Genomic DNA, 47,375 nt, shown 5'->3' on the forward strand with positions numbered 1-47,375 from the left:
CCTCTTCTCGAGCGGCGCGCTCGGCCTCTTCTCGAGCGGCGCGCTCGGCCTCTTCTCGAGCGGCGCGCTCGGCCTCTTCTCGAGCGGCGCGCTCGGCCTCTTCTCGAGCGGCGCGCTCGGCCTCTTCTCGAGCGGCGCGCTCGGCCTCTTCCCCGATCCGCCGCAGCGACTCGACGACGCGCTCCACCTCGCGGCCCGGGTCGCGGAACCACGCCGCGCTCCACACGCGGTGCACGCTCAGCCCGGAACGCTCCAGCTGACCCGGCCGTGCGACGTGGCGGTCGCCGACCGTCGGCAGCGCCAGGTACGCAGCACCGTCCAGCTCCACGGCCAGCGGCGCACCCCCCGCGGGCGGGGCCACCAGCAGGTCCACGGGGTGGCCGGCGACGAGCTCGCCGGCCGTCACGGACAGGTCCGCGGCGCGCAGGGCCCCGGCGACGGCGTCGCGCACAGCGGTGGTCGGCGCGTGCTCGGGCACCTCGGGCCAGCGCAGCTCGTGCGCGGGGAGCAGTGCCGCGAGCGCGCTCCAGGCGGAGCCGTCGGCGGGGCCGGTGCCCTCGGCGGTACCGACGACGACGAGCTGCCGGGCACGGCCCGCCAGCACCAGCACGTCCTCGGCGGGGCGCCGGTGCGCCCCGCCGACGACGAGGACGTCGAACTCCGCGTCGCCGGGCACCTCCGCGGGCCCGTGGGCGACGAGGCAGCGGGGTGCGGGACCGTGCGCGGCCAGGGCGGCGCGCAGTCGCTGGGCGGTGGTGCGGGAGGCGCGCTCGTCCAGCGCACGGAACTCCGCGGCGAGCCCGCCGGGGCGGCCGGCGACGGCGTCGAGAGCGTCGAGGGCGACGTCCGCGAGCGCCCGCAGCCACGCCGCGCGCACCAGGCGGGACACCTCCTCCTCCCCGGCCCCGGCGGGGACGGCGGCAGCGAGGTCCTGCAGACCCTGCGCGGACAGGCGAAGCTGCCGGCGGCGGTGCAGGAGCGCCGCGCGCGCCTGCTCCGCGCGGGCGGCGAGGTCGCTGAGCTGTGCGAGCTCCACCTCGGCGGTGTCCTGCGGCAGCGGGGACAGCGCGGCCGGGTTCGCGGCGAGCAGGCGGCGCACGGTGTCGAGCTGCTGGGCGAGCTGCGCCCGCCCGCGCCACGCCCGCGGCGGGCCGGAGGCGTGCTCGGCCCACGAGCCGCGCAGGGCCCGCAGTTCCTCGACGTCTCGCAGGCCGAAGGTCCCGTCGTGGCGCAGGGCGGCCAGGCGCTTGACCTCCCGGCGGCGGGTGCGCTCCTCGGCGCTGAGGAACGAGCGCTGCTGCTGGGTCAGGACGGCCCGCGCCTGGTCGAGGTCGGCGGTGAGGGCGAGGGGCAGGTAGGTGCGTTCGGCGGCTTCGACGCGCCCCAGCAGGTCCACGGCCCGCTCGGCGTCGCCCAGGGTGCGCAGCGGCTGCCAGGACACCTCGGACCGCAACCGGTCGGTGAGGCCGGGCAGGTCGGCGAGCGCCGCGGGCAGCGGGTCCAGCTCGGCCAGCAGGCGGTCGGCCTCCTCGGGGGAGTCGACGGCGCCGGGGTCCCCGTCGGGCACGGGGGCCGTGGAGCCGTGCAGGAGCTCGGCGACCTCGGCGCGGCGCTGCTGGTCCCAGGTGGCCGCGGCGGGCAGCAGCGGTGGGTGCACGTGCGCCGTGCGCAGCTCGACGAGCTCGGCGAGCACCTCGAAGGCCGTGGGGCCGCCGTCGGCGGGGCGGGCGTGCAACGTCCCGGCGTAGCGGTCCAGCAGCGCCCGCAACTGCTCGCGGCGGGTCTCGTCGACGGGCTGCGCCCCACCGGCCTGCGCTCCACCCGGCTGCGTGCCGCCGGTGGGCGAGTCCTCGCCCTCGAGGAGGCTCTCGAGCCCTTCCCGGGCCAGGTCGGCGCGCACGGCGGTGGAGGTGGCGCGGTCCGTCAGGTGCAGGGCCCGCCGGCCGTCGGCGGCCAGGGCCGCCAGCAGCGCGGCGGTGAACGTGCCGCCGCCGGTGGGGTCGTCCACGAGGAGGGGCGCGCCGGTGAGGGCGACGGCGAGCGCGCGGCGGTGCGGGGACGGCAGCCCGGGCAGCGCGGGCGGCTGCGCCTGCGGCTCGTCGGCGGGCGCGGGCGGGCGCTCGCGCAGCGACCGCGCCGCGCCCGCGTCCCCGGCCAGGGCGGCCAGGAGGTCGGCGTGCAGCTCGTGTCGTCGCTCGGTGCTCACGGGGGCAACGTACCGACCCGGCCGCCCCGGGCCCGCGCCGTGGGCGTCCCCACCGCAGCAGGACGGGGTCGACGCCGACGCGCGCGAACGGGTCGGTGGGCGGCGCGTCGACCTCCACGACGGGCCGGCCGAGCGGCGTGGACCGAGCGGCTGGACACGGCTCGTCCACCACCGCGTCCCGGAGCGGCGCGATGAGCCCCGGGTGCACCGCAGAATCACCGCCCACGACGTGCCCTCCGGGCTGACCGTCCGCATCGACCGCCTCCAGCACCGCGGCGCGTGGTTGCGGACGTGGACCACGTGGGTGGCGGCGACCGACGACGTGCTCCCGGACCACCGTGACGACGTCGTCCTCGTGCACGGGCTGGGGGTGTCCGCGGAGCACTTCCAGCGACCGGCCGTCGAGCTCGCCCGGACGGGCACCGTCCACCTCGTCGAACTCCCGGGGTTCGCCGGTGTCCCCCACCCCGACTCCCCGCTGAGCACGGAGGAGGTGGGCGCCCCGGTCGCGTCCTGGACCCGTTCGGCGGGGCTGACCCGCGTCCTGCTGGTGGGTCACTCGACGGGGGCCCGGGTCGCCACGGAGGCCGCCCTGCAGGACCCGGGGGCCGTGGCGCACCTGGCGCTCACCGGCCCACCGGTGAACCTGGACGAGCGCCGGGTCCCCCGGCAGGCGGTGCGCCTGCTGCAGAGCGCGGTGTTCGAGCGGCCCGCGGTGCGCGTCGTGTCGTTGCAGGGTTACGCGCGGTGCGGCTGGCGGTGGTCCCGGAACGTGCTGCCCTCGGTGCTCCGCTACCCGATCGAGGACAGGGTCGGGCTCGTCGACGTCCCCGTGCTCGTCCTGCGTGGCGGGCGCGACGCCGTGGCTCCGGAGCGCTGGACGAGGATGCCCGCCGCGCGAGCGCGGCGCGGTCCGTGGGCAGAGCCGGCGCCGCCCACTCCGTGGTGCTCGACCACGCCGCGGAGGTGCAGGAACACCTCGCCGAACTCGTCGCGCTGTGACGGGCGGTCTCCGGCTGCTGCTGCGCGCCGGGGACTACGCGTGGATCGTCGCGGCCCAGCTGCGCGCGTTCACCGCTGCACCGGACCCCGCCCGTTGGCTCAGCGGCACCGCGACGCCGGTGGTGCTGGTCCCGGGCGTCCGGGAGACCTGGCCGGTGCTGCGCGAGCTGGGTGACGCCCTGCACGAGGCGGGCCACCCCGTCCACACGGTGCCTGCGCTCGGGACGAACTCCGCCGACCTGGACGGATCGGCGCGGCTCGTGCGCGATCGGCTGCTGGAGCTCGACCTGGAGCGCGTCGTCCTCGTGGCGCACTCCAAGGGTGCGCTCATCGCCAAGTCCGCCTTCGCGCTGCCCGAAGTGGACTCCCGCGTCGTGGGGCTCGTCACGATCGCCACCCCCTTCGCCGGTTCGACGTGCGCGAGGTGGTTCCCGGCCCGCGCGGTCCGGCGGCTGTCCCCGCGTGACCCGGTGATGCGGGAACTGGCCGCGGACGTGCGCTCCCACCCGCGCATCCTCGCGCTGCGCCCGAGGTTCGACCCGCACGTCCCCCGCGCGGCCGGCGCCCCGGCCCTGGCCGGGGCGGTGGAGGTCGAGCTTCCGCTGGACGGGCACTTCCTCCCGCTGGGGACCCCGTGCTGCACGACGCCGTCGTGCGGGCCGTCCGGGGTTTCAGCGACGGAGCGTCCGGGCCGCACGTGCACGTGCAGGAGTGGGGTGGGCAGGTGGGGGACGGGCCGGCGGGTCGACCAGACGCCACCGGCGCCGGGCACCGGCGTCCCGCGGGCGCCGCGGTGGACCCGCGGGGGCGTCGCGTCCAGCGCGGGGGCTCACGCCCAGCGCATGGAGAACTCGCCGGCCAGCCGGTGGCGCAGGGGTGTGCCCAGCGCCACCCGCACCAGGACCTCGCGGGCGAGCGAGCCCGCCGGGGGCAGCGGCCGGCCCAGTGCGGTGTTGAGCCCGGCGCGGCGGGCCGCGGAACGGGCCGCGCGCACGCGCTCGCGCTCGAACCGGATGGCGGCGGGCACCGTCCGCAGGTCGCCGTCGGTGCACGACCCGCCCCGCAGGACCCGCAGCAGGACCGGGACGAGGGCCTGCGCGTCGAGCCAGCCGAGGGTGATGCCCTGCCCACCGATGGGGCTGAACTCGTGGGCGGCGTCACCGACGAGCACGACGCGGCCGCGCACGAGCTGCCGGGCGAGCCGGCGGCGCACCGAGAAGGCGCTGACCATCGTGCTGGACGCCGGGTCGAGCACCTCACCGGTGCGCTCGGTCACGAGGGCGGCCAGCACGGCCGCGTCGGGTTCGGCCTGCACCGAACCGGTGTGCACGACCCAGCGGCGCACCCCGCCGGGCAGCGGGAAGGACTCCACCACCCCACCGGGTTCCAGGTGGATGGCGGCCGCCCCCGCCCCGGCGTCGCCGGCGACGTCGTCCACGAGGTGGTCGCCCATGAGGTAGGCGTCCGGGCAGGGGCGGGCGAGCACCCCGATGCCGGCCAGGTCGCGCACCCGGCTGCGCGCGCCGTCGGCGCCCACGACGACCCGGGCCCGCCACGTGCGCTCCCCCGCTGCGCCGGGTCCCGCGGTAGTGACGTGCACGAGGCCGCCGCGTTCACGCACGTCGACGACCTCCCGGCCGCGCTGCAGCGCGGCCGGCGCGAGCTCGGCCAGCCGGGTGGCCAGCAGAGCCTCGGTGCGCTGCTGCGGCAGGGTCAGGACGAACGGGGTGCGCGGCCAGGCGCGCTCGAACGTCACCTCCCCCAGGAGGCGACCGCGGCTGCGCGCCTGGCCGCGCCCCACCCGGAAACCCTGGGCGGCGGCCGCCCCGGCCAGACCGAGCTCGTCCAGCGCAGCCAGGGCCGGCGGGTGCAGGCCGATGGCGCGGGAGTGGCGACCGGGGGCGAGGCGGCGCTCCAGCACCACCACGTCCACACCGCGCTGCGCCAGCAGCGCCGCCAGCAGCAGACCGACCGGGCCACCGCCGGCCACGAGGACGTCGCACCGGCGCTCCGCCCGGGCGTCCCCGGGCGCCGCCGTCCGCACCGCTCAGGCCCCGTCGGCGTCGTGCCGCAGGAGGTTGCGGCCCGGCCAGGGCCGTTCCACGCGCCACCCGGGCGGGGCGGCCGCGTGCAGCTCGGCGCGCGACCAGCTGCGGCGGATGGAGGTCAGCCCGTCCCGGCGGGTGAAGGACCCGGGCGAGAGGGGCAGCGCGCCGGCGGAGAACAGGGCGTAGGCCCACCGGCTGCGCGCGATGTCGCTGTGCAGGGCTCGGCGGCGCGCCAGGGACCGGGAGTCGTCCAGCAGCGCGGCGAACCCCTCGTCGTCGAGGTGGTGCAGCAGGTGGTTGGAGACCACCACGTCGAAGCGGCGCCCCTGCGCGAGGAGGTCGCCGCTGCGGGCGCGCACGAACTCCACGCCGGGCACGGGCGGGCGACCGGTCGCCCAGGCGTGGGCGCGGGGGTCGGGGTCGGTGCCGGTGACGTGCAGGCGGTAGCCGTCGCGGCGTGCCCACCGGGCCAGCGCCCGTGCCAGGTCCCCGCCGCCGCAGCCGACGTCGAGCACGGTGGCCGGGCGGTCGCGGGGCAGGACCGGGCGCAGGTGCCGGCGGTACGTCACCTGCCAGCCGGCGACGACGGCGTTGACGAACCGGAAGCGCGCGTAGGTCCGCTCCAGGGCGGCCGGGTCGCAGCCCGGCGCGTCCATCAGCTCGGTGGCTTCGCGGTCGCGCTCGCGCAGCGGCGGGACGATCACCGCGGACCCCCGCTGCAGCGCTCCACGCCCGCGACGCTAGCCGCCGGGCGGCGCGGCCGCGACCGCCGCGCGCCCGGCCCCGGCGGGTCTCAGGCCGCGGCGGGCTCGGTGGCGCCGACGAGGGCCTGCAGGACGGCGGTCAGCTTCTCGGTGACCTCGCTGTCGTCCTTGGGGTGCAGCTGCGCGAAGCGGACCACGGAACCGGGGATGGCCATGGTGGCCTCGGCCAGCACGTTCGCGCCGGCGATGCCGAACACCTTGCGCGCGTCGTCCTGCGCCCACACGCCGCCGTACTGGCCGAAGGCGCTGCCCACGACCGCCAGCGGCTTGCCGGACAGGGAACTGGCGCCGTAGGGGCGCGAGGCCCAGTCGACGGCGTTCTTCAGCACGGCCGGGATGGTGCCGTTGTGCTCGGGGGTGACGACGAGGACGGCGTCGGCGGCGGCGATCGCCTCGCGCAGCGCGGTGGCGGCGGGCGGGACCGAGCCCTCCACGTCGACGTCCTCGTTGTAGAAGGGCAGGTCGCTCAGACCGTCGTGGACGCGCAGCGAGGCACCCTCGGGCGCCAGCTGCACGGCGGTCTCGGCGATCTGGCGGTTGACGGAGGCGGCACGCAGGCTGCCGACCAGGACCAGGACGTCGGTCACGGGGAGCTCCTCGGGAGGTGGTGGGGACCGCGGGCTCCCCGCGGTCCAGCCGGATCAATGCGGACCGCGGTCCGCTTGTTCCCGGAACTGTAGTGGGCTCCCCCGCGCGGGCGCCACCACCCGGCCCCGCCCGGCCCCGCCCGGCACGGCCGGGCGGGGCCTACCCTCGCCGTGTGACGCGCCCCCTGCCGGTCATCGGCACCGCACCGCCGCCGGTGCGCTCGGACGCCTCCCGCAACCGCGAGGCGCTGCTGTGCGCGGCACGGCGCCTGGTCGAGGAGGTGGGCGTGGCGGGTTTCAGCATGGACTGCCTGGCCGCACGCGCCGGCGTGGGCAAGGGCACGGTGTTCCGCCGGTTCGGCTCGCGCTCCGGGTTGTTCACGGCGCTGCTCGACGAGTTCGAGCGTTCCTTCCAGCATCAGGTCCTCGCCGGGCCGCCACCGCTGGGGCCCGGCGCCGACCCCGTGCAACGGCTGGAGGCGTTCGGGCGGCACCGCCTGCGCTTCCTCGCCGAGCGCGGCGAACTGCTGCGCGCGGCGGAGGCCGACCTGCGCGGGGGCGCCGGCCCGCCGGCGGACTTCGCCCGGATGCACGTGCGGGTCCTGCTGCGCGCCGCCGCAGCGCCCGGCGACCTGGACGTGCTGTCCTTCTACCTGCTGTCGTGCCTGGAGGCGCCGCTGTCGGCGCACCTGGCGGGCGTGCGCAGCCTGGGCGTGGACCGCCTCGGCGACGGCTGGGCCGACCTCGTGCGGCGGGTCGTCCCGCCCGGCGGCCGGGGGCCGCACCCGGGCGGGCCGGCACCCCGCTGAGGGTGGGGCCGGGCGGCCGCAGCGCGGTGCGCGCCCGGGTGCACCGGGCACCGGCCCGGCGAGGGTCAGGACAGCACGAACCAGACGGTCTTGCCGCGGTCGGCCCGCTCCACGCCCCAGCGGTCGGAGAGGATGTCGACCAGGGCCACCCCTCGCCCGCCCTCCGCCTCGGGGGCGGCGTCACGGCGCACCGGCGGGCGGGGGTCACCGTCGGAGACGGACACCTGCAGCCCCGCGGAACCGTCGCAGTGCACGCGCACCCGCACGGGCGGGCCGCCGTGGCGCACCGCGTTGGTCACCAGCTCGGAGACGAGCAGCTGCGCCTCGTCGAGCACGCGGGCGTGGTGGATCGTGCAGTAGGCCTCGGACAGGAAGGTGCGGGCCCGACGCGCCGAGTGCTCGTGATCAGGCAGGGTGATCTCAGCATCGGGGGTCGCCTCGCACACGGGGGCCATCCTGCCCGCCGGGGCCGGGCGGTGCGCGGTGGGGCCCGCCGGCCCGCGCGCGGGAGCTCAGGCCGCCAGCAGGTGCAGCATCTCCGCCGCGACCCGCTGGACGCGCGGGCGCAGGGCGTCCAGCTCCCCGTCGTCGACGCGGCCGCCGCTGAGGTGGCCCGCGGGCCGAGGCGGTCGCACCGGGTCCAGGAGACGCTCGGACAGCTCCACGCCCAGGCGCACGCACACCGCCAGCGGGGACGCCCAGCCGGGGGCGTCCACCTGGGCGAGGGCCGCGGGCAGGTCGTCGGGGAAGGACCACGCGGCCAGCGCCTCGGCCGAGACGCGGGTGTGGCCGGAGCCGTACCGGCGCACCTCGGCCGCCAGCAGGGCCTCGCGGTCGCCGGCACCGGCCAGCAGGGCCGGGTAGTCGACGGGGTCGCAGCGCACCAGCAGCGCCTGGCCCAGCCGCGCCAGCAGGCCCAGGCTGAACGCGTCGGGCGCCTTCACGCCGAGGCGGCCCGCGGCCTCGCCGGCGGCGACCGCCGTGAGGACGCTGCGCTCCCAGAAGCCCTCCAGCGCTTCGGGCACGTCCTCCAGCCCCGCCATCGCGGCCACCGCCAGGCTGCGCACGGTGGAGAAGCCCACGACGGTGACGGCGAACGCCGGCGCGGACACGCGGCCGCTCAGGCCGAAGTAGGCGGAGTTCGCCAGCCGCAGCACCTTCGCGGTCAGCGCCGGGTCGCACCCGAGGGTCTGGCCCAGCGACCGGGCGTCCGAGCGGTGGTCGTCGGCCTGGGCGACGACGCGGGCCGCCACGGGCCGGTGCGCGGGCAGGTCGTCCAGGGCGGCGCTGATGCGGCCCAGCACCCGGACGGCACCGTCGGGCACGACGGAGGTGCCCGGCGGGGCCGCGGCGAGCAGCAGCGGGCGGGGCGGGGCTGCGGGGTGGGGGCGGGAGAGGTTCACGCCGGGACCTGCCTCGGCGCGGGCAGCGCGGGCTGCTGAGGGGCGAGGGTGCCGCCGTCGAGGAGCACCTGCCACAGCTCCTCCCGCGCCATGGGCCGGGCGTAGAGGTAGCCCTGCACCGCCTCGCAGCCGAGCTCGACGAGCACGGCGTTCTGCTCGTGCGTCTCCACGCCCTCGGCGACCACGTCCAGCCCCAGGGTGCGCGCCAGGGACACCACGGCCGCGGCCACGGCCCGCGCGGGCCCGCCGCGCGCGCCACCGGCCGCGTCGTGCCCGCCGCGCAGGCCGCGCACGAAGGAGCGGTCCACCTTCAGGTGGTCCACGGGCAGGTCCACCAGGTACGCCAGCGAGGAGTAGCCGGTGCCGAAGTCGTCGATGGCCACGCGGGCGCCGTCGGACCGCAACTCCTCCAGGACGGCGCGGCAGGCGCGCAGGTCGCTGGCCAGGGCCGTCTCGGTGACCTCCAGGCACACGTCGTCCAGCTGCAGACCGGCGGCGGCGACCGTGCGGCGCACGCCGTCGGCGAAGCCCTCCGCGGACAGGCTCACCGCGGACACGTTGACCGCCACCCGGCGCGGCACGTGCGGCAGGCCCACGGCCGTCGCCTCGGCACGCCAGGCGGCCAGGTCCCGGCAGGCCACGGCGAGGACGTGCGCGTCCAGCAGCGGCACCAGGTTGGCGCGCTCGGCGACCTCGATGAAGGTGGCCGGGTCGATCGGGCCGAGCTCCGGGTGGCGCCAGCGGGCCAGCGCCTCCACCGACAGCAGCTGCGCGGCCGGCCGGGTGGCGGTGCCGGGGCGGACCACCGGCTGGTAGTGCACCTCGATCGCCCCGCGGGCCAGGGCCTCGCGCAGGTCGGCGACCAGGCGCAGGGACCGGCGCGCCCGCCGGCGCACCTCCTCGTCCAGCAGCGCCCAGCGGCCGCCGCCGGCGGCCTTGGCCTCGTGGGTGGCGATGCCGACGTCGCGCACGACCTCCTCGGCGCCGCCGGGCTCACCGGCGAGCAGCACCACGCCGACGCTGGCGCCGACCCGCAGGCGCAGCCCGTTGACCTCCACCGGGGCCACCAGGGCGTCCAGCACCCGCCGGGCCGTGGCCGCCACGGCCGCCTCGTCGGGCAGGTCGTGGCACACCAGCACGAACTCGTCGCCGCCGGGGCGCGAGACGAGGTCGCCGGTGCGCACGGTGCGCACCATCCGTCGCGCGACCTCCACGAGCACCGCGTCGCCGGCCTCGGGGCCCAGCCCGTCGTTGACGGTCTTGAAGTCGTCCAGGTCCACCATGAACACGCCCACGGGCGCGGACGGCGGCAGCGCCGGCCCACCGCCGCCGGGGCAGGCGGCGGGCAGGAGCTCACCCAGGTGCTCCAGCAGCGCCAGGCGGTTCGGCAGCCCGGTCAGCAGGTCGTGCTGCGCCTGGTAGGCCAGCCGGTTCTCCCGCGCACGGCGGTCGGTGACGTCCTCGACGGTGCCGACGAAACCGGCGCCGTAGCCGGGGGTGCGGCTGGGCGCCAGGCGCACCGTCACCCAGCGGACCTGGCCGACGGCGGTGCGCAGGCGGGTGTCGAAGGTGACGCGCTCACCGGCCAGGACGTCGGCGACGGCCTGCGCGACGCGGCCGCGCTCGTCGTCGAGGACGTGCGCGAGCCAGCCGGTGCCGCACAGCTCCTGCGCCGGCACCCCCAGCAGGGCCGCGAAGGCGTCGTTGACACGGGACAGGCGCGCGCCCACGTCGGAGACGAGGGTGGGCGCCGGGGAGTCCTGGGCGAGGGTGGCGAAGCGCTCCTCGGCCGCGCGCAGCACCGCGCGGGAGCGCTCGTCGTCGGGGCTGACCAGCTGGAGCACCCAGTGGTCCTCGGCGGCCAGCGCCACGTCGACGCACAGGCGCTCGGAGACCGCGCCGAACCCGCTGACCCGTTCGGGCACCGGCCAGGCGGCGACCTCCGCGGCGCGCACCTCCCCGGAGGCGGTGACGGCCTCGGCGGTGAAGCGGGTGCAGCGCTCGCGCACCAGGGCGCCGGGGGCGTCGGCGCCGCGCAGCACCCGGCCCACGGCCAGGTCCACCAGGTCGGCCGTCGCCACGCCCAGCAGGGCCGCGAGGGTGGCGTTGGCCCAGCGCACGCGGGGCCGTTCCGGCGCCTCCGGCGGGCGGGGGCGGGAGACGACGAGGACGGGCTGCTCACCGGCGGCGGCCAGGTGCAGCAGCGCAGCGGCGACCCCCGGGGCGACGTCCTCGCCCTGGCTGCGCCACGCCTCGTCGAACACTGCACGCCCCGTCCTCGACAGCGGCACCCGCGCGGTGCCGCACCAGCACTCCCATCGGCACGCGGAGCACCGGAGTTGATCCTCCGGGCGCACCCGTCCGGGTGAGGGCCGCGACACTGCGCACGCACCGGCTCAGAGGGTTCACCGGGCACCTCCGCGCCGTTCACCCGGCGGTGGGACCACCGGCACCCGGGAGGGCTGGGCTGGCGGCGTGACCCCCGACCTGTCGCGGCGCGCGCTGCTGGCCACCGGCCTCGCCGTCCCCGCCGCCACCGCCGTCCCCGCCGTCCCCGCGAGCGCCGCTGCGGCCCCGGCGACGGGCGCTGCGCCGGGCACCGCCCGCCACGGCTTCGACCCGGAGTCGCCGCGCTTCACGCTCGCGGTGCTGCCGGACACGCAGTACCTGTTCGACGCCGACAGCGCCGACCCCGAACCGCTCGCGGCGAGCCTGGCGTGGCTGCGTGAGCACCGGGCGAGCGAGAACATCGCGTTCCTGGTGCACCTGGGCGACGTCACCGAGCACGGCAGCGAGGCCGAGACCGCCCTGGCCGCGCGCGTCTTCGACACCGAACTGCCCGCGGGCCGGCGGGCGCTGCCGTACGGCGTCGTCGCCGGCAACCACGACGTGACGGGCGACGACCAGCGCGGGCCGACGCCGTACCTGCGCCACTTCGGCCCCGACCGGGCCCGCGGCGTGCCCACGCACCGCGGGTCCTCCCCCGACGGGTACTCCTCCCACCACGTGGTGCGCGCCGGCGGCCGGGACTGGCTCGTGCTGATGCTGGACTGGCGCCTCTCGGACGCCGGGCTGGCGTGGGCGGACGGCGTGCTGCGGGAGAACGCGTCGCTGCCGACCGTCGTCGTCTCCCACGAGCTCGTCGAGGCCGGTGCCGGCGACGGCGCCGCGCAGCCGTCGGAGTACGGCCGCCTGCTGTGGGAGGAGCTCGTGCGCGGGCACGACCAGGTCTTCCTCACCCTCAACGGCCACTTCTGGCCGGTGGGGCGCACCGTCCTGACCAACGACGCCGGGAACGCGGTGCACGCCCACCTGGCGAACTACCAGGACCAGTACTACGGCGGGGCCGGCACCCTGCGGCTGTACCGCTTCGACCTGGCCCGCGGCGTGGTGGACGTGGAGACGTCCTCCCCGTGGCTGCGCGCGGTGCCGGCCGGTGACCGCACCCCCCTGCAGCAGGAGAACGTCGAGCGCAGCGGGGACGCGGACCGCTTCTCCTTCCCGCTGGACCCGGCCGCGCGCTTCGCCTCCTTCGCCCCGCCCGCAGCCCCGGCCCCGCGCCCGGCCCGGGCGGTGGTCGGGCCGGACACGGCCGCCTACTGGCGCTTCGACGCCCTGCCGGGTGCCGCGGAGGGCGCGGTCGTGGCCGCGGGGACCGTCGTGGCCGACCTGTCCGGCAACGGCAACGACCTCACCGCGCGGCTCATCGGCGCCGGGACCGCCGGAGCGCTGACGTGGTCCGCCGAGCACCACGAGGGCCAGCCCGCCCACGCCAGCCTGCGGTTCGACGGCCGCAGGGACCCCGACGGCGGGGCCGTCCTGGAGACCGGGCCGGACGCACCGCTGAACTCCGAGAAGTTCCTGTCGGGGTTCACCATCGAGGTGTTCCTCAAGCTGCCCGACCCGTTCACCGGCGACCACGCGTGGATGGGCGTGCTCAGCTGGGAGGGGAACAACGGCGACGCCGGCAGGACGAGCGGTTACACGACCGAGGAACCGACGTGCAGCCTCAACGTCAGCCCGGAACGGTTCCTGCAGTTCGTGCTCTACCCGGCGACCGAGGACGTCAACCCGACGTCGTGGACGCACGCCCTGACCCCCGGGCGCTGGCGGCACGTGGCGATCGTCAACGACGGCCACCGCACGGTCGTCCACGTCGACGGATCGCGGACCGTCCGCAACCCGGCCCAGCGGGCCACCGGCATCGCCACGCTCGGCAAGCCGTTCGCGCTGGGCGCCACCCAGTCGGACGAGGTGTTCGGGCAAGGCTTCCACGGCTGGATCGGCGACGTGCGCATCAGCACCCGGGCCCTGGCGGTGGAGGAGTTCCTCAGCGCACCGGTCACGGGGACCGGCCGGGCCTGACCGGCCGGTCCCCGTGCGCGCCGGAGGGCGGCCACCCCACCGGGGTGACCGCCCTCCTCCGTCGCGCCGCGGACGTCAGGCGTTCGTCAGCGAGCGCAGCACGTACTGCAGGATGCCGCCGTTGCGGTAGTAGTCCGCCTCGCCGGGGGTGTCGATGCGGACGACCGCATCGAACTCCACGGTGGAGCCGTCCTCCTTGGTCGCCGTCACCTTCACGGTGCGCGGCGTGCGGCCCTCGTTGAGCTCGGTCAGGCCGGCGACGTCGAACGTCTCGGTGCCGTCCAGGCCGAGGGAGCCGGCGCTCTCACCGGCGGGGAACTGCAGCGGCACGACGCCCATGCCGATGAGGTTCGAGCGGTGGATGCGCTCGAAGCTCTCGGTGATGACGGCCTTGACGCCCAGCAGCGCGGTGCCCTTCGCGGCCCAGTCGCGAGAGGACCCGGAGCCGTACTCCTTGCCGCCCAGCACGACGAGCGGGGTGCCCTGCGCGGCGTAGTTCTGGGCCGCGTCGTAGATGCTCGCCTGCTCGCCGCCGCGGGTGAAGTCGCGGGTGTAACCACCCGAGACACCGTCCAGCAGCAGGTTCTTCAGCCGGATGTTGGCGAAGGTGCCGCGGATCATCACCTCGTGGTTGCCGCGGCGCGAGCCGTAGGAGTTGAAGTCCTTGCGCTCCACGCCGTGCTCGGACAGGTACGTCCCCGCCGGGCTGTCGGGTTTGATGGAACCGGCCGGGGAGATGTGGTCGGTGGTCACCGAGTCGCCCAGCAGGGCCAGGACCCGTGCGCCGGAGATGTCGGTCACCGGGGACGGCTCCGCCTGCATGCCCTCGAAGTACGGGGGCTTGCGCACGTAGGTGGACTCCGGGTCCCACGCGAAGGTGTCGCCCTCGGGCGTGGGCAGGCCCCGCCAGCGCTCGTCACCGGCGAAGACGTCGGCGTAGTCCTTGACGAACATGTCCTTGCTGATGGCCTCGCCGATGACCCGCTCCACCTCGGCGGCGTCGGGCCAGATGTCGCGCAGGAAGACGTCCCGGCCGGACTCGTCCTGGCCGATCGGGTCGCTCTCGACGTCCCAGTCCATCGTGCCGGCGATCGCGTAGGCGATGACCAGCGGCGGGGAGGCGAGGTAGTTCATCTTGACGTCCGGGTTGATCCGGCCCTCGAAGTTGCGGTTGCCCGAGAGCACCGCGGTCACCGCGAGGTCGTTCTCCTGCACCGCGGCCGAGACGGGCTCGGGCAGCGGGCCGGAGTTGCCGATGCAGGTGACGCAGCCGTAGCCGACCAGGTGGAAGCCGAGCTTCTCCAGGTAGGGGGTCAGGCCGGCCTTCTCGTAGTAGTCGGTGACGACCTTCGAGCCCGGCGCCAGCGACGTCTTCACCCAGGGCTTGGCCGTCAGGCCCTTCTCCACGGCGTTCTTCGCCAGCAGCGCCGCCGCGATCATCACCGAGGGGTTGGAGGTGTTGGTGCAGGAGGTGATCGAGGCGATGGCGACGGCGCCGTGGTCGATCTCGGTCTCGGTGCCGTCGTCCATCGTCACCGCGACCCGCCGGGAGGGGCGCCCGTCGGCGTGCCCGGGGCTGTGCGGGGCGTCGCTGGCGTCTCCGCCGGAGGCTGCCGGCGGGTCGGAGGCGGGGAAGCTCTCCGCGCTGGCCTCGTCCTGCGTGGCGGTCGCGGTGTCGTCGATCGTGCTGCTCATCGCGGACGAGGGCGCGTCGCCGGGCACCTCGTCGGTGACGTAGTCGCCCAGGGCGGCGCGGAACGCCTCCTTGGCGCTGGTCAGCGCGATGCGGTCCTGCGGGCGCTTGGGCCCGGCGATGCTCGGCACCACGGTGGACAGGTCCAGCTCGAGGTACTCGGAGTACTTCGCCTCGCGGGAGGGGTCGTGCCAGAGGCCCTGCTCCTTGGTGTAGGCCTCGACGAGCGCGACCTGCTCCTCGCTGCGGCCGGTCAGGCGCAGGTAGTCCAGCGTGACGTCGTCGATCGGGAAGATCGCCGCGGTGGAGCCGAACTCCGGGCTCATGTTGCCGATGGTGGCGCGGTTGGCCAGCGGCACGGCCCCCACGCCCTCGCCGTAGAACTCCACGAACTTGCCGACGACACCGTGCTCGCGCAGCATCTGGGTGATGGTCAGCACGACGTCGGTGGCGGTGGCGCCGGCGGGGATGGACCCGGTCAGCTTGAAGCCCACCACGCGCGGGATGAGCATGGACACCGGCTGGCCCAGCATGGCCGCCTCGGCCTCGATGCCGCCCACGCCCCAGCCCAGCACGCCCAGGCCGTTGACCATCGTGGTGTGCGAGTCGGTGCCCACCAGGGTGTCGGGGTAGGCCTGCAGCTCGCCGTCCACCTCGCGCGGGAAGACCACGCGCGCCAGGTGCTCGATGTTCACCTGGTGCACGATGCCGGTGCCCGGGGGGACGACCTTGAAGTCGTCGAAGGCGGTCTGGCCCCAGCGCAGGAACTGGTAGCGCTCGCGGTTGCGGCCGTACTCGATCTCGACGTTGCGCTCGAAGGCGTCGGGGCGGCCGAAGACGTCGGCGATGACGGAGTGGTCGATGACCAGTTCGGCCGGGGCCAGCGGGTTGATCTTCGTCGGGTCGCCGCCGAGCTCGGCGACGGCCTCGCGCATGGTGGCGAGGTCGACGACGCAGGGCACGCCCGTGAAGTCCTGCATGATCACGCGGGCGGGGGTGAACTGGATCTCGGTGTCCGGCTCGGCGTCCGGGTCCCAGCCGGCCAGGGCACGGACGTGGTCGGCGGTGGTGTTGGCACCGTCCTCGGTGCGCAGCAGGTTCTCCAGCAGCACCTTCAGGCTGTACGGCAGCTTCTCGGCGCCCTCGACCGCCGCGAGCCGGAAGATCGTGTACTCCGTGCCGGCTGATGTTAGGGTAGCCTTGGCTTGGAAGCTGTTCTGGCTGCTCACCGTGAGCTCCTCACTCGTCGTCCGCTTCACCGTCGTCGCGGGTCGTGCGCGTCGGGTCCGATGCTGCCACCGTCCGGGTGGCCCCGGACCGGCGCCCCACCGCGTTCGCCGACCATTTATCTCGACGTCAAGATACCACTGCGCGGCGCGGCACGCCCCGTCGGCGCTCAGCGCGCCGGCACCAGCCGAGCCACGCACTCCACGTGGTGCGTCATCGGGAAGAGGTCGAAGGCGCGCAGCCCGTCCAGGACGTAGCCGTGGGCGGTGAAGGAGGCCACGTCCCGCGCCAGCGCCGCCGGGTCGCAGGCCACGTACGCCACGGCCCGCGGGCCCAGCGCCGCGATGCGCTCCACCGCCTCCCGCCCGGCCCCCGAGCGAGGCGGGTCCAGCACGACGACGTCCACGCCCGGACCCGCCAGCTCCGGGTCGGCCAGCGCCTCCTCGACGCGGCCCTCCCACAGCTCCACCTGCTGCGCACCGTGCAGGGAGCGCCGGGCGTCGCGCACGGCGCGCGCCTCGCCCTCCACCGCCAGCACCGAGCCGCCCCCGCCCACCGCGTCGGCCAGGACGGCCGTGAACAGCCCCGCCCCGGCGTAGAGGTCCACCGCGCGCTCCCCCGCGCGGGGCTCGAGCGCCTGGAGGACCGCCTCCGTCAGCGCCGCACCCGCCCCCGCGTGCACCTGCCAGAACCCGGCACCGCTCACGCGGAACGCCAGCTCCCGCCCGCGCACCGGCACCCGCTCGCCCACCCACGTGCGACCGCTCACGCGGTGCACGCCCTCGGGGGTGCGCACCGCCACGGAGGCGGCGGGCAGCTTCGGCAGGTGCGCGCGGGCGCCCGCGCTGGGGGCGACCACGACCAGCGGGTCCCCGCCGTCCGAGCCCGCCGCCACCTCCACCGACTCCACGTTGCCGAACCGCTGGCCCAGGACCCCGCTGCCGACCACGGCGCGCGTGGAGATGGGGCAGTCCTGCAGCGGCACCACGTCGTGCGAGCGGTGCCGGCGCAGACCGGTGCTGCCCTCGGCGTCGACGGCGAACTGGGTGCGGGTGCGCCAGCGCAGACCCGGGTGCTCCGGCTGCTCGGCACCCGCGGGCAGCGGGACCTCCTCGACCTCCACGGCGAGGTCCAGCCCGGCGAGCCGCTGCAGCTGCTCGGCCACCACCTCGGCCTTCAGCGCCCGCTGACGCGGCAGCGCCACGTGCTGGAAGTCGCAGCCCCCGCACAGCCCCGGCTTCGCCACCGGGCACGGCTGCTCCACGCGGTCGGCGTCGGCCTCCAGCACGCGCACCGCGTCCGCGCGCCAGAACTTCGAGCCGTCCGAGCCCTCCGTGACGCGCGCCAGCACGCGCTCGCCCGGCAAGGCGTGGCGCACGAACACGACCCGGCCCTCGTGCCGGGCCACGCAGTGCCCGCCGTGCGCGACGGGGCCCACCTCGACCTCGAACTCGGCGCCGGTGCGGTCCGCGCCCCGCTCGGGCGCCTCGCGGGTGCGGCGGCGACGGCTCGCGCCGGGCGCGGCCGGCCGTGCCGAGCGGCTCACAGCGCCCCCTCGCGCTCGTCGCCGACGGGGCCCGCGGGACCGGACGGGCCCCGCGGGTGGGCGACGGGGGCGTCGGCACCGGCGGGCGCCGGGCCGAACGTCCCGCGGCGCACCAGCCCCGGCGCGGACCGCTCCACGCGGTCCTCCATGCCTTCCGAGCTGCTCAGCTGCCAGGGCACGCTCGCCACCATCACTCCCGGGGTGTACCTCAGCCGCGCCCGCAGGCGCAGCGCCGACTGGTTGTGCAGCAGGGTCTCCCACCAGTGCCCCACGACGTACTCGGGGACGTAGACGGTCACCAGGTCGCGCGGGTACCGCGCCCGCAGCGCCTTGACGTGCTCGATGACGGGCCGGGTGACCTCGCGGTACGGGGAGTCCAGCACCGTCAGCGGGATCGGCAGCCCCAGGGCCTCCCAGCGCGCCTGCAGCGCCGCGACCTCCTCGGGGTCCACGGCCACCGTGACCGCCTGGAGGTCGGTGGGCCGCGCGGCCCGCGCGTACGCCAGCGCCCGCAGCGTCGGCTTGTGGATCTTGGAGACCAGCACGACGCTGCGCACGCCCGTCGGCAGGGCCTTCGCCTGCGCCCCCTCGGCGATCGCCAGCTCCCGGGCCACGGAGGTGTAGTGCCGGCGGATCAGCTTCATGTTGAGGAAGAGCACCACCATGGCGAGGATCGCGATCCACGCGCCCTGGGTGAACTTCGTCAGCAGGACGATCACCAGCACCAGGCCGGTCAGGGCCAGGCCGACCGAGTTGATGGCCCGCGAGCGCTTCATCCGCGCGCGCGCCGCGGGGTCGGTCTCGGAGCGCAGGTGGCGCGTCCAGTGCCGGATCATGCCGGTCTGGCTCATCGTGAAGGACACGAACACCCCCACGACGTACAGCTGGATGAGCCGGGTGACCTGCGCGTCGAAGGCCAGGACGAGGACGATCGCCGCACCCGCCAGGGCGATGATGCCGTTGGAGAAGGCCAGCCGGTCCCCGCGGGTGTGCAGCTGCTTGGGCAGGTAGCCGTCGCGCGCGAGGATCGAGGCGAGCACCGGGAAGCCGTTGAACGCGGTGTTCGCGGCGAGCACCAGGATGACGCCGGTGGCGGCGGTCACCACGTAGAAGGCGATCGTGAAGTGGTCGAAGATCGTCGCGGCGAGCTGGCCGATGATCGGGTCCTGCACGTAGTCCTCGCCCACCGGCACCCCGTCGCGCAGCAGCTGCGTGGAGGGGTCCTCGGCGAAGCGCACGTGCGTGAGGTTGGTCAGCGCGATGATGCTCACGAGCATCGTGACGCTGATGGCCCCCAGCAGCAGCAGCGTCGTGGCCGCGTTGCGGCTCTTGGGCTTGCGGAAGGCGGGCACCCCGTTGCTGATGGCCTCCACGCCGGTCAGCGCCGCTGCGCCGGAGGAGAACGCCCGCAGGATGAGGAACGCGCCCGCCAGGCTCGTCAGCCCCCCGGAGATGTCGTGCTCGGCGGTCAGCTCGTAGACCGCGCTGGGCGCCTGCGGCAGGTCGCCGGACAGGTGGCGCACGAAGCCCCACAGCGCCATGCCGATGACCGAGACCATGAAGACGTAGGTGGGCACGGCGAACGCCGAGCCGCTCTCCCGCACGCCCCTCAGGTTCACGGTCATCAGCAGCACCACCAGGCCGCTGGCGAGCAGGGCCTCGTGCCCGCGCAGCGCCGGGATCGCCGTGGCCGCGTACTGCGCACCGGAGGAGATCGACACCGCCACCGTCAGGACGTAGTCCACCAGCAGCGCGCTGCCCACCGTGAGCCCCGCGTTGGGGCCCAGGTTGACCGTGGCGACCTCGTAGTCGCCGCCGCCGGAGGGGTAGGCGTGCACGTTCTGCCGGTACGAGGCGACCACGACGAGCATCACCACGACCACCGCCAGGCCCACCCACGGCGACACCGCGTACGCGGCGATCCCCGCGATCGACAGCGTGAGGAAGATCTCGTCGGGGGCGTAGGCCACCGAGCTGAGGGCGTCGGAGGCGAAGACCGGCAGCGCGATGCGCTTGCGCAGCAGGGTCTCGGACAGGCGCTCGCTGCGGAACGGCCGGCCGACGAGCACGCGCTTGACCGCGTCCGTCACAGAGGGCACGTCCACCGATGCTAAGCCCGCGCGGACCCGCCGCAGGTCCACCGGTGGGCCTGCGGCGGGGGACGTCCCGAGGCGGTAGCGTCGCCGCCCGGGGAGGACGCGCCGGAGACGCCGGCGCTCCCGGCCGCACAGGACGCACCGGAGGGGTCGTGCACTTCGTGATCATGGGGTGTGGCCGCGTCGGCTCCACCCTGGCGCTGACCGTCGAGCAGCGCGGGCACAGCGTGGCCGTGGTCGACCAGAACGCCGACGCCTTCCGCCGGCTGGGCACCTCCTTCGCCGGGCGGCGCATCACGGGCGTCGGCTTCGACCACGACACCCTCGTCGAGGCCGGCATCCACCAGGCCGACGCCTTCGCCGCCGTCTCCTCCGGCGACAACTCCAACATCCTCGCCGCGCGCGTGGCCCGCGAGAAGTTCGAGGTGGAGACCGTCGTGGCCCGCATCTACGACCCCGGCCGCGCCGAGGTGTACCAGCGCCTGGGCATCCCCACCATCGCCACCGTGCGCTGGACCGCCGACCAGGTGCTGCGCCGGCTCGTGCCCCAGGGAGCCCTCAGCGAGTTCCGCGACGCCAGCGGCCGGGTCGTCCTGGTCGAGGCGCCCGTGCACGAGGCGTGGATCGGCAGGCCCCTGCACACCCTCGAGGCCGCTGCCGGCGTGCGGGTGGCGTACGTCACCCGGCTCGGGCAGGGCATCGTGCCCGTCAAGGGGATGGTCCACCAGGAGGGCGACCTCGTGCACGTCGTCGTCGCCGAGGAGCGCACCGCCGCGGCCACCGCCGTGCTCGCCGCCGCCCCGGAGGAGGGAGCCTGATGCGCGTCGTCATCGCCGGCGCCGGGATCGTGGGGCGCTCCATCGCCCGTGAACTGCTCGCCAACTCCCACCGCGTGCTCCTGGTGGACCGCTCCCCCGCCGCCATGAAGATCTCCAGCGTCCCCGACGCGCAGTGGCTGCTCGCCGACGCCTGCGAGATCTCCAGCCTCGACGAGGCCGAGCTGGCCGACTGCGACGTCGTGGTGGCCGCCACCGGCGACGACAAGGCCAACCTCGTCGTCTCGCTGCTGGCCAAGACCGAGTACGGCGTGCCCCGCACCGTCGCGCGCGTCAACAACCCCAAGAACGAGTGGTTGTTCGACGAGGCCTGGGGCGTGGACGTGGCCGTGTCCACGCCGCGGCTGATGACGGCGCTGGTCGAGGAGGCCGTCAGCGTCGGCGAGCTGGTGCGCCTGTTCACCTTCCAGCAGGGCAACACCTCGATGGCCGAGTACACCCTGGACGCCGGCAGCCCCGTGGTGGGCCGCACCGTCGGGGGGATGCCGCTGCCGGCGGAGGCCGTCCTGGTGGCGATCGTGCGCGGGGACCGACCCTTCGCGCCCAGCGCCGACGACGTGCTCGAGGCCGGCGACCACCTGATGTTCCTCAGCGTCCCGGACGCGGAGGCGGAGCTGCGCTCGCTGCTCGGCGGCCCGTAGCGCCGCGCTGGTCGCACGCGCCGGGCACTGCCGGCGCGGACGCGGGGCGGGTGGGCGTCCACGAGGACCGCAGCAGGTGGGGGTGACCCCAGGAGAAGACGCGGGCCAGCCCCACCGCCACGCCCCGCGCACCTCCCTAGCCTCGCACCGTGCCCCCGCGATCCCGTCACGACGACCACCCGACCCCTCGCCGAGACGCTCCCGGCCCGGCCGGCCCGCTCGTCGCACCCCGCCCCGCAGTGGAGGGGGCCGCAACCGCGGCCGTGGCCGTCGAGGGCCTGTCGCGCCGCCGCGGCAGCGTCCGCCGCGGCCGGGAGGTCCTCAGCGACATCACCGCGCAGTTCCTGCCCGCCACCTTCACCGCCATCGTCGGCCCGTCCGGTTCGGGCAAGAGCACCCTGCTGAACTGCGCCGCCGGGTTGGACCGCCCCACCCGCGGCACGGTCAGGTGGCAGGACCAGGAGATCACCGGGATGGGGGAACGACGCCTGGCCAGGATGCGCGGCGAGCACGCGGGGTTCGTCTTCCAGAGCCACAACCTGCTGCCCGACCTGACGATCGCGCAGAACACCGCACTGCCGGCGCGGTTGACCGGGCGGCGCCCGAGCCCGGCAGCCGTGCGGGAGGCGCTGTCCCGCGTCGGCCTGGACGACGTGGAGCACAGACGACCCGCCGAGCTCTCAGGGGGTCAGCAACAACGCGTGGTGATCGCCCGCGCCCTGTTCACCCGGCCGCGCGTCGTCTTCGCGGACGAGCCGACGTCGGCCCTGGACCGCTGCACCGCCGACGCGGTGCTGGGACTGCTGCGCGGCGCGGTCGACCAGGAGGGCCGCACGGTGGTCCTGGTGACCCACGACCCGGTGGCCGCGGCGACGGCCGACCGCGTGCTCGTCCTGGACCGGGGCCGGGTGCGCGCAGAACTGCACCGACCCACCCCGCAGCAGGTCACGGACCGCCTGGCCGCCCTCCAGGGCCCGGTGGCCCCGCGCGAGGTGCCGGTGTGATCGCGGTCCCTCCCCCGTTCCCCCGGCCGCGGTCCTCGACCGCGCTCCTCGCCCCGCTGTGCTGCAGCGCCGCCGTCCTCGCGGCCTGCGCCGGACTCGTCGAGTCCGGGGTCCGCGCACCGCAGCAGGTGCCGGGCGCGGACCCCGGACCGGCCGCGGACGGGTCCTACGTCGCCGCGCTGGGCGCCACCCTGGGGGGTTTCGGCGTCCTCATGACGGTCCTCCTGGTCGCCGGCGCCGTCGCGACCTCGGTGCGCGCCCAGCGGCGCGACCTGGCCGTCCTGCGCGCCGTCGCCGCGAGCCCGGGGCAGGTCCAGCGCATCGTGCGGGCGCAGGTGCTGCAGTGCCTGCTGGTCGTCCTCGTGCCGGGACTGCTGCTGGGGCGGCTGCTGGGTTCGGCGGCGCTGTCGGCCCTCACCGCCCACGGCGCCGCGCCCCCCGGCACGTCGTACCGCAGCGGCTGGATCCCGCTCGTGGCGACCCTCGGCGCCGTGCTCCTCGTCGCGATCGCGGCCGCTCGGTGGGCCACCCGTCCGCTGGTGCGCGCTCGCCCCGCGGAGCTGCTGACCGCCGCGTCCACCGGCCGCAGGTGGGCCGGCCCCTGGCGCGTCACCACCGGCCTGCTGCTCCTCGGTGGCGGCCTCGCGCTGAGCGTCGTGACCGCCACGGTGTTCGAGGGGAACCCCCTGGCCAGCGCCACCGCCGGACCCGCACCGATCGTCTGGGCCTGCGGCATCGCCGTCCTGGGGCCGGCGGTCACCGCGCTGGTCACCGCACCGCTGCGGCTGCTGCTGCCCGACCGGGGGTGCGGTGTCCTGAGGTCCGCCGCCAGGCGCGCCACCGCTTCCCGCGTCGAGTCGGCCGCGGTCCTCGTGCCCGTGGTGATGGCCGTGGGCACCTCGCTGGGGATCATCGGGCTGAACTCCTCCAGCGCCGCCGTGGGCGCGCAGGGTCCAGCGAGCGCGTGGGGGGAGAACCTGTTGGTGTTCCTCGTCGCCGGGTGCTCGGCCCTGCACCTCCTCAACGCGCTCGTGGAGGCGGCCTCACTGCGCCAGTGGCAGAACGCCGCGCTGCGCACCGTCGGCGCGCGTCCGTCCTGGTTGGTGGGCGTGGAGGCCGTGCACACCGGTGTGCTGGCGCTGTGCGGGGCGGGCCTGGGCGTCGCCGTCGCCGCGAGCGCCGTGCTGCCCTACCAGCTGGCGCTGACCGGCCGGACGTGGGTGCCGGGCCCGGCCTCGGCCCTGTGGGTGGTCCTCGCGCTCGCGGTGCTCCTGCCGCTGCTCCTCGCCACGGTCCCCGCCGCGCTGGCGGTGCGACGCCCCCCCGTGGAGCACCTGGCGACGGCCAGGTGAGCGGGCCCCGGTCGGGACGCGGGACCCGTCCCGCGTCCCGACCGGCCGCTCCGCGCACCGCTCCCGGCGCCGGGGCGACGCCCGGCTCAGCTGGGGCGGGACGGCCCGTCGAGCTCGCCGAGGACCTGGCGCACGGCGTCCACGACGGCGTCGGGTCGCTCGCGGGGCACCAGGTGCCCGCTGCCGGTCGCCACGGTGAAGCGGGCCCGCCGGGACAGGGTCAGCAGGCGGCGCTGGCCGTCCTGCCAGATCTCCTCCAGCCGTGCTCCGGTGGCGGCGTCCAGCCCCGCGGCCGCGTAGTCCTGGGCCTGGTCGCGGGCGACGACGGCGAGGGGGAGGTCGCCGAGGAACTGCCCGCGCACCAGGTCCTCGGTGGCGCCGATCACCGCCGTCTCCTGCTCGCGGGCGCGGAAGTAGGCGGCGGTGGCGGTGACGTCCAGGAACTCGGCGCGGGCGTCGGCGGGGACCGACGGCCCCAGAAGGACCGGCGCCAGCGTGCGCAGCGCGCCGGTCCACGCCAGCGCCGTCAGCAGCCGCCACGAGGGCTGACCGGCGAACCCCGCCGAGCGCAGCAGCTCGGCGGTGCGGCGGGCGTCGTCCTCGGGGCGGGCCTCGACCAGGACGAGACCGGCCACCTCGTCCGGGTAGCGGTGGGTGAACTCCCGCACGAACAGGCCGCCCATCGAGTGCCCCACGAGGAGGTAGGGAGGTGCGTGGCCGCTGCGGTGCAGCGCCTGGCGCAGCTCGGCGGCGACGTTCGCGCCGGTGCGCGGCAGCGAGGAGGCGCTGCTGCGCCCGTACCCGGCACGGTCGTAGGCGATGGCGGTGGCGGGCAGGTCCCAGCGCTGCAGGACCCGCGCGAAGGAGGCGCTGGTCTCCCCGCTGCCGGCTTCGAGGACGACGACGGGGCCGACCGGGTCCCCGGGTGCACCCGGGCCCGCGGAGCGGCGGCGGACCAGGTGCAGCTCCGCGGTGCCGACGTCCACCCGCAGGCTGCCGGCCGGCGCGGGTGGGTGCGCGGCGCGGCGCGCGACCTGCTCGCCGGCCGCGCCACCCGCGGCCAGGGCCAGCGGGGCCAGGAGCACACCCAGCGCGGTGCGCCGGCGCACGCTCACCGCTCCCGCCCGGCGACGGCGGGGGTTCCCGGTGCGGGCGTGCGCGGGACCGCGGGGCGCGGGGCGGCCCCGGGCCGGATCGTGCACCCCAGCGCCCGGCACAGCTCCAGCGCGCACACCGCCCCCAGCAGGGGGAAGAACTGCTCCAGCGCTCCGGTGCGGGGCGGGTCGTCGACCCAGCGCTGCACGCCGACGAGCAGGGCGGCGGTGAGGGCAGCGGCGAGGGTGGTGCGCAGCACGTCGCCCCAGCACCGCAGTGCGAGAGCGCGCCCGTGCAGCGGCACGGGAGCGGGGCCCGCGGCGAAGCGGTGGGCGAAGCGCACGTCCGCCCAGGAGACGAGGCGACGGCCGTGGGCCAGGGTGAAGCCCAGGTAGAGGGCCACCCGTCCGTGAGCGGAGGTCGCCGGGGCGCCCGAGCGCAGGTGGGCGGCGGTCGCCGCGAGCAGGAGGACCCCGACCAGGGGCACGGCGGCCAGCAGCAGGCCCCCGAGGCGGGGGGCGCGCAGCGGGTAGCGGGCGAGCAGTCCGGCGACGACCAGGACCCAGGAGCCGACTTCGCAGCCGGTGACGAGCAGCACACGATCCCCTTTGCGAGTACGTTTGTGTTCGCAAAGGAATTTAACACGATCGTGTCACCACGCCGGAAGGGTTTCGACGTGCCCAAGCTCATCGACCACGCCGCGCGGGAGGTGGAGGTCGCTGAAGCCGCCTGGCGGGTGGCCGTCCGCGACGGCGTCCGCGGCCTCTCGGTACGCGCTGTCGCCGCCGAGGCGGGGTTGGCGACCGCTTCGCTGCGCCGCGCCTTCCCCACCCAGGCGTCCCTGCTGGCCCACTGCCTGGAACTGGTGCGCCGGCGCGCCGGCACCCGCCTGGCCCGGCTGCCGCACGTGGGTGGCGTCGACTCCGCACTGGCCCTCCTCACCGAACTGCTCCCGCTGGACGCCGAACACCAGCTGGAGATGGAGGTGCAGGTGGTGCTCAGCACCGCAGCCCTCACCGGCACCGGCCTGCGGCCCGTCGCCGACGCCGACGCCGCCCACGACGACGTCGCACGCGCCTGCCGCCACACCGTCGACGCGCTCATCAGCGCGGCCGACGGCACCAGCGACGGCACGGACACCGGCGCGAGCAGCCGCGCGGGAGGAGGGCTCGACGCGGACACCGAGGCCGCGCACCTGCACGCCCTGCTGGACGGACTGGCGCTGCACCTGGTGCGCCGCCCCGAGCGCGAACCCGCTGACCGGGCGGTCCGGCTGCTGCGCCACCACCTCGAGGCGCTCACCACCCGCGCAGCGATCGCCGGCTGACGCGCTCCGCCCCCGGCGCCGGTCGGGACCCCGCGGGCACGCGGTCCGTGCGGCACCGAGGACGTGCGGCGACGACCCCGGAGGCGACGACCCAGGACCCGCCCGGGCCCGTCACGAGGACACCGCCGCCGGCGAGGTGCCCGCGGAGGGCGCCGAAGTGGACGACGACCACCTGCCGCACTGCGCCGAGGGCGAGCACGTACGCCTCGCGGACGGCGTACCGCACGGCCCGCTCGAAGGTGGTGCGCCCCGCCCGCTCCGGTCCGCTGCGGCGCGGTGGTCACCACCGCGACCACCAGGGCCGGTCCCGGCCGGTCCAGGCCGGGCCCTCCACCACGGCGAGCCGGAACGGTGTCGCGATCACGACCGTGCGCAGCGGCCGTGATCCGCAGGACGCGCCTAGGGGCGCGGAACCGCCTCGTCCTCCGGCTGCAGGGGCGTGCGCCCGCGCAGCAGCAGCGCGCCGGCGACGAGCACCCCCAGCACCAGCAGCGGCCAGCCCAGCACCAGCTTGCTCACCGCCAGCGCGGTCGTCTCCCCCGCCAGGTACAGCGGGAGCTGCACCGCCACGCGCACCACGTAGCCCGCCAGGAGCAGGCCGGTGAGCTTCTGGCACAGCGCGACCACGCCGCGGTCGCGGCGCCAGCCCGCGGGGTCCTCGGTGACCGCGCCCACGAGGAAACCGACCACCGGCCAGCGCGCCACCATGGAGACGGCGAAGACGACCGCGAGAGCGGCGTTGAGCAGGATCCCCGGCAGGAACACGTCCTCGGCCCGCCCCGTGCGCGAAGCGATGAACGCGGCGACGGCGGTGGTGAGGATGCCCCCGACGGCGTGCTGGACGGTCTCGCGCCGCGCGATCCGCGCGACGAGGGCCACCAGCAGCACGGCCACCGAGGCGCCGACGGAGACCAGCACGTCGGAGGTCGCGATCCAGCCGATCAGGAAGGCCAGCGCCGGGGCCGCGGAGTCCAGCATCCCCCGCCACCCGCCCAGGGCGACCGACAGCCGCCGGCGCACGAGCTCCTCCACGGTCGCCGGAGCCGCCTCGGGGGCGGCGTCGCGGTCGGGAGCGGACGTCACGGGCTCTCGGAGCACAGCAGCTCGTACCCGGGGTTGAAGATGACCCGCTGGCCGTCGTCGTCGGCGACCAGGCCGCGCGCCTTGACGCGGCGGCCGGGTTCGACACCGGCGATGCTGCGCCGGCCCAGCCACACCAGCGACACCGACCCGGTGCCGTCGAACAGCTCGGCCTCCAGGGCCTGCACACCGCCGCGGGGGCGCAAGGTGACCGAGCGCAGGGTCCCGCAGACGCAGGCACGAGTGCGGTTGGGGATCGCCCGGCAGGGCGTCCCGCCGTGGCGCACGGCGTCCTCCTGAGCCTCCTGGGCCGCCAGGTCCGACTCGGAAGCGGTGAAGCGCTGCAACGCGCGTCGCCACAGGGGCGTGCTCAGCACCGAGGACTTCGACACGGGGAACAGGGTAGGACCCCCGCGGCCGTGCTGTGACCCCGTCACCCGGCCGGCGCACCGGCGGCTCAGCGCACCTCGGTGATCTCCGGGCCCCGCTCGAAGGGCTTGAGCTCCTCCCGGCCGCCCGCGGGCTCCTGCTCCTCCGCAGCGGCCGGCTGGGGCCGGGCCTGGGGCAGCGCCAGGGGGATGAGCTCGCGCGGGGCCATCGCGTCGGTGCCGCGCACCACGACGACGTCGCGCACGACGTCCTCCAGGGCCTGCGCGGCCTGCGCGTCGTGGGCGGCGGGACCGGAGAAGACGGCCCGCAGGAACCACCGCGGCCCGTCCACGCCCACGAAGCGGGTGGGCCGGTGGGCGGTGCGCCCGTCCTCGGTGCGCACCGGGAGCCGGCACAGCAGCTCGGCGCCGAAGGGGCCGGGCCGTTCCTCCACCGCACCGCCCTGGGCGGTGACGGCGGCGGCGATCTCCGCGCGGATCTCCTCCCAGACCCCGCTGCTGCGCGGGGCGGCGAACACCTGCAGCTGCGCGGCGGAACCGGCCAGGCCGACGGTGACGGCGATGACGCGCTGGCTGGTCTCCTCGACCTCGAAGCGCAGCTCCATGCCCTCGCGCCCGGCCAGGCGAAGACCGCCCAGCGCCAGGCGGCCGTCCTCCGCCGGGACCTCCGAGGCGTCGAAGGGACCGCGGGAGCGGTCCGGCACCGCGGGCGGCACGTCGCGCTCGTCCTGCGCGCCCTGCTCGGCGGGCTCCGTCCCGGCGGCGCCCCCGCCAGCGCCCGCGGTGCTCTCGGCGCCCTCGGTACTCGCGGTGCTCTCGGTGGTCGCGCCCTCGTCGTCCCTGGCGCGCTTGCGGCGGAACAGGCTCACGGTCGTCCCTCCCCGGTGGTGGTCTGGTGCGTCTGCTGGTGCGCGCCCGTCAGCGCGCCGGAGCCACCCGTCGAGCCGTGCCCGCCCTCCCCGCGGGCGGAGGCAGGCAGCCGGTCCACGGGCACGAAGCGCACCCGCTCCACGCGCTGCACGACCAGCTGCGCCACGCGGTCCCCGGCGTGCAGCTCGACGGGCTCGCGCAGGTCGGTGTTGTGCAGCGTGACGCGGATCTCCCCGCGGTAGCCGGCGTCGACGGTGCCCGGCGCGTTCAGGGTGGTCAGCCCGCGGCGGGCGGCCAGGCCCGAGCGGGGCACGACGAAGGCCGCGTACCCCTCCGGCAGCGCGATCGCCACCCCCGTGGGGACGGTGACGCGCTCGCCCGGGCCGACGACGACGTCGACGCGGGTCGTCAGGTCGGCACCCGCGTCCCCCGGGTGCGCGTAGCTGGGCAGCGCGGCGGGGTCGGCCAACACCGTCTCCACCTCCAGGGCGGCTCCGGGCTCGGCTGCGGCGACGTCGTTCACGGTCGTGGACCCTACCGGCCACCGCCCGCACGGCGCCGGGCGCCGGGGTGCCGCCGCTGCGTGAGACGCTGGTGCCGTGAGCAGCGCGCCCCGTCCCGGCTCCCCCGCACCGGCCGCCGACGGTCCGGCGGGACCGGCCGGGCCGGTGTGGCGCGAGCGGTGGTGGCCCGCGGTGACGACGTGGCTGTCGTGGTTGCCGGCCGTCGCCGGTGGCGCCCTCATCGCGCTGCCGGTCCTGGGCCCGCCCGGGGCGCTGGCCGGCGCCCTGCTCGGCGCCGCGCTGGCCGTGGGGGTGCTGATGAGCATGGCCGCGACCGTGGAGGTCTCCGGGGGCCGGCTGCGCGCCGGGCGCGCCGCCGTGCCGCTGCGGCTGGTCTCGCGGGTGGAGGTCGTACCGGCCGCCGAGCGCCGGGCGGCGCTGGGCACCCGGCTCGACGCCAGGGCCCACCTCGCGGTCCGGTCCTGGATCCCGACGGCGGTGCGCGTGCACCTGGACGACCCCGCCGACCCGACCCCCTACTGGGTGGTGTCCACCCGCCACCCCCAGCAGCTCGCGGACGCGATCGCCCGCGGCCGCTGAGAGCGGCTCACCCCTCTCAGGCGGCGCAGTCGTTGCACACGACGCGGCCGTCACCGGTGTCGTGCAGCTGGCTGCGGTGCACCACCAGGAAGCAGCTGGTGCACGTGAACTCGTCCTGCTGGCGCGGGAGGACCCGCACCGACAGCTCCTCGTTGGACAGGTCCGCGCCGGGCAGCTCGAAACCCTCCGCGGCTTCCGTCTCGTCCTCGTCGACGGTGCCCGAGCTCTTGTCCGTGCGCCGGGCCTTCAGCTCCTCGATGGAGTCCTCGTTGAGCTCGTCGTCGTTCTTGCGCGGTGCGTCGTAGTCGGTCGCCATGACCCTGCCTCACTCCGTGTTCCTGTGGTCCTGCGGCCGGCTCAACGCAGCACGGCCCCGAATGATGCCCGCACCCCGGCCCCGCCTCGACGGCGCCCCGATCGGCGAGGCGAGCACGCATCATGACCTACCGCCGCACGCACCACGAACCGGGGCGGGTCACGGCGCGTCGCGAGCCGCCACTGAGAGCGTCCGCGCAGGGGCCGCCCGTGTGGTCCCGGAGCTCCGTCCGGGACGGGCCGCAGGCACGTCCGCCGTCCACACCGACACCGCGGGAGTTGGACCGGGCTCCGACGGGCCGTAGTGTGCCGCCGTCCCCGCCGACCGGCAGGACCGCCACGCGCCCGAGCGCGCCGGCGGCCGCCGGACGCCCAGAGCTCCTCAGGAGGTGCTGTGTCCGCGCAGGATCCGCGTCCGAACGAGGCGACGACGTCCGTCCCCGACGGCGAGACCGCCCGCTCCGCCCCGCCCGCCTTCGTGGCGGAGCTGTCCGAGCGCGTCCAGCAGACGCGCGCCACCATCGACTCCGCCACCGCCGCCGGTGAGGACGAGCTCGCCGCCGCGCACCTGGGCGAGCTGGAGGGCCTGGTCGACCTGGCCGCGGCCCACGACGTCGCGCTGCCCGACACCGTGGCCTACCTGGCCGAGCAGCAGTCCACCGAGCAGTCCGGGGGGCGGCCCCTCGAGCAGCGGGTCCCCGGGCAGGCCCCGCGCGTGGTGGACCTCACCGCGACCGCTCCGCTGGCCGGCTGCACCCCCGCCTGAGCGCCCCCGCGACCGGCGGGGCGGAGGCGACGGGCTCAGCCGGCCACCTCGGCGCGCAGCGCCGCGTGCAGGCCGCCCGCTGCCGCGAGCACGCCCTCCGGCCCGGCGGGGCCGCCGTCGAAGCCGGTGACCAGGGCACCCGCCTCGCCCGCCACCAGGGCACCGGCAGCCATGTCCCAGGGCTTCAGGCCGCGCTCGTAGTAGGCGTCCAGTCGGCCCGCCCCCACCCAGCACAGGTCCAGGGCGGCGCTGCCGATGCGGCGAACGTCCCGCACGCGCGGCAGCAGGTGCGCCAGCACCGCGGCCTGCTCCGCCCGGCGCGCGGCGTCGTAGCCGAAGCCGGTGGCCACCAGCGCCTGGCCCAGGTCCACCGCCTCCGGCACCCGCAGGACGCGCTCGCGCCCCCCGACACCGCCTCCGTCGCGCAGGCTCGCCCCCTGCCCGAGCGCGGCGCTCCAGACCTCCCCCGCCGTCGGGTCGTGCACGCACCCGGCCAGGACGGTCCAGCCGGCCGGGTCCGGGCGAGCGGTGCCCCGCTCGGGGTCCAGGACGCAGGCGACGCTGACGGCGTAGGCCCGCAGGCCGTACAGGTAGTTGACGGTGCCGTCGACGGGGTCGACCACCCAGGTCAGCCCCGAGGTGCCGGGCCGGTGCCCGCCCTCCTCGCCGAGCACCCCGTCGTGCGGGCGCAGGCGCCCCAGGACCTCGCGCAGCAACCGCTCGGAGGCGTGGTCCATCGCCGTGACGACGTCGGTGGGGCTGGACTTCGTGGCGGCCACCTCCACCCGGTCGGGACGGCCGGTGCGCACCAGCTCGGCGGCCGCGGTCGCGGCCTCCACCGCCACCGCCCGCAGCTGCGCCAGCTCCTGCGCCCCCGGGAGCGCTCCGCCGGGACCGCTCACGCCGGCGCCGGGGCTCGGTAGTCCTCGCCGGTGGCCGCGGGCAGGTCGCCGCGCAGGTTCCGGCAGCACCCCACGGGGCACACGGTGTGCGAGGGGCCCAGCGCGCCGGTGGCGGGCTGCTCGGGCCGCTCCCCGCGGGCCTGCGCGGCGCGCTCCTCGACGAGGTCGACCAGCCCGGCGACGAACGCGGCGTCCGCGCCGACGGTCGCGGCCCGCGCGAACGGCAGGCCGATCTCCCCGGCGGTCTCGGCTGCCTCGGTGTCGAGGTCGAACTTGACCTCCATGTGGTCGCTGACGAAGCCGATGGGCGCCACCACCACGCCGGGCACGCCCTGCTCCTGCAGCACGCGCAGGTGGTCGTTGACGTCCGGCTCCAGCCACGGCTGGCTCGGCGGCCCGGAGCGCGAGCAGTACGCCAGGTCCCAGGCCACCTCGTGACCGCGGGCGGCGCCGGCGCGGCGGGCCACCTCGGCGGCCACGTCGAGGTGCTGGCGCACGTACGCGCCGCCGTCGCGACCCGAGACGTCGTTCATGGCGTCGGGGATGGAGTGGGTGACGAAGACCACGCGCGAACCCTCCGGCACCTCGCCCAGGGCCCGGGTCACGGCTTGCGCGTTGACCTCGGTGAACGCGGGGTGGTTGAAGTAGTGGCGGATCTTGTCGAACTCGATCGCGCGCCCCTCGGCGGCCAGCACCTCGGCGGTGCGGGCCAGGTCCTCGCGGTACTGGCGGCAGCTGGAGTAGGAGGAGTAGGCGCTGGTGAAGACCACCAGGACTCGGCGCGCACCGGCCTCGTGCGCCTCGCGCAGCACGTCGGTGGCGTAGGGCTCCCAGTTGCGGTTCCCCCACAGCAGCGGCAGGTCCGTCAGGCCCCGGGAGTCCAGCTCGGTGCGCAGCTGCGCGAGCAGGGCGCGGTTCTGGTCGTTGATGGGGCTCTTGCCGCCGAAGTGCAGGTAGTGCTCGGCGACGGCCTCGAGCCGCTCGCGCGGGATGCCCCGGCCCCGGGTGACGTTCTCCAGGAACGGCATGACGTCGTCGGGGCCCTCCGGCCCCCCGAAGGACAGCAGGAGGACGGCGTCGTACGGACGCGCGGAGGTTGTCGCAGCGCTCACCTGCCCATCATCCCCGTTGCCGCGCACCGCGCCCGCCGGGGGTGCGGCCGACGCGGCGGCGGCTGCGCGCCGTCACCGCGCGCGGGCGGACGGTGGGGACCGGTGGTGCCGCCAGGTGAACGCGGCACGGCCCAGGTGGCAGAGTGCGTGCAGCGCTCGGCCCGACCGGGAGCCGCGCCGACCGGGCCCGACCGGCCGCGCCGCTGCAGACGACACCGCTGGAGGACGCCCTCATGCAGGACTTGAGGCTCGTCGGGGTCCACGACGACGGCGAGCACGTGGTGCTGGCCGCCGCCGACGGAGCGCGCTACCGGCTGCGGGTGGACGAGGCGCTGCGGGCCGCGGTGCGCCGCGACCGCGCCCGCCTGGGGCAGCTGCAGATCCAGCTGGAGGCGCAGCTGCGCCCCCGCGACATCCAGGCGCGCATCCGCGCCGGGGAGTCCGCCGAGGAGGTGGCCGACGCCGGCGGGCTCCCCCTGGACCGGGTGCGCCGCTACGAGGGGCCGGTGCTGGCCGAGCGCGCCCACGTCGCCGGCCTGGCCCGGCGGACCCCCTACCGGCGCTCGGGGGACAGCGGCACGCTGGAGGAGCTGGTCGTGTCCCGGCTCAGCGCCCGCGCGGTCGACCCCGAAGGCGCCCGCTGGGACTCCTGGCGCCAGGAGGACGGCGACTGGACGGTGCAGGTCGAGTTCGTCGCCGGGGGCCGCGGGCGCGTGGCCCGCTGGGCCTTCGACCCCTCCTCGCGGGCGCTGACGGCGACCGACGACGAGGCCCGCTGGCTCAGCGAGGAGGAGCCCGCGGAGGCCGGGCCCCTGCCGGCGCGGCGGCTGGTCAGCGTGGCCGGTGAGGCCGCCCGCACCGCCGCTGAGCGGGTCTACGACGTGGAGGCCGACGGCGGGGTGCGCTCGGCGGAGCGTGGCGCCCGGGCCCAGCGCCCCGGGCCCGGGGAGCTGGCCCCCGGGCTGCTGGACGCCCTGGACGCCCAGCGCGGGGTGCGGGGCGAGCCGGCGCCGGCCGCGGAGGCCGGTGAAGCGGCCCCGCGCGTGGACGCGCTGCTGGCCGACCCGCCCCCGGCGCACCCGGCGGCCTCGGCCCCCCACGAGCACGAGGACCGCACCGTGCTGCCCCCTCCTCGTCCCGCGGCACCGCGGGACGAGGAGGTGCCTGGCGAAGGGACACCCGCTGAAGAGGCACCCGCTGAAGAGGCACCGGGCGAGGGGGCGCCGGAGGAGGAAGCGCAGGGGCGGCGGGAGGACGGCGGTGCACCCGGCGAGGGGACCGCGCCCCGGGACGGCGAACTGCCCGGCGACGGCCCCGCCGAGGAAGCGCCCTCGACCGGAGCCACCGCGGGCCGGGAACCGGGAGGGGAGCCCGCCGCCGCCGCGGCGGGGGCAGCCGGCGAGGAGCCCGCCGGGACCGAGCACGCCCCGGCCGCTGAACGGCCCGCCCCGCGGCGCCGCAACCGGTCCGCCCGGCGCGGTGGTGGTGGTGGCGGTGGTGGCAAGCGCTCCAGCGTGCCCAGCTGGGACGAGATCATGTTCGGCGCGAAGAAGGAGTGAGCACCGCGTCCGGGGGCGGTCACCCGTCCCCGGACGCGACGAGGCCCCGTGCGGCGAACCGCACGGGGCCTGGCGCTGCACCTGCTCACCCCGGCGGGGAACTCGCCCCCGTCGCGGGATCCCGGGTGGCCACCTCGTCGACGGCGACCTGCTCGGTGCGCAGCTGAGCCTGCACGACCTGCTCGGCCGCGGCCGTCCGGACGCCGACACGCACCACCTCGGTGGGCTGCACGCGCAGCGAGACGACGGGGACCTCCTCGTGCAGGACGATCTCCAGGGGCTCAGCGGGGGTGGTACGCCCCGCCGGGGCGGTCCCGTCCGCGTCGAGTGGCTCGTGCTCGATGACGAGCTGCTCGACGCGCACCGGGACCTGCACCGTGCGCACCTCGGAGACGATGCGCTTGCGGAAGCGGACCCGCTCGCGCGGGACACGCACGTGCTCGACGCGCAGTTCCTCAGCCGAGCGGAGGACCTCGGCGGGTTCCTCGCTCACGCCCAGCTCAGCGGTCGCGCTTGGTGGTGGTCTCCTGGCCGGCGTCGAGGTCGATGTGCTCCTCGCGGACCTCGGCGGAGACGGTCTGGTCCTCCTGGACGGTCTTGGTGCCCATGCGCACGCGCTCGACCGGCACGGTCTCCTTGGCGGCCACGGCACGCTCCTCGTGGAGGGTGACCTCGTGCTCCTCCTCGGTCAGGTCGCCACCGGACATCGCCGCACCGCGGTTGGCCTCGGTGATCGGCTCGCGCTCGACCACGACCTCCTCGCGCTCGACCGGCACCGTGCGGGTGACGTTCTCGCTGGTGATGTACTTGCGCAGGCGCGCACGACCCGCCTCGCGGCTCTCCTTGGCCACGTGCAGCTCCTCCTTGGAGCGCGTCATGGCGTCGTCGGTGTTGGGGCCGGAGGTGTCGTGGCCCTCGCCGCGGACCCCGGTGCCGGCCGTACCCGTCGTGGTGGTGTCGGTCGCCGTGCCCGTGGTGCCGGTGGTCCCGCTCATGCCGTAGTAGGCGTACAGGTCGTTCTCGTCCTGCTCGCTGAGCTCGTGGCCCGGGTCGTGGTGGGGCGCGTCCTTCACCATGGCCTTGGCGAACGGCACCGTGACGGTGTCGCCGCTCATCGTGGCCTGCGACAGCGGGATCAGGGAGACGTTCGAGCCGAAGAGGCCCGTCTTGACGGACACCCACTCCGGCTGGTTCGTCGCGTTGTCCAGGTAGACCTCGTCGACCTTGCCGATCTTGTCGCCGTCCGTGCCGGTGACCGTGGCGCCGTAGAGCTCCTCGACGGAGTTCATGCCGGAGATCATGTCGTGTCCCTTCCGTTGGACGTGTTGGCCGTGTTCGCCAATCCCTTGACAACGAGAGGACTACCCCTGCCCGGGGGGCTCAAACGGAGGCGTCGGGAGAACTTCCGGGAGGTTCCCGGCGGCCTGTTCACAGGAGCGCGGTGAACAGCGGCACCAGTCGCTCGTCGTCGGTGAGGGCGCCGTGCTGCCCGACCAGGCGCAGGGTCTCGGGGCGCATGCGGGCGGAGTCCACGACCGCCACGGGCCCGGTCATCACGGCGAGGACGTCGCCGATCCGGCCGGTGACGCGTTCCTCCACCGGCCCGAACCACCCGGCGGCGACGGCCTCGGCGCGGGTGAGGACGCGCGCCACGCCGTCGAGCCGTCGCGCCCACTCCCGGGCCACGGCCGGTGCCGCACCGGGCTCGGTGTACAGCTGCACGGCGCGGGGCTCACCGCCGACGTGCCGCACGCCCGCGCGCAGGTCGGGCTCGTGGGCGAGGTCCAGGCGCTGCGGGGCGGCGACGTCGACCATGCCGTGGTCGGCCGTCACCAGCAGCAGGGTGCCGCGCGGCAGCCGGCGCGACAGCTCCGCCACGGCGGCGTCCACGCGCCCCAGCTCCTCGCCCCACTGCCAGGAACCGACGCCGTCGCCGTGACCGGTGCGGTCGAGCCGGCCCCAGTAGACGTAGGTGAGCCCGCGGGGGGCGGCGCGCACCGCCGCGACGGCGGCGTCCACGCGCGCCTCGAGCCGTTCGGGGGTGCCCACGAACCGGCCGCCGCGCAGCGCCGCCTCGGTGAGACCGGAACCGTCGAAGTGCGGCGGCGCCACGCGCGTGACGGGCGCGCCGGCCGCGGCGAGGTGCTGGAACACGGTGGTGTGCGGCTGCCAGCGGCGGGGGTCGACCGGACCGTCCCACTGCAGCTGGTTGAGCAGCGCGTCGCGGTCGGGGTCGAGGACCTCGTAGCCGACCAGACCGTGCCCGCCGGGCGGCAGGCCGGTGCCCAGCAGGCCCATGCTGGTGGCCGTCGTGGTGGGGAACCCGGCGGTCAGGACGCGGTGGGGGCCGTCGGCGCGCCAGCGGCGCAGCGCAGGCGCGTGCCCGGAGCGCTCGCGGAGGGCCACCTCCCCCATGCCGTCGACCAGGAGGAGGCAGACCCGCTCGGCCGCCGGCAGCACCAGGCCCGCGCCGTCGGCGCTCGCGCCCCCCGCGCCGTCCAGCGGCACCCCCAGGGACCGGGCGACGGCGGGCATGAGGTCGGCGAGCGTGTCCGTGCCGTAGGCGGGCACCGGCAGCGGGGCGCCCGCGGGGCCCCCGGCCCGGGGCGCCGTCACCGCCGCTTCACCGCGACGTGGCGGCCGACAGGGCCCGGGCGAACTCCACGGCCGCGGCCACCGCGTCCGCGCCCTCCGCGGCTCCCGCCACCCGGACGGTCAGGTCGTCGCCGGTGAGGGTGCCGGTGTAGCCGTGGTCGGCCTCGCAGTCGGGGTCGGGGCAGCTGGCCGGCTCGAGGTCGAAGCGCTGCACCGCACCCCAGCTGAGGGTGAGGCTGACCTCGGCGGGCACCGCGCCGGGGCGGTGGTCGGCGGGGCGGGTGACGACCTGGGAGACCACCACGGACCCGACCTGCTCCAGGGGCACCGACTCCGTGGAGCAGACCGCGTACGGCTCGGGGGAGGTCTCGTCGGGCCCGTGGTCGTCGGCGTGCGCGACGAGCAGGCGCGTGGCGGTGGTGGCCAGGACGGTGACGTGCCGGCGCACCTCGTTGGCGTCGATCGTCGTCTCCTGGTGGACCAGGTGCGCCTCGACCTCCTCCTCGGCCAGCGCCGTCACGAGGCTGTCGGCGACGACGGCCGGGTAGTAGCCGGCGCGCTCGAGGTCGGTCAGCAGCCGGGGCGGCAGCTCGGCGGGCCGGGCCACCGAGCCCGCCTCGGAGCCGGAGGTGCTGGAGGTGCCGTGCCCGGACCGCCGGGAGTGGGTGCGCTCGCGCATCCCCCCATCCTCGCGCACCCGCGGGCCCCCGCGAGACCGGGCGCGCTCCCCGCGGTCCTCGGGCCGGTGCTCAGGTGGGCAGGGTGCGGCGGTCGGGGTCGGCGCGACCCTGCGGCGGGGCGAGGATCACCTCCGCGCCCAGCACGCGGGCGCCGCGCTCGGCGACCAGGACCGGCGACAACCGCATGTCGGCCACCTCGGGCAGGGCGTCGGCCAGCACCGCCACGCGGGCGATGACGTCCTCCAGCGCCTCCACGTCGAGCACCGGCGCGCCGCGGTGGCCGAACAGCTTCGGGGCGGCCTTGACCGAGCGCACCAGGTCCGCCACGTCCACGTCGGTCAGCGGCGGGATGCGGTAGGCCACGTCCCCCATGAGGTCCAGCGGGTCGCCCTCGACGCCGAAGCTGACCACGGGCCCGAACAGCGGGTCCTCGGTGCTGCGCACCTGGCACGGCACCCCCAGCCCCGCCATGCGCTGCACCGCCAGCACGTCCGCGCCCCGTCCGAAGACCTGGCGCATGTCGGCGACCGCCTCGGCGAGGGCCGCGGCGTTGGTGATGCCCAGTCGCACCCCGCGCAGGTCCTGCCGGCCGGCGAGCTCCTCCCCGACCGTCTTCAGCGCCACGGGCCACCCCAGCCGCTGGGCGGCCTCGACGGCCTCCTCGACGCTGCGGACCTCCGCGCGCGCCAGCAGGTCGATGCCGCCGGCGGCGAGCAGGGCGCGCGTCGACTCCGGCCCCAGGGTGAGCCCGTCGGGGGCCTCGGCCAGCGCCTGCTCCACGAGGGCCCGCGCCGCGCGCAGGTCCACCCCCTCGGGCGCCAGCGGGTGACCGCGGTCGCGGCGGCGCCACTGCGCGTAGCGCACCACGGCGGCCAGGGCGCGCACCGCGTCCTCGGGCGTCGGGTAGGAGGGCACCACGGGCACGTCGGCGGCAGCCTCGGGACCGGCCGCGGTGCCCGCCACGGCCGCGGAGACCGCACGGGTGCCCAGGAAGCAGGTGACGGTGGTCTTGGCGCCCGCCGCCGCGGTGCGGGCCACCGCCGCGGCCACCGCCGGGTCCGGCTCGGGGGTGGGCGGCACCCAACTGGCGACCACGGCGTCGACGCCCGGGTCGGCGAAGGCCGCCTCCAGGGCCGCCGTGAAGGTCTCCACGCCCGCGTGGGGGGGCACCGCCACGGGGCCGTGGGCCACCTGCAGGCCCCAGCTGACGCAGGCGTCGGCGGCCAGGGTGCCCAGGGCGTCGGAGTTGCCGACGATGGCCACCCGCGCGCCCTCGGGCAGCGGCTGGTGCACGGCGACCTGGGCGACGTCGAAGAGCTGGTGCACGTTCTCCACGCGGATGACGCCGGCCTGGCGCAGCATGCTGTCGACGGCCTCGAACGGCGCGCGGGAGGCGCGCACGGCGTGGCCGGGCGGGACCCCGAACCCCGAGGCGCCCGACTTCACGACGACGACGGGCTTCTTGCGGGCCAGGGTGCGGGCCACCCGGCTGAACTTGCGGGGGTTGCCGACGCTCTCCAGGTACAGCCCCACCGCTGCGGTGCCCTCGTGGTCGAGCCAGAACTGCATGAGGTCGTTGCCGGAGACGTCCGCGCGGTTGCCGGCGGACACGAACGTCGACAGCCCCAGCCCGCGGCGCTGGGCGGAGGAGAGGACGGTCACGGCCAGCGCGCCGGACTGGCTGAACAGCCCGAAGCGCCCGGCCGGCGGGACCTGCCCGTACAGGGAGGCGTTCAGCCGCACCGCGGGGTCGGTGTTGACGACGCCGTAGGAGTTCGGCCCCACCACGCGCATGCCGTTGGCGCGGGCGATGCGCACCAGTTCGCGCTGCAGCGCCAGGCCCTCCGGCCCGGTCTCGGCGAAGCCGCTGGAGACGACCACGAGCCCCCGCACGCCCATCGAGGCGCAGTCGGTGACGGTGGGGACGACGGCCGCCGCGGGCACCGCGACGACGGCCAGGTCCACCGGGCCGGGCAGGTCCCGCACCGAGCGCAGCACCGGAACGCCCAGCAGCAGCTCGCCGGCCTCGGCCTCGGCGTTGACCGCGTGGACGGTGCCGGTGAAGCCGCCGGTGACGACGTCGGCGAGCAGCCGGTGCCCCACCGAGCCGGGGGTCCGGCTGGCCCCGACGACGACGACGGAGGAGGGCGTCAGCAGCGCCTGGACGCTGCGGGCCTCCGCGCGCTGCTCGCGCGCGCGCATCACGTCCACCGAGCGCTCGGTGGGGTCGATGGCGAAGGAGACCTCCAGCACGCCGTCGGAGTACCCCTGGCGCACCTCGAAGCCGGCCTCGCGGAAGACGCCGATCATCTTGGCGTTCTGCGGCAGGACGTCGGCGGTGAAGCGGCGGATGCCGCGCTCGCGCGCGGCGGCGGCCAGGTGCTCCAGCAGCACCGAGCCCAGGCCGCGGCCCTGGTGGGCGTCGGAGATGTTGAAGGCCACCTCGGCGGCCCGGGGCGCGCCCGGCCGCACCGGGGCGGCGTCGAAGCGGGCGATGCCGACGATGTCCTCGCCCACGGTGGCGACCAGGGCGACGCGGTCGACGTGGTCGACGTTGGTGAACCGCTCCAGGTCCCGCGCGGACAGCCGCGGCATGGGGGCGAAGAAGCGCAGGTAGCGGGACTCCTCCGACTGGCGGCTGTGGAAGGCCGCGACGAGGTCGGCGTCGGAGGGTCGGATGGGGCGGACGTGCGCGGTGCCCCCGTCGCGGAGGACCACGTCCGCCTCCCATCGGGTCGGGTAGCCCACCGGCGGCAGCGGCACCATGCCCGCCACCCTAGTGGGGGCCGTGCCGGGGGTGCGCGAGGATGCGCGCGTGGAGCTGGGGGAGGTCCTGCGCCGGCGGCGCATGGTGCGCGCCTACGACGGGCGCCCGGTCGGTGCGGCCGCGCTGGAGCGGGTGCTGTCGGCGGGGTTGCGCGCACCGTCGGCGGGCAACAGCCAGGGCCGCGACCTGCTGGTGCTGCGGTCGGCGCGCGAGCGCGCCGACTTCTGGGAGCTGACGACGCGGGGACGGCCGGGACCGCCCGGCGCATGGCTGCGGGGCATGCGCACCGCACCGGTGCTCGTGCTCCTGCTGGCCGACCCGGACGCCTACGCCGAGCGGTACGCGCTGCCCGACAAGCCCGGCCCGGACCGCGACGCGGACACCTGGGAAGTGCCCTGGCCGGACGTGGACACGGGCATGAGCGGGCTGCTGATGCTGCTGGCGGCCGTGGACGAGGGGCTGGGGGCGTGCCTGTTCGGGGTGCCCTCGGCGGCCCGCGGTGCGCTGCGGGCCCGCTTCGCCGTGCCGGCCGGGCACCGCTTCGTGGCCGCCGTGAGCCTGGGCCACCCCGCGCCGGGCGAGGCCTCGCGCCCCTCGCGGCCGCAGCGGCGCACCCTGGCCGACAGCGCCCACGACGGGAGGTTCGGCGCTCCCTGGCGCGGGTAGGTCCGGCGGTGTCGGCCCCAGGCGGCAGGATGGACCCATGGCACGACGTACGCCCGCTCCCCCACCGCCCGACGCTCCCGAGCGCATCGTCGACATCGACGTCGAGCAGGAGATGCAGGGGGCGTTCCTGGAGTACGCGTACTCCGTCATCTACTCCCGGGCCCTGCCGGACGCCCGCGACGGCCTGAAGCCGGTGCAGCGGCGGATCCTCTACATGATGCAGGACATGGGCCTGACGCCCGAGCGCGCGCACGTGAAGTCCGCGCGCGTGGTGGGTGAGGTGATGGGCAAGCTGCACCCGCACGGCGACGTGGCGATCTACGACGCCCTGGTGCGCCAGGCGCAGCCGTTCACGATGCGCGTGCCGCTGGTGGACGGGCACGGGAACTTCGGTTCCCTGGACGCCGGCCCGGCCGCGCAGCGCTACACCGAGGCCCGCCCGGCGCCGGCGGCGCTGTTGATGACCACCGGCCTGGACGAGGACGTCGTCGACTTCGTCCCGAACTACGACGACCGCCTGAAGGAACCCGGTGTGCTGCCGGCGGCCTTCCCGAACCTGCTCGTCAACGGCGCCAGCGGCATCGCGGTCGGCATGGCCACGAACATGCCGCCGCACAACCTCGTCGAGGTGGTCGCCGCGGCCCGCCACCTCATCAAGCACCCGGACGCCGACCTGCGGGCGCTCATGCGGTTCGTGCCCGGCCCGGACTTCCCCACCGGCGGGCGGGTCGTGGGGCTGGAGGGGATCCGCGACGCCTACGAGACGGGCCGCGGCACGTTCCGCACCCGCGCGACGGTGCGGGTGGAGAACGTCACCGCCCGGCGCAAGGGCATCGTCGTCACGGAACTGCCCTACGGGGTGGGCCCGGAGCGGCTGACGGAGAAGATCGCCGACAACGTCAAGGCCAAGCGGCTGCAGGGCGTCGCCGACGTGGTGGACCTGTCCGACCGGACCCGCGGGCTGCACCTGGTCATCGAGGTGAAGAACGGTTTCGTACCCGAGGCGGTGCTGGAGCAGCTGTACCGGCTGACGCCGATGGAGGAGACCTTCGGCATCAACAACGTCGCGCTCGTCGAGGGCCAGCCGCGCACGCTGGGGCTGCGGGAACTGCTCCAGGTGTTCATCTCCCACCGACTCGACGTGGTGCGCCGCCGCACGGCGTACCGGTTGCGGCGCAAGGAGGAGCGGCTGCACCTGGTCGACGGCCTGCTCATCGCCATCGTCGACATCGACGAGGTCATCGCCATCGTCCGCTCCTCCGACGACGCGGCCTCGGCGCGCGAGCGCCTGGTGCAGGTGTTCGACCTGTCCGAGACCCAGGCGTCGTACATCCTGGACATGCAGCTGCGGCGGTTGACGAAGTTCTCCCGCATCGAGCTGGAGCGCGAGCAGGCGGAGCTGAACCGGCAGATCGCCGAGCTGCGCGCGATCCTCGCCGACGAGGGCAGGCTGCGGAAGCTGGTGAGCGACGAACTGGCGCAGGTGGCCGCCGAGCACGGCACCCCGCGCCGCACCGTGCTGCTGACCTCCAGCGGGCCGGCGACGGGCGCGGTGACGCCACTGGAGGTGTCCGACGACCCGTGCACGGTGCTGATGTCGTCCACCGGGCTGCTGGCGCGCACGGGTTCCGCCGAGGCGCTGGGCACCGAGGGCCGGCGCAGCCGCCACGACCTGGTCGTCTCCGCGGCGCCGGCCACCGCGCGCGGGCACGTCGGAGTCGTCACCTCCTTCGGGCGCCTGGTGCGGCTGCCGGTGCTGGACCTGCCGGTGCTTCCGCCGACGAACGGGCGGCCCTCGCTGTCCGGCGGGGTGGCGGTCAAGGAGTTCCTCACCCTGGCCAAGGGCGAGCGGGCGCTCGCGCTGGTGCCGCTGCCGGTGGCGGGCGTGGAGGACCCCGACGACCCGGGTTTCGCGCTGGCCACCGCCTCCGGCGTCGTCAAGCGGCTCGTGCTGGAACCCCTCGGCAACCGCGAGGAGGTCGACGTCATCGCCCTGAAGGACGTCGGTGCGCGGAAGAAGGACGAGGTGGTCGCCGCCGTGCAGCTGCGCACGGGCGAGGAGGACCTGGTGTTCATCACCTCCGACGCGCAGCTGCTGCGCTTCAGCGCCTCGCTGGTGCGCCCGCAGGGGCGCGGCGCGGCGGGGGTGGCCGGGGTGCGCCTGTCCCCGGGGGCGCACGTGGTCTCGATGACGGCCGTGGACGCCGACGACCCGGAGGCCGTGGTGGTGACCGTGGCCGGCGACTCCGGAGCGCTGCCGGGGACCCAGCTCGGCTCGGCGAAGGTGACGCCGCTGTCGGAGTACCCCGCCAAGGGCCGCGCCACCGGAGGGGTGCGCTGCCACCGCTTCGCCCGGGGCGAGGACGTCCTGCTGCTGGCGTGGGCCGGGCGCGGGCCGGCAGAGGCGGCCACGCCCACGGGCACGGCGGTGGCGCTGCCCGAGGCCCCCGGTCGCCGCGACGGCTCCGGCACGGCGCTGGACAAGCCCGCCGCGGCGATCGCCGGCCCGCCGGTGCTCTGAGCCCCGGTCGCCCCGGGGGCCGGGGCGACCCGGGCTCCCGGGGGATGCGCGTGCGCGCAGCGGGCGCACCTGCTCGGATGAGCGCGAGCCCCGCCGGCACGCGGCGGGCGGGACGGAGGGCACGTGGGCGCGGGCAGGAGCAGGGGCAAGGACCTCGGCGCGGTGGACCCCTGGGCGGTGCACGAGGGCGAGCTGGACGTCTCGGCGCTGGAGCGCACCGAGTCGCTGTTCGCGCTGTCGAACGGCCGGCTGGGCGTGCGCGGCTCCCTGGACGAGGGTTCCCCCAGCGGCAGCCCGGGCACCTACCTCAGCGGCGCGTACGAGCTGTGGCCGCTGACGTACCCGGAGTACAGCTACGGGTACCCGCAGGTGCAGGAACGCATCGTGACCGTCCCCGACCCCACCCTGGTGGAGCTGTTCGTCGGCCCGGAGCGGTTCGACGTGCGCACCGGGGAGCTGACCGCGCACGAGCGCACCCTGGACCTGCGCACCGGCACGCTGCGCCGCGAGGCCGCCTGGACCTCCCCCGACGGGGCATCGGTGCAGGTGCGCTCGGAACGTCTGGTGCCGCTGGAACGGCCCGGCCTGTTCGCGATCGACCACCGCGTGCGCGCGGTCGGCGGGCCCAGGGAGGTGGAGGTGCGCTCCGCGGTGGTGGCCAGCCCGCAGCTGCACGACCCCCGCACCGAGGCCGTCGCGCGCGGCGGCGTCCTGCGCCAGCGCACCGACGGCAGCGGGCTGTCCGTGTCGGTGCTCGTCGACCACGACGTGACCGGCCCGGCCGAGACGCAGGTGCGCACCCACGCCACCGCCGACCGCGTCGTCACCACCGCGCACGTGCGCCTGGAGGAGGGCCAGGAACTGCGGGTGGTGAAGTTCGCGGCCCTGGGGTGGGCTCCGCAGGTGGACCGCCACGGCCTGCTGCCGCGGCTGCGCACCGTCCTGGACGCAGGTCTGCGCGACGGGTGGGAGCACCTGGCCGGCCAGCAGCGCACCGTGCTGGAGGAGTTCTGGGAGCACGCCGACGTGCGCGTCGACGGTGACCCGGAGCTGCAGCAGGCGGTGCGGTTCGCGCTGTTCCACGTGCTGCAGGCCGCCGCGCAGGCCACCGACCGCGGCATCCCCGCCAAGGGCCTGACCGGCACCGGTTACGACGGGCACACCTTCTGGGACACCGAGGTGTTCGTCATGCCCATGCTCAACCACGTGTGGCCGCGGGCCGCCGCGGACGCGATCCGCTGGCGGCACGCGATGCTGCCGGCGGCCCGGGACCGGGCGCGCGAGCTCGGCCTGGCCGGGGCGACCTACCCGTGGCGCACCATCACCGGCCGGGAGAGCTCCGGGTACTGGCCGGCCGGCACCGCGGCCGTCCACCTGAACGCCGACATCGCCGACGCGGCGGTGCGCCACGTGGACGCCACCGGCGACGAGGACCTCGCGCGCGACCTGGTGACGGAGGTCGTGGTGGAGACCGCGCGCTCCTGGGTGGTGCTGGGCCGCGAGGATGCGCAGGGCCGGTTCCACGTCGACGGGGTCACCGGTCCAGACGAGTACAGCGCCCTGGTGGACGACAACACCTACACGAACCTCATGGCGCAGGCGAACCTGCGCGCTGCGGTCGACCTCGCGGAGCGTTTCCCCGGGCGCGCACGCGAACTGGGGGTCACCGACGAGGAACTGGGCGAGTGGGTGCGGCTGGCGGACGCGGTGCACGTGCCCCGCGACCCGGACACCGGCGTGCACGCGCAGGACGAGGGCTCCACCCGCCGCAAGCGCTGGGACTTCGAGGGCACCTCCCCCGAGCAGTACCCCCTGGCCGACCACTTCCCGTACTTCAGCCTGTACCGCCGCCAGGTGGCCAAGCAGGCCGACCTGGTGCTGGCGATGCACCTGCGCCCCGAGGCGTTCACGGTGCAGGAGAAGCGCGCCGCGTTCGAGTACTGCGAGGCGCTGACGGTGCGGGACTCCTCGCTGTCGGCGTCGGTGCAGGCGGTGGTCGCCGCGGAGGTGGGTCACCTGGGCCTGGCCGAGGACTACGCGCGCGAGGCCGCGTTCGTGGACCTGCACGACCTGCGCGGCAAGACCGCCGACGGGCTGCACATCGCCTCCCTGGCCGGGGCGTGGCAGGCGCTGGTCGCCGGGTACGGCGGGATGCGCGACGCCGGCGGGCGCCTGGTGTTCGCCCCTCGCCTGCCCGCCGGCCTGCGGGGCCTGTGCTTCCGCACGCGGCACCGCGGGACGTGCCTGGAGGTGCGGGTCACCGCCGACGAGGCCACCTACACCGTGGTCAGCGGCGGGCCGGTGACCACCAGCCACCACGGCGAGGAGTTCACCGTGGAACCGGGAAGCCCGCGCACCTTCGGCGTGCCGGCGCTGGAACCGCTGCCGCGCCCCACGCAGCCCCCGGGCCGCGACCCGCGCGAGGTGCGTGCTCGCGCCGGCTGAACCGCGGGGACGACGCGCGGGGACGATCGCGTGAACTCCGTGTTCCGGCGCGGCGACGCGCCGGGGGGTGGCTGGCCGGGCACGGCGGACAGGAGTAGTCCTGCTGCGCATGGTCGAACCACGCGCTCAGCGCTCCCCCGCCGTGCCGGGCACCGAGCCCGCGCCGCCGGACGGCACCTACCTGGCCTCGCTGCTCGCCGGGGTGGAACGGGCCGCGGTGACCGCCGCACCGCTGGGCAGCCGCTTCCACGGGGCACCGGAGGACGTCCTGGACGCCACGGAGGCCGCCGTGGAGGCCCTGAGCGGTGAGCTCCTCGACCTGAGCCACCGGCTGCACGCGAACCCCGAGGAGGCGTTCGCCGAGCACTCCTCGGTGGGCGCCGTGGCGGACCTGCTCACCGCGCACGGCGTGCGGGCGCAGGTCGGCGTGCACGGGCTGGACACGGCGCTGCGGGCGGCCGTCAGCGCCGGCGAGGGCCCGACGGTGGCGGTGCTCGCCGAGTACGACGCGCTGCCGGGGATCGGTCACGGCTGCGGCCACAACGTCATCTGCGCGAGCGCGGTCGGCGCGTTCCTGGGACTGGTCCACGCGCTGCGCTCGGGCGCGGTGGGCGGCACGGCGCTGCTGCTGGGCACGCCCGCCGAGGAGGGCGGTGGCGGCAAGGAGACGATGGCCCGCGCCGGCGCCTTGGACGGCGTCGACGCCGTGGTGATGCTGCACCCGTTCAGCTACGACGTGGCGGTGCAGCCGTTCCTGGGCAGGCGGCAGGTGCGGGCCACGTACCGCGGGGTGGCCGCGCACGCCTCGGCACAGCCGTTCATGGGCCGCAACGCCCTGGACGCCGTGGTCGCCGGGTACCAGGGCATCGCGCTGATGCGCCAGCACATCAGCCCCGCCGACCGCGTCCACGGCATCGTGCTGGACGGGGGGCAGCGCCCCAACGTGGTCCCCGAACGCGCCAGCGCCGAGTACTACGTGCGCTCGGCCGAGCCGGAGACGCTGGCGGACCTGTGCTCGCGGGTGGAGGCGGTGCTGGTGGCCGCGGCCGCGATGACGGGGTGCGGGTACGAGCTGGAGTGGGACCGCCAGCCGGCCTACCTGCCGATCCGGGCGAACCTGGAGCTGGCCGCGCGCTGGACGCTGCACCAGCGCCGCCGCGGGCGCACCGCCCTGCCGCCGGGCGTGGTGCCGGAGAACCTGTCGGGGTCCACCGACCTGGGCAACGTCAGCGTGCGGGTGCCCGCGATCCACCCGATGGTCGCCGTCGCCGGGCCGGAGGTGTCGCTGCACACCGCGGAGTTCGCGCGGGCCGCCGGTTCCCCCTCGGGCGACGCCGGGGTGCTGGACGGCGCGGTCGGCCTGGCCCTGACGGCCCTGGACGTGCTGGCCGACGCGGAACTGCTGGCGGCGGTGCGCGCGGAGTTCGAGGCGGCCGGCGGCGCCCTGGACGTCGAGGGGTTCCTGGGGTGAGCCGGGCCGGGGGGGGGGGGGGGGGGGGGGGGGGGGGGGGGGGGGGGGGGGGGGGGGGGGGGGGGGGGGGGGGGGGGGGGGGGGGGGGGGGGGGGGGGGGGGGGGGGGGGGGGGGGGGGGGGGGGGGGGGGGG

The 47,375-nt window shown here is 76.4% G+C and carries 40 protein-coding genes; 15 read left to right on the forward strand and 25 right to left on the reverse strand.

The window, feature by feature from the left end; translation table 11 throughout:
* Positions 1-2,206: PDDEXK-like endonuclease domain-containing protein (locus tag ACRYR8_RS10995; RefSeq protein ID WP_432484533.1), on the reverse strand; the 2,206-nt coding region annotated here is incomplete at its 3' end.
* A 202-nt stretch (positions 2,207-2,408) separates the two neighbouring features.
* Here ACRYR8_RS10995 and ACRYR8_RS11000 point away from each other — a divergent pair.
* Positions 2,409-3,383 carry an alpha/beta fold hydrolase gene (locus tag ACRYR8_RS11000; RefSeq protein WP_432484535.1) on the forward strand — a complete coding sequence of 325 codons (975 nt, stop codon included), beginning with the start codon at positions 2,409-2,411 and terminating at the stop codon, positions 3,381-3,383.
* Positions 3,384-4,037: 654 nt separating this feature from the next.
* On the opposite strand, the gene ACRYR8_RS11005 is transcribed toward ACRYR8_RS11000, so the two are convergent.
* The 3 genes from ACRYR8_RS11005 to ACRYR8_RS11015 form a co-directional block, all read right to left on the reverse strand.
* Positions 4,038-5,252 (reverse strand): FAD-dependent oxidoreductase, encoded by a 1,215-nt coding sequence (locus ACRYR8_RS11005; RefSeq protein WP_432484537.1) that lies wholly within the window; start codon positions 5,250-5,252, stop codon positions 4,038-4,040.
* A gap of 3 nt (positions 5,253-5,255) precedes the next feature.
* Positions 5,256-5,960 (reverse strand): class I SAM-dependent methyltransferase, encoded by a 705-nt coding sequence (locus tag ACRYR8_RS11010; protein ID WP_432484539.1) that lies wholly within the window; start codon positions 5,958-5,960, stop codon positions 5,256-5,258.
* A gap of 89 nt (positions 5,961-6,049) precedes the next feature.
* Positions 6,050-6,607 (reverse strand): NAD(P)H-dependent oxidoreductase, encoded by a 558-nt coding sequence (locus tag ACRYR8_RS11015; RefSeq protein WP_432484541.1) that lies wholly within the window; start codon positions 6,605-6,607, stop codon positions 6,050-6,052.
* A 173-nt stretch (positions 6,608-6,780) separates the two neighbouring features.
* Between ACRYR8_RS11015 and ACRYR8_RS11020 the strand changes: the two genes are divergently transcribed.
* On the forward strand, positions 6,781-7,416 hold the full coding sequence (locus ACRYR8_RS11020; protein WP_432484543.1) for a TetR/AcrR family transcriptional regulator: 636 nt from the start codon (positions 6,781-6,783) through the stop codon (positions 7,414-7,416).
* A 65-nt stretch (positions 7,417-7,481) separates the two neighbouring features.
* Here the strand turns inward: ACRYR8_RS11020 and ACRYR8_RS11025 are convergent, their stop codons facing one another.
* From ACRYR8_RS11025 to ACRYR8_RS11035, 3 genes are read right to left on the reverse strand one after another with little or no spacing between them, the layout of a single operon-like run.
* The gene (locus ACRYR8_RS11025) at positions 7,482-7,871 is read right to left on the reverse strand and encodes an ATP-binding protein (RefSeq protein WP_432484545.1); all 390 of its coding nucleotides are present in this window, start codon (positions 7,869-7,871) and stop codon (positions 7,482-7,484) included.
* A 57-nt stretch (positions 7,872-7,928) separates the two neighbouring features.
* Positions 7,929-8,819, reverse strand: coding sequence for an HDOD domain-containing protein (locus tag ACRYR8_RS11030; RefSeq protein WP_432484547.1), 891 nt, complete (start codon positions 8,817-8,819; stop codon positions 7,929-7,931).
* Complete coding sequence (locus ACRYR8_RS11035) at positions 8,816-11,083, reverse strand: putative bifunctional diguanylate cyclase/phosphodiesterase (protein WP_432484549.1); 2,268 nt, start codon at positions 11,081-11,083, stop codon at positions 8,816-8,818. The genes ACRYR8_RS11030 and ACRYR8_RS11035 overlap by 4 nt, the downstream gene beginning before the upstream one ends.
* Positions 11,084-11,294: 211 nt before the next feature.
* Between ACRYR8_RS11035 and ACRYR8_RS11040 the strand changes: the two genes are divergently transcribed.
* Positions 11,295-13,184: a LamG-like jellyroll fold domain-containing protein gene (locus tag ACRYR8_RS11040; RefSeq protein ID WP_432484551.1), complete on the forward strand. Its 1,890-nt coding sequence runs from the start codon at positions 11,295-11,297 to the stop codon at positions 13,182-13,184.
* A 75-nt stretch (positions 13,185-13,259) separates the two neighbouring features.
* Here ACRYR8_RS11040 and ACRYR8_RS11045 read toward each other — a convergent pair whose 3' ends face one another.
* The 3 genes from ACRYR8_RS11045 to ACRYR8_RS11055 all read right to left on the reverse strand — a co-directional run bounded on the left by ACRYR8_RS11045 (position 13,260) and on the right by ACRYR8_RS11055 (position 19,749).
* Positions 13,260-16,106, reverse strand: coding sequence for an aconitate hydratase (locus ACRYR8_RS11045; protein ID WP_432484553.1), 2,847 nt, complete (start codon positions 16,104-16,106; stop codon positions 13,260-13,262).
* Between the two features lie 167 nt (positions 16,107-16,273).
* Positions 16,274-17,650: a class I SAM-dependent RNA methyltransferase gene (locus tag ACRYR8_RS11050; protein WP_432484555.1), complete on the reverse strand. Its 1,377-nt coding sequence runs from the start codon at positions 17,648-17,650 to the stop codon at positions 16,274-16,276.
* Positions 17,647-19,749, reverse strand: a complete 2,103-nt coding sequence (locus ACRYR8_RS11055) for an APC family permease (protein ID WP_432484557.1) — start codon at positions 19,747-19,749, stop codon at positions 17,647-17,649. The genes ACRYR8_RS11050 and ACRYR8_RS11055 overlap by 4 nt, the downstream gene beginning before the upstream one ends.
* Positions 19,750-19,898: 149 nt before the next feature.
* On the opposite strand from ACRYR8_RS11055, the gene ACRYR8_RS11060 reads away from it, so the two are divergent.
* The 4 genes from ACRYR8_RS11060 to ACRYR8_RS11075 all read left to right on the forward strand — a co-directional run bounded on the left by ACRYR8_RS11060 (position 19,899) and on the right by ACRYR8_RS11075 (position 23,579).
* A complete protein-coding gene (locus tag ACRYR8_RS11060) occupies positions 19,899-20,564 on the forward strand; it encodes a potassium channel family protein (RefSeq protein ID WP_432484559.1) in 666 nt (221 codons plus the stop codon).
* Positions 20,564-21,223: a potassium channel family protein gene (locus ACRYR8_RS11065; protein ID WP_432484561.1), complete on the forward strand. Its 660-nt coding sequence runs from the start codon at positions 20,564-20,566 to the stop codon at positions 21,221-21,223. The genes ACRYR8_RS11060 and ACRYR8_RS11065 overlap by 1 nt, the downstream gene beginning before the upstream one ends.
* A gap of 239 nt (positions 21,224-21,462) precedes the next feature.
* Positions 21,463-22,227, forward strand: a complete 765-nt coding sequence (locus ACRYR8_RS11070; protein WP_432484563.1) for an ABC transporter ATP-binding protein — start codon at positions 21,463-21,465, stop codon at positions 22,225-22,227.
* Positions 22,224-23,579, forward strand: coding sequence for an FtsX-like permease family protein (locus ACRYR8_RS11075; RefSeq protein WP_432484565.1), 1,356 nt, complete (start codon positions 22,224-22,226; stop codon positions 23,577-23,579). Before ACRYR8_RS11070 ends, ACRYR8_RS11075 begins: the two co-directional genes overlap by 4 nt.
* A gap of 86 nt (positions 23,580-23,665) precedes the next feature.
* Here the strand turns inward: ACRYR8_RS11075 and ACRYR8_RS11080 are convergent, their stop codons facing one another.
* Both ACRYR8_RS11080 and ACRYR8_RS11085 read right to left on the reverse strand, forming a co-directional pair.
* Positions 23,666-24,694 carry an alpha/beta fold hydrolase gene (locus ACRYR8_RS11080; RefSeq protein ID WP_432484567.1) on the reverse strand — a complete coding sequence of 343 codons (1,029 nt, stop codon included), beginning with the start codon at positions 24,692-24,694 and terminating at the stop codon, positions 23,666-23,668.
* Complete coding sequence (locus tag ACRYR8_RS11085) at positions 24,691-25,272, reverse strand: hypothetical protein (protein WP_432484569.1); 582 nt, start codon at positions 25,270-25,272, stop codon at positions 24,691-24,693. Before ACRYR8_RS11085 ends, ACRYR8_RS11080 begins: the two co-directional genes overlap by 4 nt.
* Before the next feature lie 78 nt (positions 25,273-25,350).
* On the opposite strand from ACRYR8_RS11085, the gene ACRYR8_RS11090 reads away from it, so the two are divergent.
* Complete coding sequence (locus ACRYR8_RS11090) at positions 25,351-26,001, forward strand: TetR/AcrR family transcriptional regulator (protein WP_432484571.1); 651 nt, start codon at positions 25,351-25,353, stop codon at positions 25,999-26,001.
* Here ACRYR8_RS11090 and ACRYR8_RS11095 read toward each other — a convergent pair.
* The 5 genes from ACRYR8_RS11095 to dut form a co-directional block, all read right to left on the reverse strand.
* The gene (locus ACRYR8_RS11095; protein ID WP_432484573.1) at positions 25,973-26,227 is read right to left on the reverse strand and encodes a hypothetical protein; all 255 of its coding nucleotides are present in this window, start codon (positions 26,225-26,227) and stop codon (positions 25,973-25,975) included. The genes ACRYR8_RS11090 and ACRYR8_RS11095 overlap by 29 nt on opposite strands.
* Before the next feature lie 173 nt (positions 26,228-26,400).
* Entirely contained in the window at positions 26,401-27,084 is a 684-nt protein-coding gene (locus ACRYR8_RS11100; RefSeq protein WP_432484575.1) for a DUF3159 domain-containing protein, read from the reverse strand.
* The gene (locus tag ACRYR8_RS11105) at positions 27,081-27,473 is read right to left on the reverse strand and encodes an OB-fold nucleic acid binding domain-containing protein (protein ID WP_432484577.1); all 393 of its coding nucleotides are present in this window, start codon (positions 27,471-27,473) and stop codon (positions 27,081-27,083) included. The genes ACRYR8_RS11100 and ACRYR8_RS11105 overlap by 4 nt, the downstream gene beginning before the upstream one ends.
* Positions 27,474-27,538: 65 nt before the next feature.
* Positions 27,539-28,339 (reverse strand): DUF3710 domain-containing protein, encoded by an 801-nt coding sequence (locus tag ACRYR8_RS11110; RefSeq protein WP_432484579.1) that lies wholly within the window; start codon positions 28,337-28,339, stop codon positions 27,539-27,541.
* Positions 28,336-28,827, reverse strand: coding sequence for a dUTP diphosphatase (gene dut, locus ACRYR8_RS11115; protein WP_432484611.1), 492 nt, complete (start codon positions 28,825-28,827; stop codon positions 28,336-28,338). The genes ACRYR8_RS11110 and dut overlap by 4 nt, the downstream gene beginning before the upstream one ends.
* Positions 28,828-28,939: 112 nt before the next feature.
* Here dut and ACRYR8_RS11120 point away from each other — a divergent pair, with 112 nt between their 5' ends.
* Positions 28,940-29,443: a DUF3093 domain-containing protein gene (locus ACRYR8_RS11120; protein ID WP_432484581.1), complete on the forward strand. Its 504-nt coding sequence runs from the start codon at positions 28,940-28,942 to the stop codon at positions 29,441-29,443.
* A gap of 16 nt (positions 29,444-29,459) precedes the next feature.
* On the opposite strand, the gene ACRYR8_RS11125 is transcribed toward ACRYR8_RS11120, so the two are convergent.
* Entirely contained in the window at positions 29,460-29,759 is a 300-nt protein-coding gene (locus ACRYR8_RS11125; RefSeq protein ID WP_432484583.1) for a DUF4193 domain-containing protein, read from the reverse strand.
* A 393-nt stretch (positions 29,760-30,152) separates the two neighbouring features.
* Here ACRYR8_RS11125 and ACRYR8_RS11130 point away from each other — a divergent pair, with 393 nt between their 5' ends.
* Positions 30,153-30,524 carry a hypothetical protein gene (locus tag ACRYR8_RS11130; RefSeq protein WP_432484585.1) on the forward strand — a complete coding sequence of 124 codons (372 nt, stop codon included), beginning with the start codon at positions 30,153-30,155 and terminating at the stop codon, positions 30,522-30,524.
* Positions 30,525-30,559: 35 nt separating this feature from the next.
* Here ACRYR8_RS11130 and ACRYR8_RS11135 read toward each other — a convergent pair whose 3' ends face one another.
* Both ACRYR8_RS11135 and ACRYR8_RS11140 read right to left on the reverse strand, forming a co-directional pair.
* Entirely contained in the window at positions 30,560-31,426 is an 867-nt protein-coding gene (locus ACRYR8_RS11135) for an inositol monophosphatase family protein (protein WP_432484587.1), read from the reverse strand.
* On the reverse strand, positions 31,423-32,538 hold the full coding sequence (locus ACRYR8_RS11140; RefSeq protein ID WP_432484589.1) for a ferrochelatase: 1,116 nt from the start codon (positions 32,536-32,538) through the stop codon (positions 31,423-31,425). Before ACRYR8_RS11140 ends, ACRYR8_RS11135 begins: the two co-directional genes overlap by 4 nt.
* 143 nt (positions 32,539-32,681) lie before the next feature.
* On the opposite strand from ACRYR8_RS11140, the gene sepH reads away from it, so the two are divergent.
* Positions 32,682-34,097: a septation protein SepH gene (gene sepH / locus ACRYR8_RS11145; protein ID WP_432484591.1), complete on the forward strand. Its 1,416-nt coding sequence runs from the start codon at positions 32,682-32,684 to the stop codon at positions 34,095-34,097.
* A gap of 85 nt (positions 34,098-34,182) precedes the next feature.
* Here the strand turns inward: sepH and ACRYR8_RS11150 are convergent, their stop codons facing one another.
* The 5 genes from ACRYR8_RS11150 to ACRYR8_RS11170 all read right to left on the reverse strand — a co-directional run bounded on the left by ACRYR8_RS11150 (position 34,183) and on the right by ACRYR8_RS11170 (position 40,138).
* The gene (locus ACRYR8_RS11150) at positions 34,183-34,590 is read right to left on the reverse strand and encodes a YsnF/AvaK domain-containing protein (RefSeq protein ID WP_432484593.1); all 408 of its coding nucleotides are present in this window, start codon (positions 34,588-34,590) and stop codon (positions 34,183-34,185) included.
* A gap of 7 nt (positions 34,591-34,597) precedes the next feature.
* Complete coding sequence (locus ACRYR8_RS11155) at positions 34,598-35,398, reverse strand: DUF2382 domain-containing protein (protein WP_432484595.1); 801 nt, start codon at positions 35,396-35,398, stop codon at positions 34,598-34,600.
* A 127-nt stretch (positions 35,399-35,525) separates the two neighbouring features.
* On the reverse strand, positions 35,526-36,713 hold the full coding sequence (locus ACRYR8_RS11160; RefSeq protein WP_432484597.1) for an alkaline phosphatase family protein: 1,188 nt from the start codon (positions 36,711-36,713) through the stop codon (positions 35,526-35,528).
* Between the two features lie 7 nt (positions 36,714-36,720).
* Positions 36,721-37,371 carry a DUF5998 family protein gene (locus tag ACRYR8_RS11165; protein WP_432484599.1) on the reverse strand — a complete coding sequence of 217 codons (651 nt, stop codon included), beginning with the start codon at positions 37,369-37,371 and terminating at the stop codon, positions 36,721-36,723.
* A 70-nt stretch (positions 37,372-37,441) separates the two neighbouring features.
* Positions 37,442-40,138, reverse strand: coding sequence for a bifunctional acetate--CoA ligase family protein/GNAT family N-acetyltransferase (locus tag ACRYR8_RS11170; RefSeq protein ID WP_432484601.1), 2,697 nt, complete (start codon positions 40,136-40,138; stop codon positions 37,442-37,444).
* Here ACRYR8_RS11170 and ACRYR8_RS11175 point away from each other — a divergent pair.
* The 4 genes from ACRYR8_RS11175 to ACRYR8_RS11190 all read left to right on the forward strand — a co-directional run bounded on the left by ACRYR8_RS11175 (position 40,137) and on the right by ACRYR8_RS11190 (position 47,242).
* The gene (locus ACRYR8_RS11175) at positions 40,137-40,805 is read left to right on the forward strand and encodes a nitroreductase family protein (RefSeq protein WP_432484603.1); all 669 of its coding nucleotides are present in this window, start codon (positions 40,137-40,139) and stop codon (positions 40,803-40,805) included. The two genes, ACRYR8_RS11170 and ACRYR8_RS11175, sit on opposite strands and share 2 nt — an antisense overlap.
* Positions 40,806-40,842: 37 nt before the next feature.
* Positions 40,843-43,326 (forward strand): DNA gyrase/topoisomerase IV subunit A, encoded by a 2,484-nt coding sequence (locus tag ACRYR8_RS11180; RefSeq protein ID WP_432484605.1) that lies wholly within the window; start codon positions 40,843-40,845, stop codon positions 43,324-43,326.
* Positions 43,327-43,449: 123 nt separating this feature from the next.
* Positions 43,450-45,771, forward strand: a complete 2,322-nt coding sequence (locus ACRYR8_RS11185) for a glycoside hydrolase family 65 protein (RefSeq protein ID WP_432484607.1) — start codon at positions 43,450-43,452, stop codon at positions 45,769-45,771.
* Positions 45,772-45,880: 109 nt separating this feature from the next.
* Entirely contained in the window at positions 45,881-47,242 is a 1,362-nt protein-coding gene (locus ACRYR8_RS11190; protein ID WP_432484609.1) for a M20 family metallopeptidase, read from the forward strand.
* The last annotated feature ends 133 nt before the right edge of the window (positions 47,243-47,375 follow it).

This window comes from Kineococcus esterisolvens (genome assembly GCF_050871405.1).
In the GTDB taxonomy this organism is placed as follows: Bacteria; Actinomycetota; Actinomycetes; order Actinomycetales; family Kineococcaceae; genus Kineococcus.

Bases quoted from the DNA above. Each gene is read 5' to 3' on its own strand.
- ACRYR8_RS11155 (WP_432484595.1), bottom strand. From the start codon at position 35,398: ATGATCTCCGGCATGAACTCCGTCGAGGAGCTCTACGGCGCCACGGTC.
- ACRYR8_RS11165 (WP_432484599.1), bottom strand. From the start codon at position 37,371: ATGCGCGAGCGCACCCACTCCCGGCGGTCCGGGCACGGCACCTCCAGC.
- ACRYR8_RS11190 (WP_432484609.1), top strand. From the start codon at position 45,881: ATGGTCGAACCACGCGCTCAGCGCTCCCCCGCCGTGCCGGGCACCGAG.
- ACRYR8_RS11175 (WP_432484603.1), top strand. From the start codon at position 40,137: ATGCCCGCCACCCTAGTGGGGGCCGTGCCGGGGGTGCGCGAGGATGCG.
- ACRYR8_RS11065 (WP_432484561.1), top strand. From the start codon at position 20,564: ATGCGCGTCGTCATCGCCGGCGCCGGGATCGTGGGGCGCTCCATCGCC.
- ACRYR8_RS11025 (WP_432484545.1), bottom strand. From the start codon at position 7,871: ATGGCCCCCGTGTGCGAGGCGACCCCCGATGCTGAGATCACCCTGCCT.
- ACRYR8_RS11170 (WP_432484601.1), bottom strand. From the start codon at position 40,138: ATGGTGCCGCTGCCGCCGGTGGGCTACCCGACCCGATGGGAGGCGGAC.
- ACRYR8_RS11180 (WP_432484605.1), top strand. From the start codon at position 40,843: ATGGCACGACGTACGCCCGCTCCCCCACCGCCCGACGCTCCCGAGCGC.
- ACRYR8_RS11125 (WP_432484583.1), bottom strand. From the start codon at position 29,759: ATGGCGACCGACTACGACGCACCGCGCAAGAACGACGACGAGCTCAAC.